Here is a 57,671-nt window from a genome sequence, read left to right on the forward strand (position 1 = left end):
TTTCGCTGCCGCTCGACTTGCATGTGTTAGGCTTGCCGCCAGCGTTCAATCTGAGCCATGATCAAACTCTTCAATTATATACAAAATTTTAATAAAACTAAAAATATAAATTTTATAAAAACAAATTTATAAATTCAAAACTCTTATAAAAGAGTGCCCTCAAAAGTTTTTTATAAATTTTTAAAGAACTATAAAACAACATTAACTATGTTACATATCAATTAAATAGTCAAGTTTTTTATTATTATAAATAATAAATTAAATTTTTATTTTATAAATAAATTTAAAATTTTGATTTAAAAAATAAAATTTAACTTTTTTTATATTTTTATTTTCTTTAGTATACAAAACAAAATTTTTTTTTGTATATAAAATTAATTTATTATAACTTATTAATTTACTTAATTTTAAAAAAATTTTTTTTTTAGAATCTAAAAAAATAGTATTACTAGGAAAAATTTCTTTTAATTCATTTATAATTAAAGAAAAATGTGTACAACCTAATATTATTGTATCTGGAAATATACTTAAATTATACCAAGAAATAAATATTTTTTTAATTTCATCTAAAATAATTTTATATCCTAATAATTTTTTTTCAGCTGAAAATATTAATTCTTGAGAAGATATAGTTTTTATTGTAAATTTATTATTTAAAAAATCAATTTTTTTTTTTATTTTTAAATTTTTTAATGTAGTTTTAGTTGCTAAAAAACCAATAACATTATTTTTAGTTTTTTTTATAGCTAAATTAATATCAGGAATAATTCCAATAATAGGAAAATTAAAATATTTTCTTATTTTAGGAAAACTAGAAACACTGGCTGTATTACATGCAATAATAGCTAATGAAATATTATGATGATCAGAAACTTTTTTTAAAATTTGTACTAAACGTTTAAAAATAAATTTTTTTGATTTATTCCCGTAAGGAAAATATTTGTTATCTAACAAATATATAAAATTTACATTTGAAAAAAATTTTTTAATGTAATTAAAAATAGAAATACCTCCTAAACCAGAATCAAAAATAAAAATTGTTATCTGTGATTCTAATAATATTTTATTCATAAAAAAATATCCTGATTTATTAATAAAATTAATATTTTATATTAATTAATATATATTATACAATAATTGTCATATATAAATAATTATGATTTATAATTTTAATTTTTAGTTAAATAATAAATATAGATAAATTATAAGATGAAAAAATTGATTTATTTAGATTACGCATCTACTACTCCTGTAGATAAAAGAGTTTTAAAAAAAATGAATGATTATTTTACTATAAATGGAATATTTGGTAATCCATCTTCTTATTCAAATATATTTGGTATAAAAGCAAAAAATGCTGTTGAAAAAGCTAGATCTGATATAGCTAATATAATAGGAAGTAAAGAAGAAGAAATAATTTTTACAGCTAGTGCTACAGAATCTATTAATTTAGCAATAAAAGGAATAATTACTAATTATAGTAATAATTATGATCAAAAAAATATTATTACAAGTATTAGTGAACATAAAGCTGTATTAGAAACTTGTAATTATATGAAAAAATTAGGAATTAAAATCATATACTTAAAAAATTCTAATATAGGTTCTATAGATTTAAATATTTTAGAAAAAAAAATTACAAATAATACTATTTTAATATCTATAATGCATATTAATAATGAAATAGGAACTATTAATAATATTAAATATATTGGAAATATTTGTAAACAAAAAAATATAATTTTTCACGTAGATGCTACTCAAAGTATAGGTAAATATAAGTTAAATTTAAAAAAAATAAATATTGATTTATTATCATTTTCTGCACATAAATTTTATGGTCCTAAAGGAATAGGTGTTTTGTATATAAGAAATAATAAAAAAAAATTTAAAATATCTCCATTAATTCATGGAGGAGGACAGGAAAAAGGAATAAGATCAGGAACTTTAGCTGTACACCAAATTATTGGTATGGCAAAAGCATTAAATATTTCTGTTAATGAAATTGATAAAGAAAAAAAAAGAATAAAAAAATTAAAAAAACAATTATGGGATGGAATTAAAAATATTAATGGTATATATATTAATGGAGATTTTAAAAATAGTTCACCATATATAATTAACATAGGTATTAAAGATATTTTTAATAAAATACTTATGATGGAAATGAAAAATATTGCTATTTCTTCTTCTTCTGCATGTATTTCAAATACACATACATCTCATGTATTAAAATCTTTAGGATTAACAGAAAAATTAATTCAAAGTTCTATACGTTTTTCTTTTGGACGATTTACTACAAAAAAAGAAATTTATTTTACAATTAAATATTTACATTTTATTGTTAAAAAAATTAGGAAAAATATTTAATAAAATATTTATTACTAATTAATAACAAATTTTTAAATTTTACTATTTTAGTATATTATATAATATGCACAGAAGTCGTATTAGTAGTTCCACTAGGTACTAATGCACCTGAAACCATAACAATAAAATCTCCTGATATAGCATATTTACTTGATATTGCTATTTTTTTACCTATAATATAAAAATCATCTGTTGATGATATTTTTTTAACAAGTTTAGGTATAATTCCTCTACTTAAAATAAGTTGTTTTGCAGTTTTTTTATTTGTAGTTAAAGCTAAAATAATAGCCTTAGGAAAATATTTTCTAATTGCTTTTGCTGATTTACCTAATTGGGTAGCTACAATTATTAATGGAGCTTTTAATTTTTCTGAAATTTCAACTGCACTACGACATATTGCATCAGTAATACTTATATCTATTGTATTATTATCATAATAATAAATTCTACTTGTCATAGTAATATCTGTTCTTTCACAAATTGTTGACATAATAGATACAGATTCTAAAGGATATTTTCCTTTAGCACTTTCTCCTGATAACATTACAGCATCTGTGCCATCTAAAATAGCATTTGCTACATCACCAGCTTCTGCTCTAGTGGGTCTAGGATTCTTTATCATAGAATCTAACATTTGTGTTGCAGTGATTACTATTTTTCCTAAACAATTACATTTTTTAATTATCATTTTTTGAGCAAAAATTACATCTTCTACAGGAATTTCAACTCCTAAATCTCCTCTAGCTACCATTATACCATCAGAAACATCTAAAATTTCATTAAAATTATTTAACCCTTCTTGATTTTCAATTTTTGCTATAACTTGAATATCGTCTCCTTTATATAATTTTAAAAATTTTTTTATTTCTATAATATCTTTTTTTTTACGAATAAAAGAAGCAGCAATATAATCTACTTTATTTTTACATGCAAAAATTAAATCATCTTTATCTTTTTCAGATAAAGATGGTAATTTAATAGAAATTCCTGGTAAATTAATACTTTTATTTTCTGATAATTTTCCATTATTTAATACTTGACATAATATTTGAGTATTATATATTTTTAATACTTGCATTGCTATTAATCCATCATCAATTAATATTTTATTTCCAATATTTATATCATTAACAAGATTAGGATAAGTAATAGCAACACATTTATTATTTCCAATAATTGATTGATCAGTTGTTAAAATAAATTTTTGTCCTGATTTTAAATATATATCTGTATTATCATATAATTTCATAGTACGTATTTCTGGTCCTTTAGTATCTAATAAAATTGCTACTTTTTGACCTGTTTTTTTTATAATTTTTTTTAAAGTATGAATTCTTTTTTGATGATTATAATGACTACCATGTGAAAAATTTAATCTTGCAACATTCATTCCTAAATTAAGTAGTTGAGATAAAATTTCTTTAGATTCAGAACTAGGACCTATAGTACAGACTATTTTAGTTTTTTTCATAAAATTAATATTCCTTATAAATATATTAAATTTTAAAATTTTTTGTAATTTTAAAGTAATTAAATTATATAATAATTTTAATTTTATAAAAATATTAAATCTAATTTTATTTTATTTTATCTTTTCTATTTAACTGAAATATAAATTTTATCAATTTTTTTTTAATTGTTTTTATAATAACATCAATCCCTTGTACTCTAGAAATAGTTAAATATCTATCAAAAGATAGTTTTTTAAAACATGATTTAATATCAAAATTAATAATTTCATAACAATTTTTTTTTTTATAAAAAATAAAAATCATTGTTAATAATCCCTTTACTATAGCAGAATCACTATCCCCTTTAAATGTTACATTTTTATTTTTATTAATTATTATAGAAATCCAAACATTACTTTGACAACCAGGAATAAAATTTTCAAAAGAATGTTGTTGTTGTGATAAAATAGGGATACTATTCCCTAATTCTATTATATAGAGATATTTTTCTTCCCAATTATTACAATTTTTAAAATTTATTTCAAGTTCATCTTTACTAGGTAAAGTATATAACATAGTTATCTATTAAATAAATTGTTTATATATGTTAATTTTTTTATAAAAAAATCAATATCATGAATATTATTATATATAGAAAAAGAAATTCTACACATTGATTTTACTTTAAAATGTTTCATAATAGGTATAGAACAATGATGTCCAGTACGAATAGCAATACCATATTGATCTAAAAAACATCCTATATCATAAGGATTATGTTTTCCTAAATTAAAAGAAATAATACCAATTCTATTAGAAGAATATTTTTCCCCAAAAATTTTAATATTTGAAATTTTATTTAACTTTTTTAAAGCATATTTTGTTAAAAATTTATTATGTTTAATTATTTCTTTTATATTAAAAGACTTAAACCATGATAATGCTACACCTAATCCTATAATACCAGATATATTAGGAGATCCTGCTTCAAATTTCCAAGGTATTTTCTCCCAAATAGGTCTATTTTCATATATATCTGTAATCATTCCACCACCACCTTGCCAAGGTGGCATCAATTTTAATATCTTTTTTATTCCATATAAAATACCGATACCAGTAGGACCAAAAATTTTATGTCCTGAAAAAACAAAAAAATCACAATTTAATTTTTGTACATCAATTTTTTTATTTGCAATTGCCTGTGCTCCATCAATTAATGTTAAAATATTATTTTTTTTTGCTAATTTAATAATTTTTTTAATAGGATTAATTGTTCCTAAAACATTAGAAATATACGTTATTGATATTAAACGAGTATTTTTATCAATTAAATTATTTAATTTATGTAATTTTAATTTTCCATATTTGTCTAATGGTATAATTTTTATATTAAATCCTATTTTTTTGGATAATATTATCCAAGGAATAATATTTGAATGATGTTCCATATCAGAAATAATAATGTTATTATTAATTTTAATATTATTAAAACCCCAAGTATTTGCAATAAGATTAATACTTTCTGTAGTACTTTTTGTAAAAATTATTTCTTCATCATATTTTGCATTAATAAATTTTGATATTTTATTACGTATTTTTTCCATTTTATTTGTTGCATTTATACTTAAACTATATATGCCTCTATTAACAGAAGAATATTCATTTTTATAGAAAAAATTTAATGCAGAAATTACTTTTTTGGGTTTATGTACAGTAGCTGCATTATCTAAATAAATAAATTTATTACCATTAATTTTTTTAGATAAAATAGGAAATTGTTTTCTAATATCTATTATATTAAAATTCATTAAAAAAGTTCTCTATAGAGAAATAACATGATATATAATTAAAAATTTTATTTCTTATTAAATCAATATTACAAATATTTTTTAGAGAATCTAGTATAAATGCTGTAACTAATATATTATATGATTTTTTAAAATTTATTCCTCTAGTTCTTAAAAAAAAAATTTGTTTAGAATCTATTTTTCCTGTAAATACACCATGTTTACATTTTACATTATTATTTAAAATATCTAATCCAGGTTGTATATTTATTTTTGATAAATCACTTAATAGTAAACTACTATAGTTAACTTGTCCATCCGTTTTTATTGCACTTTTATTTATTTTTATCAAACCAATTAAATTTATTATAGCTTTATTTAAAGTAATTGCTTTATGAATTTGATTACTATAACAATTATGTCCCTTATGCTCTAAATAATTATTAATATTCATTAAATTATTATTTTTAGCAAATAATATGCTTTCATATATGAATTTAGATTTATTTCCTATACATTGAAAATTATTATTTTGATTCATAAATTTATTAGACATAAATAAATCATATTTTTTAAAAAAAACATTATTATATAAATAATATTCATTATTAATAAAATTATAATTTTTATTATTATTTTCATTAGTAATAAATTGATAATATTCTAATGTAGAATTATTATTTAATAATATAGTATTATATATATTATTAAAACATAATATATCATTATTAATATGATGTTCTAATATAATGATGTTATGAATATTACTATTTATATATATATAATTCCTGTAATTAGACATAAAAATTTGATTATTATTTTTATTACCACAGTTAAAATATATTATATAAAGTGGTTTAATATTTTTAATATTATTATTAATATTAATATGTATAATTTCTTTTGTAAGAGATTCAGATAAATAAGTATAAATATTATTTTTAACAAAATTATTTATATAAAAAATATTATTATATTTATCTATAGTTATTTTGTAATATGGATTTTTTATATCACTAATATTTTTATCTAATCTTCCATTAATAAAACATAATAAAATAGCATCTACTTTAAACATAAAATTTTTTAATATGTTCTTGTTTAAGAAGAATTTTTGAGAATTTTTTATAAATTTATTATTTATATTTTTAAAAAATTTTTTTTGAAAATCATCATATTTTTTTTGTTTTAATAAAAATTTTAACTTTAACCAATTTTTTTCTGATACATTAGAAAAATGATGTTTTGTATGATTTTTATAAATATTTTTTAATTGATTATAAATATTATTTTCCATTAATCCATCCATCGTACCCATGATTTTCTAATTGGGAAATAATATTAAAATTTCCTGATTTAATAATTCTTTTATTATAAAGAATGTGAATATAATCAGGATTTATGTAATCTAAAATACGTCGGTAATGTGTAATAATTAAGAAAGATCTTTTTTCATTTTTCATTATATTAATTATTTTAGATACAATTTTTAGTGCATCTATATCTAATCCTGAATCAATTTCATCTAAAATACATAAATCAGGTTCTAAAACAAACATATAGAATACATCATTAATTTTTTTTTCACCTCCAGAAAAACCTACATTAACAAAACGTTGAAGAAAATTTTTTGATTTTTCTAAAATTTTCATTTTTTTATTAATAATTTTTTTATAAGTAAATCTATCTAATTCTTTTTTTTTTTTATGTTTTATTATTGCTTTTAAAGAATTATATAAAAAAATATCATTACTTACTCCTGGTATTTCAATAGGATATTGAAAAGATACGAATATTCCTTCTCTAGCTCTAATTTCAGGTTTCATATATAATAAATTTTTATTTTTAAAATATATTTCTCCTTTAGAGATATTATATTCTGTTTTACCAGCTAATACATATGATAAAGTACTTTTTCCTGAACCATTAGGTCCCATAATTGCATGAATTTCTCCAGGATTTATAGATAAATAAAATTTATTTAAAATAACTTTATTATTTATATCAACATGTAAATTTTTTATTTTTAACATAATTTTTCTATGTTTAGTATTATTAAAAATATAATTTTATCCTATACTATTTTCTAAATTAATAGATAATAATTTTTGTGCTTCTACAGCAAATTCTAAAGGAAATTTATTAAAAATTTCTTTACAAAATCCATTAATAATAAGAGAAATAGCATTTTCGATATCTAATCCTCTTTGTAAGCAAAAAAATATTTGTTCTTCTTCAATTTTAGAAGTCGTAGCTTCATGTTCAACTTGTGAAGTATTATTTCGTATATTTAAAATAGGATATGTATGTGTACTACATTTAGTGCCAATTAAAATTGAATCACATTGAGTAAAATTACGAGAATAATAGGATGATTTATCAATATAAACTAATCCACGATATGTATTTTTACTATTTTCTGTAGAAATACTTTTTGAAATAATTGTTGATTTTGTATTTTTACCTATATGAATCATTTTAGTGCCAGTATCAGCTTGTTGATAACCATTTGTTAAAGAAATTGAAAAAAATTCTCCAATAGAATTATCTCCTTTTAAAATAACACTAGGATATTTCCATGTAATTGCTGATCCTGTTTCTGATTGTGCCCATGACATCTTACTATTTTTCCCTTTACATATTGCTCTTTTAGTAACAAAATTTAAAATTCCTCCTTCTTGATTTATTTTTCCACCACCAGGAAACCAATTTTGTACAGTTGAATAATTTACTTGTGCATTTTTATGTATAAAAACTTCAACTACAGCAGCATGTAGTTGAGAATTTTTTCTAATTGGAGCAGAACATCCTTCTATATAATTTACATAACTATTTTCTTCAGCAATTAAAATAGTTCTTTCAAATTGTCCGATATTTTTTTCATTAATTCTAAAATAGGTAGATAGTTCTATAGGACAATGTATATTTTTAGGAATATAAATAAAGGTACCATCAGATGCTACAGCTGCATTTAAAGATGCAAAAAAATTATCATTAGCAGGTACTACTGAACCTAAATATTTTTTAACTAAATCTGGATAATTTTGTATCGCATCATTTAATGAACAAAAAATTATTCCTTTTTTTAATAATTTATTTTTATTTGTTGTAATAACTGAAACAGAGTCAAAAATAGCATCAATAGCTATTAAATTATTATCTTTTGTAGGAATATGTAATTTATTAAATGTTTCTTTTACTTCATCTGTAAAATATTTATTTTTAATATTATTATTTTTTTTAGATTGATATAAAGGAGCAGAATAATAAATATATTTTTGATAATTTAATTTTTTATAATAACCATTTAACCAATGAGGTTCTTTTTTTTTAATCCATGAATAATATCCTTTTAGTCTAAAATTTAACATCCATTTAGGTTCATTACGCATACTAGATATTTGATATATTGTTTCCAAATTAATTCCAGGAATAAATTTATTATTTTTTAATTTAGTAATAAATCCTTCTTTATAATCTTTTTTAAAATATTTTAAATTATTTTCATTCATTTGATTAATTCTTTTTATAATTAATATTAAAACTTTTTTTACACCCACAAAATTGTTTTATTTTATTATTAGTAAATTGAAAAGATTCATGAAAATTATTTTTTATAAAATCAATAATAGTTCCATCTAAAAAACAAAGATCTTTATTATCTAAATAAATAAATATATTTTTTTTTTTAAAATAAATTTCATAATTAAATAATTTTTTTATTAAAATAACCTTATACTTAAACCCCAAACAACCAGATTTTTTTAAAAATATTTTTATTCCTTTATGATCTTTGTTTTTTTTCATTATTTGATTTATTTGTAAAAATGCAGATTTTGTTACATACAAACCCTTGTAATTATATTTTTTATCACAAATAAAATGTATCAATTTTTTTTCTATTAACATTATAATAACCTAAAAATATAATTATTAACATATATTAATATATTAAAAATTAAAATAATTAAATATAATTTAATTTAATATATAAAATAAATATGTTGAAAAAATTTAATTTTTAAAATAAAAATTTTTAATAAAATTATTATTTCATAATATTTTTTAATGAAAAATCTTTTACACGAAATTTTAATAAAAATAGTATAAATATATATAATAAAAAAATTAATAAACAAATACTTGATAAGCAAAAAATACGTATTTTAAAAGGAGATAAAATTAACCATTTTTCAGAAATTATTTTTGAAATAAATAATAATATTATACTTAAAAAAATTGTAATTATAGTAATACGAAAAAAAAAATTTAACCATCCTACTTCTGGTTTATATATATTTTTTTTAATTAATGTATTAAATAATAAAATAACATTTAAAAATGCTGCAAAACATATAGATATAGAAAATCCTATATGATGTAAAAAAAATATAAATATAGGACTAATTATTTGGCTAATAATTAAAACAAATATAGCAATTTTAACAGGAGTTTTGACATCTTGTCTTGCATAAAATCCTATTGATAATACTTTAGCTATTATTAAAAAAATTAATCCTAGTGAATATATAATAATATTTTTTTGTGTCATTAAAACATCAAAATATGTAAATTCTCCATATTGAAATAAAGAAATTAATAATGGCTTAGATAAAAAACCTAAAATTAATGAACTAGGAATTATTAATAAAAAACATAAACGTAATCCTATATCCATTAATTTATTATATTCCTTTTCTTGATTTTGTGTAAAAGCATCAGTTAATGCAGGTAATAATACTATAGTTAATGCTATTCCAAACATACTTATAGGTAATTCCATTAAACGGTCTGCATAATAAATCCAAGTAATAGATCCTGTAATTAAAAAAGAAGAAAAAGCAGAATTAATTAATAAAGATACTTGTACAGCAGTAACTCCAATAATAGCAGTACCCATTTTTTTTAAAACTCTTAATACACCTGAATCAAAAGTCTTAAAATTAGGTAATATTAACATATTTAATTTTTTTAAATAAATTAATTGATAAAAAATTTGTAATAATCCTCCAATTATAACTGCCCATACTAAAATTAATATTGGAGGTTGTAAAATTTTAGGAAATATTATTATTAATAATATCATACTTAAATTTAATAAAACAGGAGTAAATGCTGGTACAAAAAAATTTTTCCAAATATTTAAAATTGAACTAGCTAATGATGATAAAGATATAAATAAAATATAAGGAAATGTCATTTTTAATATCTTAGATGTAAGTTTTAATTTAAAATCTGTATTTACAAATCCTGGAGCAATAATAGAAATAATTAAAGAAGAAAATATTATTCCAAAAAAAATTATTATAGAAAGTATTATTATTAACATACCTAATGTAGAAGCAATAAAATTTTTAGTATCTTTTTTACTTCTTTTATTTTTATATTCAGCTAATATAGGAGTAAATGCTTGAGAAAAAGCTCCTTCAGCAAATATACGCCTTAATAAATTAGGTAATTTAAATGCTATAAAAAAGGAATCACTATAAATTCCAGCACCAAAAACTTTTGCAATAAGACTATCTCTAATAAAACCTAATAATCTAGAAAATAATGTTATTATACTAACTGTGGTTAATGATTTTAATAAATTCATATAATTCCTAAAAATAATAGTTTATTATATAAATAAATTATTTTTATAAAAAATTCAATAAAATAAAAATTTTTCTTACGTAAATAATTAGTTACAAATTGTTTTTTTGAATTAAATATTAAAATATTTATTTTTATAGGTAAAATTAAATGAATATAAAAGAAATATCTAGAGCAAAACTTCCAACAAAATGGGGGAAATTTATTATGATAGGTTTTGAAGAAAAAAATACTAATAATAATCATATTGCTTTAGTATATGGAATAAAAAAAATATATAAAAATTCAATTATTTTAACAAGAATTCATTCAGAATGTTTAACAGGAGATACTTTTTTTAGTTTACGTTGTGATTGTGGTTTACAATTAGAATCAGCATTAAAAAAAATTTCTAAGGAAAATTGTGGAATATTAATTTATCATAGACAGGAAGGAAGAAATATTGGTCTTTTAAATAAAATTAAAGCATACAATTTACAAGATAAAGGATTAGATACTATAGAGGCAAATTATGAATTAGGTTTTAATTCAGATGAAAGAAATTTTATTTCTTGTATTAATATATTAAAAATATTAGGTATTTTAAATATTAAATTACTTACTAACAATCCTTATAAAATAAATATTTTAAAAAAAAATGGTATAAATGTTATATGTAGAATACCACTAATTACTGGATATAATATTAAAAATTATAAATATTTGAAAACTAAAAAAATAAAATTAGGACATTTATTATAATAATATTTATTAAAATTTGAAGAAATTTTTTATATATTTCAACAAATTTTTTAAAACTAAAATTTGTTTATTATAAAGTTCTTTTTGTAATAATTTTTTAATTTTATAATTATAGTTATTAAAAAATTTTTTATTAAAAATATTTTTTATATATATATTCCATGTTTTTTTTTCTATTTTACTTAATGTAAATGGAAAATTTCTTGCTTTATATTTAAATAATAATATATTAGCTCTTATATCTTTAAATATAAATTCATTTAAATTAATAATAGTTTTTTTTTTATTATGTATTTTTTTAAATTTAAATAAATCTTCATTTGAAAAAAAATTTTTATATAATTGTTCATCAACATTATAAATATTTGTTTCTTCATTTTTTTGTTTAAAATTTAAAAAAATATATTTTATTATCTTTTTTATTTTAAAAAAATTTTTTTTTAAAATAAAAAAATTTTTTATATAAAATATAATTTTAAATTTTAAACGTTTAAGATCTTGTTTTTTTAAAATATTTAATGAAAGTATTAAAGGAAATTTATTTAAATTAATAAATTGTATGTACGAAAAAATATTTTTTTTATATATTTGTTTATTTTTTATAATTTGTAAAAAATCATATACATTATTTATTAAATTAAATGAAATTAGTATATTTTTATTTTTTGGATGCCAAAATAAGGGAGTAATACAACTTATATTATTATTTTTATTTTTATAAATACTACTAATATGAATAAAAATTTGGATTTTAGATAAATCTATTTTTTTTATTAATTCCTTTTTATTTCTATATTTTAAAAAATATTTATATAATAATGGTTGTTTTTTTTTAATTAATTTAGTTATAGATATTGTAGTATAAACATCAGATAATGCATCATGAGCATTTTTATTATATAAATTTTTTATATTATTTAAACTAGCAATTTTTTCAAGATTAAATATTGGAATATTATTTTTTTTAGGCCAATTAATACCATCTGGTCTTAATACATAACAAGCTCTAACTAAAGATAATATATCCCAACGACTATTATTATTTTTCCAAAACCAACTATATGGATCATAAAAATTACGATAAAATAAAAATCTACTAAATTCATCATCAAAATTAATATTATTATAACCTAAAATACAAGTATTAGGTAATGAAAAAATTTTATTAATATTACTAGCAAATTCACATTCTGTTTGACCTTTTAAATTAATTAAATCAAGACTAATATTATGAATAATCATAGATTTGGGATCAGGTAAGTAATCATTAGATAATTTACAATAAAGTATTATAGGTTTACCTATAATTTTTAAATTAATATTAGTACGTATACAAGCAAATTGAGCAATTCTATCTTTAATAGGATTTAATCCAAAAGTTTCATAATCATAAAATAAAAAATTAAATTTTGATTTTTTTTTTATTAACATAGTATATAATAATATTATAGTATTAAAATTATAACAATAATTATTATCTTAATTATTATGGTGAGATGGCCGAGTGGTCTAAGGCGCATGCCTGGAAAGTATGTATATGGAAACGTATCAAGGGTTCGAATCCCTTTCTCACCAAAAAATATGTTTGTTTTGTGTAAAATAATTAATATTAATTTTATTATTATTATTTATGAGAGAAGTATGTTAAATAAAAACATAATTAAAATAATAAATTATTATAATTATATTCTTAAGTTTTTTTATTGAATGGAAAGCTTTTTATTGTTATTACAAGGAAAGGGAATGCTTACTCATAAAAAAATTTTATTTATTACTGTAGATTATTTTTAATTAACTATTATTTTATATAGGTAAAAAATATAGTAAAAAATTTTTATTTTTTTAAAAAAATTATAGATATAAAATTAAAAAATATCACACTATTATCATTAAATATCCATATATATTTATTATTACAAAATTTATTTATGATTTTAGATTATTATTAAGTCTTATCATTATAGATATTTTTTTGGGAAGATTATTTACAATTTTATTAGACATTTTACTAATTTTATTAAATATTTTATATATTTTTTTATTATTTATAATACTTAAATTTATTTATAAAATTAAAATTAAAAAAAAATATTTTTGATATATAAATTATATGTTTAATATTTTGTTAAATATATTTTTTAATAATTTGAATTATTAATTCAGGATAAAATCCTAAAAAAACGGTTATTATAGCTAAAAATAACATTAATTTTTTAATAAAAATAAAAAAATTATTATTTTTAATTGTATTTAAATAAATATTTTTGTTTATTTCAGATGGAATTAAATACATACTAATAATTATACGTAAATAATAATATAATCCTATAGTACTTCCTAAAATAATAATACTAGTTAGATACCATAATTTAATTTTTATACTTAATATTATTAAATAAAATTTAGATATAAAACCAATTGTAATTGGAATACCAGCTAAAGATAATAACATTATTGTTAATATAATAGTTAATGTAGGATCATACCAAAATAATCCACGATAATAATATATTTTATCTATATTTTTATCCTTAAGATTAAAACTTGACAATATACTCATAATTCCTAAAATACTAAAATTACTAATTATATAACTAATAATACATATACTCATCATTTCTAATGAAAATGTATGTGTGACATATATTTGATTATAAATTAAAATTACAAACATATATCCCATTTGAGCTATAGAAGAATAACCTAATATACGTTTAATATTGTTTTTTGTAATAGCAGCCATGATATTACCAAATATTATTGATAATATTGATAATATAATTAATATTTTATAGAAAAAAAATCTATTATAGTTAATTTGTGAAAAATATATTAAAAATTTCACTAAAAATATAAAAATAGCTGATTTACTAAATGTAGTTAAAAAAATTGTTACAGGCATTGATGAACCTTGATATACATCAGGAGTCCATAAATGAAAAGGTACTATTGATAATTTAAATCCTAAACTTATTAAAATTAAAAATATTCCAATTAAAGATAAATATTTGATTAAATATATATTATTATAAGAATAATGATTAATTAAATAAATAAAATTTAGATTACCATAATCTAAATAAATAAAAGATATCCCAAGTATTAAAAATGATGATGATATAGTAGATAAAATCATATATTTAATACTGGCTTCTAACGAATATTTTGATCTAATATCATAACTTATTAAACCACATATAGGAATAGATATTAATTCAATTCCCATTAACATGGTAATAAAATTATTTGCATTAATTAAAACCATACTTCCTATAGTAGATATTATTATTAATAAATAAAATTCGTCTTTATTATATTTTAAAAAAGATAACCAAATATATGATATTAAACAAATTAAAATATTATTAATTATTAATAAAATATTATAAAAAAATGAATAATTATCTTTAAAAAATAAATAATTTTTTGAAAAATTAATATTTTTTGTATAAATAATAGATATTATTGTTAATATAAATCCTAAAATTGTAATAATTAAACTTGTTAAATTATCTCTTTTAATTGATATTTTTATTAATAAAATAATTGATAATAAAACCATAATAATAAATGGTATTAACAGTACTAGTAATTTAGTCATAAATAAATTCTATTTTTTAAATAAATTTTTTAAACTATAAAATAATTTTCTTATTTGTAATTAAATAATCCTATTTAATATACTATTAATAGTATTATTTGATATATTTAAAATAAGTTGTGGATAAAATCCTATAATTAATAATAAAATTATAAGTATAAAAAGAATAATTTTTTCTCTAAAAAATATGTCATGTGTTAAAATTAATATTTTAGTTTTAGGTCCATAAAAAATTTTTTGTATCATATTTAAGGAATAAATACTAGAAAATAATAAACTAAATGTTGCAATAGTAGCATAAATTGGATAATGATTAAAAATACCTAATAAAATTAAAAATTCTCCTATAAAATTTCCTGTTCCAGGAATACCAATACTTGCTAAAGCAAAAAATAAAAATGATCCTGGTAATATATTTATATAATTCCATATACCTCCCATTAATTTAATATTTCTAGTTTTTAATCTTTCATATATTTGTCCACAAAGAATAAATTGAGCAGATGCACAAATACCATGAGATAACATTTGTATAATAACCCCTTGATAAGCTAATTTATTACTACTATAAATTCCTATTAAAATAAATCCCATATGAGATATAGAAGTATATGCTATAATTTTTTTTATATCGGTTTGTGTACAAGCCATTAAACATCCATAAAATATACCTATTATACCTAATGGTATAGCAATAAAAGCAAATTTTGAAGATGATATTGGAAATAATGGTAAAGTAAATCTTAATAAACCATAAGCTGCTGTTTTTAATAAAATACCTGCAAGATCTACAGATCCAGCTGTTGGTGCTTGACTATGAGCATCTGGTAACCATCCATGAAATGGAATTATAGGCATTTTTATTGCAAAAGAAATAAAAAAAAATAACATCAATAAAAATTCTGTTTTTAAATTTAAATTATTATTTAATAAAATATTATAATTAAAAGTTAATTTTCCTGTTATTGTTTGATTGAAAAATACTAATAATAAAATTCCTAATAACATTAATAATCCACTAGATTGTGTATAAATAAAAAATTTAGTAGCTGCTTTAATTCTACTATAACCTTTTTTAATATCTTTATGTCCCCATAAAGATATTAAAAAATACATGGGTATTAACATAATTTCCCAAAATAAAAAAAATAAAAACATATCTATGGATAAAAATACACCAATTACACTACTTAAAATCCATAATAAATTTAAATGAAAAAATCCATGCCATTTTTTTATTTCATTCCAAGAACATAAAACTGCCATTATACCCAGTAATCCAGTAAGATTAATCATTAATAATGATAATCCATCTATAGCTAGATGGAAATTTATACCAAAACGAGGAATCCAATTAAAAACAAATTCTGATATCCATAAAGGATGTAATAATATTTTTTGATTAAAATAATTTAAATTTAAAATATATTCAAAAATTGATAAAATAAAAATAAAACTAATAGAAATTAAAGAAATCCAACGAGGTATTTTAAAGTTTATTTTTTCACTTTGCCAACAAATAATACCACTAATAAAGGGAATTAATATTAACCATGGTAATAACATAAATAAAATTTCCTAATTATATTTTAATAATTTTATATATATATTTAAATTTTTAAAGTATTAATAATTAATAATATTTATGATTTAATATTATTAAATATAAAAATATTAAAAATAATCCCAAATACATCAATGACATATACCAACGTATATATCCATTTTCACTTATTAATAATATTTTTCCTATTTGATTTATTGTATTTATTACTAAAAAATTAATAAATTTTGAAATAGGATCATTTTTTATAATGGATAATATTTTTATAAAATTATTAACAAAAATTTTTTTATAAACAAAATCAATATAACATCCATTTAAAAAAAAATGGTTTATAAAAAAAAGTTTATTAAAATAATTTTTAGTAATTTTTTTAATAAAAATAATATTTTTACTATAAAACATATATAATAAGAAACTTATTATAGATATAATTATAGATATTATTTGCATGATAAAATAATAATTATGATTAATTAGTAATATTTTATTAGGTAATAAAAAATTATTTTTTATAGGTAATAATTTTATTCCTATAAAACTTGACAATATACTTAATATAAGTAGAGGAAAATTATGTGTAAATTTATTATTACTATTTATGATGGTAAAAATAGTATTATTTTTTTTATAACAAATAATATAAATCAAACGTATAGTATATAAAGAAGTAAAAAAACTACCTATTATACTAATAATAAATAATAAATTATGTTGTTTCATTATAATTTCATAAAGAATTTTTTCCTTGGTAAATCCACTTATAGTTATAATAGGAAATGATAATAAAGATATTGAACCAAATAAAAAACAATAATATATAAAAGGAAGATATTTTTTTATTTTTCCTATTTTTAATATATTTTGCTCGTTTTTATATGAAAAAATAATAGATGCAACACATAAAAATAGTAATGCTTTAAAAAAAGCATGAGAAATTACATGAAATAAAGTTGCATGCCATGAATTAATACCTAATGCTAAAAACATATAACCAATTTGGCTCATAGTAGAATAAGCTAAAATACGTTTAATATTATTTTGTACTAATGCAGAACAACCAGACAATAATATGGTTATTGAACCAATTATACTAATTAAAAATAGTATATTACTGTTCATTAAAAATAATATATTATTACGTAAAATTAAATAAATTCCTGCTGTTACCATAGTAGCAGCATGTATTAAAGCTGATGCTGGAGTAGGCCCAACCATAGCATTTATTAACCAAGTATTTAAAGGAAATTGAGCAGATTTACCTATTGCACCTATAATTAACATTATAGATATTATTTTTAAATAATATGATTTATAATAAATATTAGATAATAAAATTAATGATGATATTTTAGAAAAATTTAAAGTATGAAATATTTGAAATATTAAAAATATACCAATAATTAAAAAAATATCACTAAAACGAGTAATTAAAAATGTTTTAATAGCGGATAATCCATTAAAAGTTTTTTCATGAAAAAAACCAATTAATAAATATGAACAAACACCAACTAATTCCCATCCAAAAAACATTAAAATAAAATTATCTGCTAAAATTAATAATGCCATACTTGCAATAAATAAATTTGTATATGCAAAAAACTTAGAATATTCTTCTTCATTTTTCATATACCAAATAGAAAATATATGTATAAAAAAACCTATCCATGTTGTAATAGATAACATAATTAAAGATAACATATCTAAATAAAGGCTTACATTAATATGTAAATTATCAATTTTTAACATTTGCCATAAAAATTGTCTATATGACAAAAGATTTTTATTAAAAAAGATGAATCCTATAATTAACGTAATAATTGAACTTATTCCTATAAAACTTACTCCAATTATTGAAATTTGAACTTTATTTAAATAATTTGAAAATAAAGATAGTATTAAAAAACTAATTAATGGCATTAAAATAATTAAAAAAAGGTATTTCATCCTTTCATCTCACTAATTGAATCAATATTAATTGTATTATTATAATAATATAATTTAATTAATAAAATTAAACTTATACAAGTTTCTATAGCTGATATACTTATTGATAAAATATACATAATTTCTCCTTCTGTTTGTTTCCAATAATTACCAGAAATTATACATGATAATGCAGCTATATTTATCATTATATCAGTAAAAATTAAAATATATAACATATTACGTCTAATAATTGTTCCTATTATTCCAATAACAAATATTATAACTATAAATGTTAAAACATGATGTAAAGGTATCATTTTTTTTTCTTTTTATGTTTAAAAAATTTTTAGTAAAAATATTAATTAATTTTTTGTTTTCCTATATGTAAAACAATAATTACACCAGATAATAATAATATTGAAATTAATTCTATAATAATTTTATATTGTGTAAATAAATTTATACCTATATTTTTAATATCAAGAAAATTATATAGTATATATTTTTTATTATATAAATTTTTAAAAATATAAAATGTAATTATTAAAAATAATAGAGTAAAAATTATAATAGTTATTATAAATGGTAATTTTTTAATTAAATAATATTTTTCTTCTGATTCAACTTTTTTATAATTTAATAACATTAAAACAAAAATAAATAGGATAATAATGGCTCCTGCATATATAATAATTTCTAATGCTCCTGCAAAATAATCACCTAAAAGAAAAAATATACATGATATTGAAATTAATGAAATTAAAAAATATATTAATGTATAAATAGGATTAACACTTATAATTATAAAACATGTAAAAATTATTGATATAAATTCCAATATATAAAATATTTTTTCCATAAAAACATACCTTTAATTTATATTATGGTAATATATTTTTAATATCTACTTCAATATCTGAATCTTTAGTAGATATTTTTTTTTTATTCAGAATATTCACTCCTGAAATATCATAGTAATCATAATTAGGATATTTTCCTTGATTATTAATTAATAAGTCATTTTTTTCATATATTAAGTTTTTTCTATTAAATTCACATAATTCAAAATCAGGAATTAATTGTATTGCACCTGTTGGACAAGCTTCCTCACAAAATCCACAAAAAATACATCTAGATATATTAATTCTAAAAAATAATGGATAAGATCTTCCATCTTTTTTTACTGCTTTTTTTAAAGTTATACAACCTACTGGACATACTACAGCACAAAGATCACAAGCAACACATTTTTCATTATTATTTAAATCAGATGTTAATATAATTCTACCTCTATATCTTGTTGGTAAATGAACTTTTTCTTCTGGATACATAATAGTTTCTCTTCTACTAAAAATATTTTTCCAGACTAAAAAAATACTTTGAATTTGACTCATTACATCAAAAAAAAATTTTTTTATATTCATTTTTTTATTTTTTAATAAATAATTATTTTAATGATACTATAAAAGCAGTAATAACTAAATTAATTAATGTTATTGGTAAACATATAAACCAACCAAAATGCATAATTTGATCATAACGTGGTCTAGGTAATGAAGCTCTTATTAAAATAAATAATATAATAAATATTATAGTTTTAATTAAATACCATATAATAGATGGTAAAAATGGTCCTAACCATCCGCCAAAAAATAAAATTACTATTAAAGATGAAAGTATAATAATACTAATATATTCTCCTATAAAAAATAATCCAAATTTCATTCCAGAATATTCAATATGATAACCATCAGCTAATTCTTGTTCTGTTTCTGGTTGATCAAAAGGATGTCTATGACACAATGCTATAGATGCTATAATGAAAGATAAAAAACCAAAAAATTGAGGTATTATATTCCAACAATATTTATATTGTTGATTGACTATATCAAATAAATTAAATGATCCAGTTTGACAAATAATACCCATTAATGATAAGCCTAAAAAAATTTCATAACTAATTATTTGAGCTACTCCTCTAATAGTTCCTAATAAAGCATATTTATTATTACTAGCCCAACCTGCAAATAAAATTGAATATACGGAGATACTCGCCATCATAAAAAAAAAAAGTATCCCAATATTTAAATTAGATATCATTATATAAGGAGTAATTGGTAATACGGCAAATACTGATAATAATGAATTAAAAGCAATCACGGGTGCTATATTAAATAATAATTTGTTAGAAAAATTAGGAGTCCAATCTTCTTTAAAAAGAATTTTTATCATATCTGCTAATAATTGTAAACAACCATATAACCCAACTCTATTAGGTCCATAACGATTTTGAAATAAAGCTAATATACGTCTTTCTATAAAACTTAAAAAAGCACCACTAATTATTAATATTATTAATATTAATAATGTTTTTAACATATATATTAATTCCATTGAATTTAAAAAAGAAAATAAAATCATTTTAATACCTTTATTTTTTCAATAGTTTTTCCTGAAAAAGATAATGGAATTTCTTTTATTCCTAGTGGCATACTAATCAAACCTTGATGTAAAAATTTTGAAATATAAGTTTTTAATATAAAAATATTATTTAAACAATATATTTTAACTAAATGATTATTTAAAATACCTAATTTTTTAGCATCTTTTTGATTAAAAAAGACATAATGATTATAGAAGTATTTTTGTATTAAAAAAGATTCTTGAATTAAAATCTTATTATAAAATAAATGATGATATGAAACAATTATTAATTTTTTAGAAATAGAAAATTTATTAAAATTATCTTTTATTTTAATCTTAATTTTATTATTTTTTTTTTCACGGATTTTAAATCCTGTAGGTCCATATTTTGATGAAATTCCTATTTCTTTTTGAAATTTATATAATGATTGTGAAGAATTTAATCCTGGATACCATAAAAATGGTAAATGTGTACAATTAATATTTGAATTATAATTTCCTTCCATAGAAAAATTAAATATAGTATCTTTATCTTTTGGTTGTTCTGGTTCATTAACACTACTATTAGATAATATTGATGTTCTTCCACTATAACGAATTGGTGATCTTGCAAATTTTCGATTATGTATTCTATAATTTGCTTTAGGAGCAGCTAAACTAATTCCATTAAGAATGGAAATATTTTTTTCACATTTTTTAATTACTTCATCTAAAGTAATACTATTATTTAAATTTTTTAATTTAGCATATATTTTATATATCCATTTCCAACTTGATTTTCTATTATTATTTTTATTATAAAAAGAAGGTTTATATACTTGAAAAAATCTCTGTGCTCTACATTCATTATTGATAACAGTTCCACTACTTTCCATAAAATTTGCTGTTGGTAATATTATATTTGCTTTTTTCATAGTTCTACTAAAAATATGATCTAATACGATTATATTAGGAATATTTTTAAAAAAATTATTTAATTTACTTTTTTCTTCATAAAAATATAAATCATTTTCTACAATAATAATTGTGTCAATAATTGAATTATTATTAGATAAATTATTTTTAATAAATATATCATCTAAAGATTTTCCATTTATTAATCCTAATCCCATACTATTTACCGTATTTAATCCATAAAATAAACCTGTATTTTTTTTTTTTTTATTAAGTGCTTGTGCTATAGCATAAGATGCAGATATTAATTCTAAAGAATTAGATCCTGTTCCCGAAATAATTAAAGGTTTTTTTGAATTTAACAAAATATTTTTTATTTCAATAATTTTATTTTTTAATGTTTTATCATATAAAAATATATTATTTTTTTTATTTTCATTATTTTCAATGTAATTTGCTAATGTAAAACCAAATTGAGATTGTTTAATTATAGTATTATAATAATTCCATGAAGAAATGTCATCTAAAATTGTCTTGTCAAGACTTGTTATAAATAATGAATTTGATGATTTATTGTTAATATTTAAAATTGCATCAGAATGCCAATAAGGAATATTTTTATTAAGTACATTTTTTTTCATTGCTTGTCTTACAGCTAAAGCTGCACGAGGATTTGTATTACTTAAATCTTCTCCTAAAATTAAAATTACATCATAATTTTCTATTTCTGATAAAGTTGGGAAATATATATTTGTATTTTGTAATATTTTTATTATATAATTAATTTGTTTTTTTTCACTTTCTAAAATACCTAAACAAAAATTTTTTTTTCCAACTAATTTTTTTAAAAGAAAATTACTTTCTATACTTGCTCTAGGTGAGCCTATACCAATAATTTTTTGAGATTTTAATATTAAGTTCGTAATTTTTTTAACAATTATATTTCTATTTAAAATAATTTTTTTGTTATAAATAATATTAATAGGATTATTTTTTAAATGAGTATAACCATAACCAAAATAACCTTTATCACAAAGAAAATAATGATTTATTTCTTCATGAAATCTATTTTGTATATTAGATAATATACCATAACGTTCTCCAACAAAAATATTACATCCTAATGAACAATGTTGACAAATACTAGGAGCATATTGAAGATCCCATTTTCTTGTAAAATTATTAATATAAGCTTTATCAGTAAATACTCCTGTTGGACAAATTTCAATTAAATTTCCAGAAAATGAATTTTCTAATATTCCATCATTATATCTTCCAAAATAAATATCATTTTTTGATGCAAAAACATTAAAATCTTTTCCACCAGCATAATTTTTATAAAATCTTACACAACGATAACACGTAATACAGCGATTCATTATATGAGATATAAAGGGACCTAAGTATTGGTTTTTATATTTTCTTTTAGGAAAAGTATATCTACGTATATTATGTTCCACCATAACAGTCATATCTTGTAGATGACAACTACCTCCTTCATTACAAATAGGACAATCATGAGGATGATTTAACATTAATAATTCAATAATTTTTTTACGAAAATTAATGATATCATTATCATTAATAATAATATATGATTCTTTAGAAGGTAAGGACATACAGGACATAATTATATGTCCTTTTTTTTTAGTATTATCATATTGTTTTATTGCACATTGACGACAAACACCTATACTTCCTAAAATAGGATGCCAACAAAAATATGGTATATTAAAACCTAAAGATAAACATATTTTTAATAAATTATCTTTTTTATTAACTTTATATAATTGATTTTCTATATGAATATTAATCATAATACATATTCCGTATATTAATTTACAATAAAAATACTTTATTGATAATAATTACAATGTTTAAATTTATTTATTTTTATATAAAAAATAATTAATTTAATAAGTTATACCATATTCAAATTCATGTAAAAAATATTTTAAGGCACTATTTAAAGGAGCCATAGCACCTGGAGCATGTGCACAAAATGGTCCTTCGTCCTTTAATAAATTACTCATATCTTTTAATATAATAAGATCTTTAGTAGATCCTATTTTTTTTTCTAAATTATTTAATATTTTTACAATCCAAGGTAATCCTTCCCTGCAAGGAGTACATAAACCACAAGATTCTCTTGCAAAAAAATTTTCTAAATTTTTTAATAAAGATACTATATTAATTTTATTATCTATAGCTATAGATATACCAGTTCCTAATCTACTTCCTGCTTTATAAATAGTAATAAAATCCATGGGTAAATCTAAATGATTTTCCATTAAAAATCCGGTACCTGCCCCACCAGGTTGCCATGTTTTAAGTTTTAATCCTTTTTTCATACCACCAGCATATTTTTCTAAAACAATACGAGCTGGAGTACCAAAAGGTAATTCCCATAATCCAGGTTTTTTTACATTACCAGAAAAACCTAACATTTTTGTTCCACTATCATTTTTACTATTTGATAAATTATGATACCAATCAGATCCATAATTTATTATTCCAGGTATATTAAAAATAGTTTCAACATTATTTACACATGTAGGTTTACCCCATAATCCAATTGTAGAAGGATATGGAGGTTTAAAACGAGGATTAGCACGTTTACCTTCTAAAGAATTAATTAATGCTGTTTCTTCTCCACATATATATCTACCAGCACCAATATGAAGATAAATATCAAAACTGAAATTAGTATTTAAAATATTTTTACCTAATACTCCAAATTTATAAGCTTCTTTTATTACTATATTTAAAATTTTTGCACATTTAATATATTCTCCTCTTAAAAAAATATATCCTTTATTAGCTTGAATAGCAAAAGCACTAATAATCATTCCTTCTAATAATTGATGTGGAATATGTTCTATTAAAAAACGATCTTTATAAGTACCAGGTTCCATTTCATCAGCATTACATAAAAAATAACGAGTTTCTAAAGTATTATTTTTTTTTGGCATAAGATCCCATTTTAAACCAGTATAAAAACCTCCACCTCCCCTACCTTTTAATTTTGATTTTTTTACAATATCAATTATTTCTTGTGGATTATTTTTTTTTAAAATTGTTTTTAAAATTTGATAACCATTTTTTTTTATATATTTTTTTATAAATATTGTTTTATTTTTACTAATACGCCATGTTAAAGGATGTGTTTCTGGATTAGGATTAATTATTTTCATAAATATATTTATCCAATATTTTATTAAAACTATTAATTGTTAATGAATTATAAATTTTTTCATTAATCATAATAACAGGACTATTTTCACAATGACCTAAACAACATATAGGAATTAAAGTAAATAAATTATCAGTAGTTGTTTGGCCTGGAATAATTTTTAATTTTGTTGTAATGTTTTTTAAAATTTTTTTATATCCTGTTATATAACATACAATACTATCACAATATTTAATTACATATTTACCAACTGGTGATCTAAAAATTTGACTATAAAATGTTGCTATACTATCAATTTCAGAAGGATGTATATTTAAAATGTCGGAAATAAAAATAATAATCTCATCAGAAATCCATCCATATTTTTTTTGGAAAAAAATTAATATTTCTAAAACAGCAGCATTATTACATATATAATGATTTTTAATTTTATTAATAATTTTTAATTCTTTTTCATTTAAAATTAAACTAATTTTATTAAATATTTTTTTTGTCATATTATTTTAACGATCTACATCAGACATAACAAAGTCAATACTACCTAAATAAGTAATCAAATCTGATATCAAACTACCACAAATTACAGATGGTATTTGTTGTAAATGAGGAAAACTAGGTGTTCTAATTCTAGTTCGATAACTTATCGTATTACCATCACTTATTAAATAATAACTGTTAATACCTTTTGTGGCTTCAACCATCTGAAATGATTCATTTGCAGAAATTAATGGCCCCCAAGAAACTTGTATAAAATGTTGAATTAATGTTTCTATATCATTTAACATTCTATTTCTTAAAGGAGGAGTTGTTAAAGGATGATCTACTTTATATAATCCTTCAGGCATATAATTTAAACATTGATTTATAATACGCAAACTTTGCCAAATTTCTTCAAATTTTAATAAAACTCTTGAATAACAATCACTAATATTTTTACCTATAGGAATTTCAAAATCAAAATTTTCATATCCAGAATAAGGACGCCATTTTCTAACATCAAAATCTAATCCAGTTGCTCTTAATCCTGTACCAGTTACTCCCCAAGATATTGCTTCTTGTTGATTATAAGATGCTATATTTTTAGAACGAGATATTAAAATACTATTTTGTAATGCTACTTTTTTATATATTTTTAATCTTTTAGGTAACCAAATAATTAATTTTTTTACTAAAATATCCCATCCCTTAGGAAGATCTTGTGCTAAACCTCCTATTCTAAACCATGATGGATGCATTCTAGCACCAGTAATAAACTCAATAATATCATATATTTTTTGTCTATCAGTAAATGCTAAAAAGACAGGAGTCATAGCACCTACATCTTGTATAAAAGTAGATAAATATAATAAATGACTATTAATACGAAATAATTCTGATAACATTATTCTGATAACTTTAATTCTATCATTAACAATAATATTAGCTAATTTTTCTACTGCTAAAATATAAGGCATTTCATTAATACATCCACCTAAATATTCAATTCTATCTGTATATGGAATATACGTATGCCATGTTTGTCTTTCAGCTATTTTTTCTGCTCCTCTATGATGATAACCTATATCTGGTATGCATTTAATAATTTCCTCACCTGATAATTGTAATATTATTCTAAATGCACCATGAACAGAAGGATGATTAGGTCCTAAATTAAGAAACATATAATTATTATATTTTTTATTATCATCTATTGATAAATTCCATTCTTTTGGATTAAAATCAGTAGAGTTAATATCTATTTTATATTTTTCTTTAGTTAAAGAATAAGGTTTAGATTCTGTAGCTCTAAAAGGAAAATCTTTACGTAAAGGATAACCATTATTCCAATTTCTAGGCAGTAATATATGATTTAAAAATGGATGATCAATAAAATTAATACCATACATTTCCCATATTTCTCTTTCATACCAATTAGCATTTTTATAAAAATTAGTTATAGTATAAACACTTAGAAATTTTTTTTTTAAGGGAATTTTAATAATTATATCTGAATTTCTATTAATAGAAATTAAATGATAAAATAAAGAAAAATCCATTTTAGACATTAGTTTAAATTTATTATAATGTAATCTTTCATCTATGCCATGCATATCATATAACATATTATATGGATTATTAATTTGAGAAAAAAATTTCATAAATTTTATTAAATCTTTATTTCTAATCCAAATAATTAATGGCATTTTATTATTCATATTATTTTGTATAATAAATTCTTTAAAACTAAAATTATTATTTAATTCATTTATTATTGATTTTTTATATTTTTTATAAAAAAATTTATTATGTTTTTCTCCTATTTTCTGAATTATTTTATCAAAAAAATTATTCATAATTGAATCCTATTATAAATTTCATATAAAATTATATATTATTATTTAATTTAATATTTTTATTAAAAAATTTACTAGATGATTTCATTTTAGCTTTATATATACCTTGATCTCCTAAAACCCAAGATAAAGGACGTCTTTCATTATTAATAGATTTTTGTAATAATAATAATGCTTGTATATACGATTCTGGTCTAGGAGGACATCCTGGTATATAAATATCCACAGGTAAAAATTTATCTACTCCTTGTACAACAGAATATATATCATACATTCCTCCAGAATTAGCACAAGAACCCATCGAAATTACCCATTTTGGTTCTAACATTTGATCATATAATCTTTGTATAATAGGGGCCATTTTTAAAAAACATGTTCCAGCTATTACCATAAAATCTGCTTGTCTAGGAGATGCTCTTAAAACCTCTGAACCAAAACGTGCTATATCATTAATAGATGTAAATGAAGTAGTCATTTCTACATAACAACAAGATAAACCAAAATTATATGGCCATAAAGAATTTTTTCTACCCCAATTAATTATTTTATGTGTAATTTTCTTTAAATTTCCTAAAAAAATATTTTTATTAATTTGTTCATTAATAGGATCATAATTAACAATTTTTTTATCTTCTAAAGGAAATTTTTTTTGATTATTAATTTTAGATTTTGTAATAGTATATTTCATTTTATAAAGTATATATTTTAAATTTAATATTTTTTAAAATTTTTCTTTTTAATCAAAAGCTTTCATTTTAAATAAATAAAATAAAGTAACTAAAATAGTTAAAATAAATAATATTCCTTCAATAAAACCTTCAAATTTCACAATTTTAATAGAAACAGACCATAAATATAAATATAATGATTCAATATCAAAAATTATAAAAAATATTGCTATCAAATAAAATTTAATATGTATTTTTACTTTATTATCACCATAAGAAAATATTCCTGATTCGAATGGAAGATGTTTATCTAAACCATATGAATGTCCTCCTAAAAATAATGATATTAACATCATTATACAACTAATAATAATAGCAAATATTTGAAATATTATAAAATAATTATAGTTTAAAACTAATTTATTTATTACCATAATGTATACTCTAGATTAAAAAATTATTTGATTAAAATTATATAATATAATTTTTTATTAAAAATTTTTTTAAATGATTAAAATTATTAGATAAGGTATAAGATAAATTTTTTTTTTTATTACAATTAACTAATATATTAGGTAATATTATTTTTTTATTTAAAATATTAAAAATATAATCTTGAAATTTAGATGGGTGAGCAGTACCAAGAAATACATTAAATGTATTTTTTTCTAATATTTTTTTTTTTAATGCGCAATAACTTACAGCTGAGTGTGGTTCTAAAATATATTTATATTTATTATACACATCTATTATGGTTTCTGTTGTTTTAATATCTGTAATTACAGAAGATGTTAATTCATTTAAATTCCAATTTTTTTTATGAAAAATTTCTTCAACTCTAGGCCAATTATTAGGTGAGCTAACATCCATTGCATTTGATAATGTTGGTATAGTTTTTTTAGGAAACCAAATTCTTGTATTTAAATATCTAAAAACTGTATCATTTACATTAGTAGCTGCAATAAATTTATATATGGGTAACCCAATCGCTTTAGCTATTAAACCAGCAGTTAAATTTCCAAAATTACCACTAGGAATTGAAAAAATAATTTTTTTCTTTCTTTCTTTTAAAGGTATTTGAGAAAATGCTTCAAAATAATAACATATTTGGGCTATTAAACGACTAACATTTATTGAATTAGCTGAATTAAAAGATAAATTTTTATTAAGTTCTTTATCATTAAAAACTTGTTTAATAAGATTTTGACAATCATCAAAATTACCTTTAATAGCAATTGTTTTTATATTATTACCTATAGTACAAAATAATTTTTCTTGTAAAACAGAAATTTTTTTATAAGGATATAATATTACAACTTCAATATTATTAATTTTATTAAAAGCATGAGCAACAGCTGCACCAGTATCTCCAGAAGTAGCAGTTAAAATAATAATTTTATTTTTTTTATTAAAAAAATTTAACATTTGTGCCATAAAACGTACACCAAAATCTTTAAATGCTAAAGTTGGCCCATGAAATAATTCTAAACAAGAAAGATTATTATCAATTAAATTTAATATTAACGGGAAATTAAATGCTTTTTTAATTTTTTTTTTTAAAATCTCTAAAGAAATTTCTTTCTCATTAATAAATAATGATAATATATAGCTACTTCTATCTATAAAATTAAAATTTAATATATCTTTAATTATATTATTATTTAATTTTGGTAAATTTTTAGGAAAAAATAAACCTTGATTTTTTCCTAAACCTATTTTTAAAACTTGATTAAATGTTTTTTGTTCTTTATGATAATTAAGATTATAAAATTTCATGTTCTCTCCATAATTTTAGTACCTATCTCATTTATTTTACAAATATAAACAAAACCATTTTTTTTTAAAAAATGTTTTTTTAACCAATTCACCATATTATATGCAATATTTAAATTATTAAAAATACTAAATATAGTTGGTCCTGATCCTGCAATGCCATAACTTAAAGCACCAAATTTTTTTGCTGTATAAGTAATTTGTTCAAAATTAGGAATAAGAGATTTTCTATAAGGTTCTACAATAAAATCTTTCATTAATTTTAATGCCAGTAATTCTTGTTTTGTATGACTAGCATGTATAAATCCTGCTAAATATTGACTTTGTTTAATAAAAATTTCTTTTTTATATAAATTTGGTAATATTTTCCTGGAATCGTATGTAGATAATTGAATACCAGAATATGCAATCACCCAAAACCAATTTTTAAAAATTGGAATATTTTGAATTATTAAATTATCTTTATCAGTTATTAAAATTAATTTCATACCACCAAAAAAACAAGGAACGATATTATCGTAATGTATATTACCTGATAAAAATCCTTCTAATTCTCCCATTAATTTTAATAAATCATATTCTTTTAATGGATTATTACAAAATAAATTTATTGCTTTTAAGAAAGCAACTATAGAACAAGCACTTGAACCTAGTCCAGATGAAACAGGAACATTTTTTTCTAAAATAATTTTTAAAGGAATTTTTCGACCAATTTTATTACAAAATTTCATCCAACAATGAAAAATGATATTTTTATATTTTTCTTTTGGTAAATCATTAAAAAAATAACCTTTATTTATTAAAGTAAATTTTTTAGATGAATAAATTGATATAAAATCTCCTAAAATTCCTCCATCTATTCTAGATAACGCTATTCCTAACGTGTCGAAACCTACATTAATATTACCAATAGAAGCAGGAGAATAAATTTTAATCATAAAAATCATTCCTTATTTTAATTAAATGAGACGTAGTAAATCAGCAAGTACTCCTGCAGCAGTTACATCATTTCCTGCACCATATCCTCTTAAAACTAAAGGATATGGTTGATAATAATCAGTATAAAAAGCAAAAGAATTTTCTCCATTTTTTATTTCAAAAAATGGATGATTTTTATCAACTTCTATAATTTTTACTTTACAAAATCCTTTTTTATTTATACTACCAATATAACGTAATACTTTATTATTTTTTTTAGCTTCTTGAATTTTTTTTTCAAAAATTTTATCAAAATCTAACAAAGATAAAAAAAATTCTTTAATAGAATGTTTTTTATCATAGTTATTTGGAATAATAGATTCTACAATAATATCACTTAATTCTAAGTTATAACCAATTTCTCTTGCTAATATAAGTAATTTTCTAGCTACATCTATTCCTGATAAATCTATTCGTGGATCTGGTTCTGTAAATCCCATTTTTTTAGCTATTTTTATAGCTTCAGAAAAAACAATTCCTTCTTCAAGTTTACCAAAAATAAATGAAAGGGATCCTGATAAAATACCAATAAAATTATTAATTTTATCACCAGTTTTTAATAAATTTTGTAAAGTACTAATAATAGGTAATCCAGCACCAACATTAGTTTCATAGAAAAAATTTAAATTTAATTGACTTGATGTAAAGTGTATTTGATTATAATATTTCATTTTAGAAGAGTTTGCTTTTTTATTAGCAGCTATTATATTTAAACCATAATTTAAAAAATTTATATATTGATTTGCAATTTCTTGTGAAGAAGTACAATCTATAATAATAGGATTAATAAACTTATGTTTTTTTAAATTATTAAATAAAATTTCTGTTGTATGTGTATTAGAAATATTTCGTTTTAAATTTTGTTTCCAATCTTTTAATTTAAGACCATTTACATCTATTAACGAACACTTAGTATTAAAAATACCACAAATATTTAAAATAATATTTTTTTTTTGAAAATAATTTCTTTTTTGATAAATTTGTTTTAATAAGGAACTACCAATACCTCCGGTACCTATAATAAAAATTTCTAATATTTTTTTTTTATGAAATAATATTTTATGTGCTGTTTCTATAATATTTTTTGTAAAATTTTTTTTTATAATAACAGCAATATAATTTTGAAAAATATTTTGTGATATATGAAATATTTTTATTTTTGTTATTTTAAAAATATGTAAAAAATCAGATATTATATTTGGGGAATTATTAATTTGATCACTTACTAATGAAATAATTGACAATTGTTGAATAACAGAAATTGGTTTAATTAATTTATGTTGAAATTCTAAATAAAATTCTTCTTCTAATGAAGATTTAATATATTTTAAATTTTTATTTGAAATAAAAATATTAATATTACATCTTTCAGAAGATTGTGTTACAAAATAAATAGATATTTTTAATTTGAAAATAAAAAATAATATTCTAGATATAATATTTTTTATGTGTTTATTTTTTTCTCCATTAATATTTAACATTGATATATTTTTTAATTCAGTTATACCTTTTATCTTATATAATGAATTTTTAATATTACTACTAATTAAAGTTCCATTAGATTTTAAATCTATTGTATTTTTAATAATACAAGGTATGTTATTCTTTAACATAGGAAATAAAGTTTTATAATGAATAACTTTAGCACCAAAATATGCTAAAGTTATTGCTTCTTGATAAGAAATAAATTCTAATAATTTTGTATTAGATATTATATTAGGATCTGCTGTATGAATACCATCAACATCAGTCCAAATTTCACAATGTTTAGCTTTTAAACAAACAGCTAATACTGATGCCGAATAATCAGAACCATTTCTACCTAATAAAACAGTTTCTTTTTTTTTATTAACAGCAGAAAATCCTACCATTAATATTATATCAATATTAGAAATATTAATATTTTTAATATTTTTTGAAGTTAAAGGAATATCAATTGTTGATTCTAAATAACTACCATATGCCAATAAATATTTTTTAGGAGAAATTACATATATTTTATATTTTTTTATCTTTAATAAAGATTCTAATATAATAATAGAAAAATTTTCACCTTGTGATAAAATTTTTGCTCTGATGATATCAGGACAATTATTAATTAAATTAATACCATATAATAATTGCTCTATTTTATTAAAAATTTTATTAAATTTATTTTTAATAAAAATAATATCTAAATTTTTAATTTTTTTTTTTAAATCATTGATTAAATTTATAAAAAATTTTTGTATATAAATAAAATCTTGTTTATAATCTCTCTTTTTTATAGATTTTTCTATCATTATTTCTAAAATATTTGTAATATTTGCTGGAGCAGATAAAACAACAGCTATTTTATTTTTTTTCAAATAAATATTAATTATATTAGTTACTAATAGAAATTTTTCTGCATTTTTTAATGATGTACCACCAAATTTCAATACTCTCATTTTTTCAACCTACCTCAAATTTTAAAATATAAAAATATGCATAATTATACATTTATAATTTTTATAAAATAACATATACTAATATTTTTATTTAAAAAATAAATTTTAATTTTCTATTTAGATAAAAATATTTTTAACTATATTTAATTAACAAATTATTTTTAATAAAATTATTTTACAAATAATTTAAAAAAAATATAAATTTTATTTATATAAAATTTTTTTTCAAAAATAATTAACATATATTAATAATATTGTAACATGAAAATAGATTTAATTATTTAATAATTTTATTAATTTATATTAATAATATTTTTATATTAAAATTAATTATTTTTTATTTAATTTTTATAAAAAATTAAATATAGTAATTTACTAATTAATTTATTAAATTACATTTTTATTTATATATTATAAATATTTAATAAATATATTAATTTTAAAAATTTTAATTTTCAATTTTTTTAATAAAAATATTTTTAATATTATTAATATTTTTATATGAAATACCTTTATTTCCTTTTACAGAATAAAATATTTTTAATTTTTCATATGTTAGTTTAAATTGTTCGGTATCAGTCTGTATATAAACTATAGAATTCTTATTAATAAGAAATATCCATTTTAATTTATCTTTATTTTGAAGAAAATCTTTATTATTGATAAAAATTAATCTACTTCCTTTTCCTTTAGTTAATCTAGGTATTTCATTTATAGAAAATATTAAAAATTTATTTAAAAATGATACAATCAAAATTTTATCATTTTTATTATTAACTACTAAAGGAGGTAAAATTTCAGCATTATCTGTTAAAATCATAAATAATTTTCCATTTCTATTACACGCAATCAAATCATGAAATTTACATACAAAACCATAACCAGAATTAGAAGAAAGAATAATTTCTTGATTATTAGATTCCATTAATAAACTTTTAATTACTGATCCCTGTGTAATATTTAATTTACTATTTAAAGGTTCTCCTTGACTACGAGCTGCTGGTAAAGTAGTAGAATCGATACTATAACTACGTCCTTTAGAATCAATAACAACTATATTTTGATTTTTTTTACCTTTTACAGAAATTAAAAATGAATCTCCTGATTTATAATTAAGGTTTGATGGATCTATAGTATGACCTTTAGCACATCTAATCCAACCCATTTTAGAAAGAATAATTGTAATAGGTTCATCTGAAACTAATTCATATTCATTTAATAATTTTGCTTCTGTTCTTTTTTTTATCATTGAACGTCTATTATTACCATAATTATTAGATGCTGATAATATTTCTTTTTTTAATAATAAATTCATTTTTTGTTTAGAAAATAGTATTTTTTGAATTTTATCATGTTCTATTTTTAATATTTTTTTTTCATTAACTAATTTTTTTTCTTCCATAAATGAAATTGAACGTAGTTTTAAATTAAGTAAATTTTCTATTTGCATGTTTGTAAGATTAAATTTTTTTTTAATGATAGAACTAGGATCTATATTTAATCTCATAATTTTTATAAATTTTTCTAAATTAGAATATACAATTAATAATCCTTGTATAACATGTAGTCTTTTTTTTAATTTATTTAAATAAAAATTTAAACGTTTTTTAACTACATAACGTCTAAAAATAATCCATTCTAATAATATTTCTATTAAATTTTTTACAGCAGGTTTATTATTTAAACCTATCATATTTAAATTTATACGATAACTTTTTTCTAAATCAGTAATAAAAAATAAATGATGCATAATTTGTTTTATTGTTAAATAATTAAAATTATTACGAATAATAATAACTATTCTTGTAGGATTTTCATAATCAGATTCATCTCTAATTTCTTCAATCATTGGTAATTTTTTATTTCTTATTTGTAAAGTAATTTGTTCAATAATACGTATTCCAGAAACTTGATGAGGTAATGCTGTAATTATAACTGTATTATCTTTTATTTGCCATACTGCTCTTAATTTAATAGAACCTCTACCTTTTTCATATATTTTATATATATCTTCTCTTGAAGTTATAATTTCACTACCAGAAGGAAAATCTGGACCTTGAATTATATCTAAAAGATTAGATAATTTTGTTTTAGGATAATCAATTAATTTAATTATAGCCTTAGATATTTCTTTAATATTATGAGGAGGAATATCTGTTGCCATACCTACTGCTATTCCTGTAGAGCCATTTAAAATTATGTTAGGTAAACATGCAGGTAATATTTTAGGTTCTAATAATGTTCCATCAAAATTAGGAATAAATTGTACAGTGCCTTTTTCTATTTCATTTAATAATATATTAGAATATTTTGATAAACGTGATTCTGTATATCTCATTGCAGCAAATGATTTAGGATCATCTGGAGAACCCCAATTACCTTGACCTTCTATTAAAGGATATCTATAAGAAAATGACTGTGCCATAAGAACCATTGCTTCATAACATGCTACATCTCCATGAGGATGATATTTTCCTATAACATCACCAATAGTTCTAGCTGATTTTTTAAATTTAGATGAGGATTTTAAACCTAATTCAGACATAGCATATATAACTCTTCTTTGTACTGGTTTTAGTCCATCACCAATATGGGGTAAAGCCCGATCAGAAATAACATAAATAGAATAATTTAAATAAGCATGTTCAGCAAATTTATATAATGGAATAGATTCTATTTTATTTTTTATTAATTTACTCATTCTTTCACCTTAAAATTAATTTTTAATTTTAATCAAATTTAAAAATATTTTATTATAAAAACAAAAATTCTTATTGTATAAATTTTATTATTTATGAAATAAAATTAAACTTTATTAAATAAATATGTTATTTTTATGCAATAAAATTTTATTTATGGATATTTTATTATGAAAAATAATAATTTTAATCATAATCAATATTTAATAACTCCAAAAGAACTTAAAGATCAGTTACCAATATCTCAAAATATAAAAAAACAAGTTTTAATATCACGTAAAATTATATCAAATATAATTTCTGGAAAAGATCATAGATTATTAATTATTTGTGGACCTTGTTCAATACATAATATAAAAGAAGCAATAGAATATGGAAATTTTTTAAAAAAAATATTTTTAAAAATTAATAATAGTATATATCTTGTTATGAGAGTATATTTTGAAAAACCTAGAACTATTTTAGGATGGAAAGGATTAATTAATGATCCATATATAAATAATTCTTTTGATATTAATAAAGGTTTATATTTAGCTCGTAAATTATTAATAAAATTAGTTAATATGAATATTTCATTAGCAACTGAAATATTAGACCCTAATACATCAAAATATCTTGAAGATCTTATTAGTTGGGTAGCAATAGGAGCACGTACTGTTGAATCACAAACACATAGAGAAATAGCATCTTCATTAAAAATACCTGTTGGCTTTAAAAATAATACAGATGGTAATGTATTTTCTGCTATAAATGCTGTTCAAGCTTCTTCTCAAAAACATCATTTTGTTGGTATAAATAATAATGGTAAAATTTGTATAATAAATAGTATGGGTAATAAAAATTGTCATATCATTTTACGTGGAGGAGTAACTCCGAATTATTATAAAAATAATATCAAAGAATATGAAAAAGATATTTTAAAGTTAGGATTAAAACCTAGAATAATGATAGATTGTAGTCATAGTAATTCTAATAAAGATTTTAAAAAACAAATTTTAGTTATTAAATCAATAATATCACAAATTAAAGAAGGAAATAATTCTATTATAGGAATAATGATAGAAAGTTATATTAAAGAGGGAAATCAAATATTAGATATCAAAAATCCTAAAAAATTAAAATATGGTATATCAATTACAGATGGATGTATAAATTTACAAATTACAAAAGATATTCTTTTTCTTATATTTGATGAATTAAATTCTGTACTTAAATTTCGTTCTTTATAAATTTTGATAAAAAAATACTATATTAAATAATTAAAATTATATGTTAAAAAAAATAGTTATATTACGTAATAAAATAGATGTTTTAGATACAAAATTACTAGAAATAATAACTAAAAGATTAATTTTAGTAAAAAAAATAGGAGAAATAAAAAATAGGTATAAATTACCTATTTATGTTCCAGAAAGAGAAAAATATATAATTCAAATCAAAAGAAAAGAAGCAATAGATAAAGGAATATCTCCTGATCTTATTGAAAAAATATTATATTGCATAATAAATGAATCTTATATATATGAACAAAAAAAAAAATTTAAAAAATTAAATTTTAATATTTCACGTATATTAATTATTAGTAATAATAAAATGGGATCTTTTTTTAAAAAAATGTTAATTATGTCAGATTATAATGTTTTTTTTATAAAATTAGAAAATTTTAAATCTAAAATAAAAAATTTATTACATACTAATGTAGTAATTATTAGTATTGATATATCAATATCATATTTTAATAAATTAATTAATATATTAAAAAAATTACCCAAAAATTGTATACTTATAATTATTTCTTCTATAGAAAATATATTAATAAATAAAATATCAAAAATATATTTAGGACCAATTCTTTGTTTATATCCTTTATTTGATTCAAAAAATATTGTTTTAATAAAAAAATCTATATTATGTTGTTTTTTAAATAAACCCAAATATTATATTTGGTTTATAAAACAAATGGAAATTTGGGGATTAAAAATAAAAAATATAAATATCACACAATATAATCATTTTCTTTTTTTAAAATCACTACAATATTTTTCTACATTAATAATATATAATCTTTTTTTATTAAAAAAAAAAAAACCATTAAAACAACAATTATCATTATTATCAATACCTTTTGATAATTTAAATTTTTTCCCTTTAAAAAATTTTTTTTTAAAAGATTTAAAATTGTATATAAATACAATTTCATTTTCTAAAAATAATAAAAAAAATATCAAAAAATATTTAAATTATATGAATAATATTGTTAATTTAATAAAAAAAAGAAAAATTAAAGAAATAATAAATATTTTTCATTATAATTAAAAATAAAATTTTTAAAAAAACTTAATATTTATAATATTAAGTTTTTTAAAAAAATTTTATTTTAAGAATTGATTAAAAGATTCTTTTAATATTTTTTCTACTAATTTAGTTTCTATATTATTAGAAGAATAATATTCTAAAAATCTTATACATCTATTAATTGTTGCAATATACATTTTTTTTTTAAATAAAAATTTAATAATATTAAAATCAAATTTTCTTAAACGTTTTTTTATATTAAATAATTGATATTTTAAATATCTTATAAAGATACTATTAGGATAATTTTTAATAAAAATATTTGCATCTTTCATCGCTAAATTAGCGTAAAAAGGATTACAATTTGATCTTTTTATTCTAAAAATATTCTGTATTTCATTATTTTGATCTAAAGATATTTTTGATATAATTCTAACGTAAAGAACATAATCTAAAAAAGGAGATTTATTATACGAATTAATAAATTCTTCTGTAAAATCTAAGACATTTAAAAAATTTTGATCAATATAATTTAAATAAATTAAATATATCAAAACTTTTTCAGTATACATATTATACGGATATTTTATATAAAAATTTTGAAATTTGAATAAAGCTTTTTTATATTTATGATTAAATAAAAATTTTATTGATTCTAGATATTTTATTTTTACAAGAAATTTAGAATTTATTTTATGATTAGTACTAGAATATTCACAACCAGTTGTAAATAATATTAATATTAAAATATTAATGATAAAAAAATTTTTTTTTTTTAAAACACTCATTTTTATTTTTTCTTTTACAAGATTTATATTTAATATTAATATAAATATACAATAAATTTCATTTTAGATAAAAATATTTTAATATATGAAAAGTATAAAATTAATATTAAGAGTTTCTTCTAGATATAATAAAAAAAGATTAGATGTATTTCTTTCAAAAAAAATTATACAATTTTCAAGATCTAAAATAAAAAAATTAATAATAAATAATTTTATTAAAATAAATAATATTATTATAAATAAACCTAAAAAAAAATATTTTTAAATGATATAATTAAAATTAATGCAATAATTTCTAATAAAAATATTAAATGGAAAGCACAAAATATACCATTAAATATAGTTTATAATGATAATTATATTTTAGTTATAAATAAACAGTCTAATTTTGTTGTACATCCTGCAAATAAAAATATGGAAAATACTTTATTTAATTCTTTATTATATTATTATCCTATTTTAAGAAATTTACCAAGAGCTGGTATTATACATAGATTAGATAAAGATACTACAGGATTAATGATTATAGCAAAAAATATTCATTCATATATGTTTTTAAAAAAAGAATTAAAAAAACATAATATTACTCGAGAATATGAAACAGTTGTAAATGGAATAATAAATAAAAATGGAATAATTAATTATCCAATTAAACGTATATATAAAAAAAAAAATATTGTTATGGAAATTAATTCTTTGGGTAAAAAATCAATAACAAAATATTTTATAAAAAATATTTTTAAAATTCATTCTCATTTAAAAATTAGGTTAAAAACTGGTAGAACACATCAAATTAGAGTTCATTTATCATATATTAATCATAGTATTGTAGGAGATACTGTATATAAAAATAAAAAAAATATTTTTTTATATAATAATATTTATAATAAGTATATTAATAAAATAATTAAAAGACAAGCATTACATGCTTGTTGTTTAAAATTTATACATCCATTTTATAAAATTTTTATAGAGTTAAATTCATCATTACCAAATGACATGATTAAATTAATTAATTTTTTAAAAAAAAATATTTAATTTCAAAAAAAATTTTTTTATAAAAAAATAAAAAATTAAATTAAAAATTAAAAAATTAATTTTATTAATATAATAAATTAGTTTATAATTTAAATATGTGAGTTGATAATTAATAAATTTATTAAAAAGAAAAAATTATGATAAACATAAAAAAATATATGATATTTTTTAGCATGTTATTATGTCTAATAACATTTAATGTTTGTTTAGCATCAGAAACACATCAATCATTTTTTTATGATATTTTAACATTACAAAAACAAAAGTTATACAATAAAGAACTATCAAATAAAAAACCATCTGTAGTAGAATTTTTTTCATTTTTATGCCCTCGTTGTTATGAATTTTATATAGGAATAAATCAAAAATCTTTAAAAAATAAAATGCCTAAAAATATAAAAATTTTTAGACATCATTTAAATCAATTTAATGATGAAAATGGACTTGGAAGTTTAACAGGTTATGCTTGGGTTGTTGCAAAAATGTTAAATGTAGAAAATAAAGTAATTGGACCAATATTTGAAGGTATACATAAATATGATAATATTCATGATTATAAAAGTATAAGAAAAGTTTTTGTTAAAGCTGCTGGTATTAATAATCATATTTTTGATACAGCATGGAATAGTCATATAGCTCAAACATTATTTATAAAAGAAACAAATTTAGCTGAAAAATTAGATATACATATTGTTCCTAATATTTATGTAAACAATAAATATGAAATAAATCTTTCCGAATTATATGCTAGTTATTATGATGATTTTTTTAAATATTATATTAATTTAGTAATTAAACTTTCAAAAAATTAAGAGAATTTTTAAATAGATATTTATATATATCATTTAATATATTTTTATTATTATGTATGAAAAAAAAATAATTTTAATAGATGGATCATTTTATTTATATAGAGCTTATTATGCTTTACCCAATTTAACTAATGGGAAAGGTAATCCTACTGGAGCAATATATGGTTTTATTAATATGTTTAATAAAATTATAAAAATGAATACAAATAGTTCTTTTTTAGTAATATTTGATAGTAAAGGTATATCTTTTAGAAAAAAAATTTTTAATGAATATAAAGCAACAAGAAAAAATATTCCTGATAATTTAAATATACAAATTATTCCTTTATTAAAAATAATACAGGCTATGGGATATAATGTTATTTCTCTTAAAAATATAGAAGCAGATGATATTATTGGTACTTTAGCTTTACAAGCAGAAAAAAAAGATTATTTTGTTTATATTTTTAGTATTGATAAAGATATAGCACAGTTAGTAACTCAAAATATTAAAATTATAAATCCTATTAATTATTCTATTTCTGGACCAAAAGAAATATATTATAAATATAGAGTTTTTCCTAAATTTATTAGTGATTTATTAGCGTTAAGTGGAGATTCTATAGATAATATTCCTGGAGTTCCAGGAATAGGAAAAATTATAAGTAAGAATTTAATAAATAAACTAGGTAATTTAAAATATATTTATAATAATTTAAATAGTGTTAATAATCTAAATTTTAGAGGTGGTAATAATATAAGAAAAAAACTTATAAAATATAAAAAATTAGTTTTTTTATATCATAAATTAACAAAAATTAAAACTGATATTAATTTAGATCTAAATAATTTTAATCTGAAAATTAAACCAAAAAAAGATTATTTGAAATTTTTATTTCAGACTTATAAATTTAATAAATTATTAAAAAATATAAATAATTAATATTTTTTTAATAAATTTTATTAAATATAAAATATAATTTTATGATTTATTTATTTTTTATTAATATTATTGTTATTTGTGTTATTTAATTTATTTTTTAAAATAAATTTTATTTATATTTTTTAAAATTAATAAAATTATTATTTTTATAATATTAATTTTAAAAAAAATTTATATATTTATTTTATAAAATTTTCTTTTTTAATATTTTTTTTAAATATTAATTTATTTAAATAAAATTTTTAATAAATTTATATATTTTCATATCTAGAAAAGTTTTAAATAAATTTATATATCTATTAATAAATTCTAAATTTAAATTATATTAATATTCTTAATTTTAAAAAAATCAAAATAATTTTTAATTTAATGTCTTATTTAAAAATAATAATTTAGTTACAGATTTTTATATAAAAATTTTTATTTTATTAAAAAAATTTTATTTATATTTTAAAATGATAAATTTATGTAAATAAATATAGTACATAATTAGGATTTTTTATGAAAAAAATACGTAATATAGCTATTGTTGCACATATAGATCATGGAAAAACTACATTAATAGATAAATTACTACAAGAATCAGAAAATTTTCAAAATACAAAAAATATTTTTAAAAGTAAAAATAATATAAATAGAATAATGGATAGTAATGAATTAGAACAAGAAAAAGGAATTACTATTTTTTCAAAAAATACATCTATATTTTGGAAAGGTTATCAAATTAATATAATTGATACTCCAGGACATGCAGATTTTAGTGCTGAAGTAGAACGTATTTTATCTATGGTAGATTCTGTTTTATTATTAGTTGATGCTGTAGAAGGACCAATGCCACAAACAAGATTTGTTGCATTAAAATCTTTTTTATATAATTTAAAACCTATTATTATAATAAATAAGATAGATAGAAAATTTATTCGTCCTGATTGGGTTATAGATCAAATATTTGATTTATTTGTTAGTTTAAATGCTACTGATGAACAACTTGATTTTCCTATAATTTATACATCAGCTCTTAAAGGATTATCTGGATATAATATAAATAAAATGAATAATAATATGGATATATTATATGAGACTATTATTAAATACGTATCGCCTCCTAATGTAAATATATATAAACCATTTCAAATGCAAATATCTCAAATAGAATATAATAATTATATTGGTAATATTTGTACTGGTTTAATAAAAAGAGGGACAATTAAAATTAATCAATATGTTATTTTGATTAAAAATAATAAAATTTTAAAAAAAATAAAAGTATTATATATAATATCTAATATAGGTTTAAAACCTGTATATATTAATGAAGCTAAAGCTGGTAATATTATTGGATTAGCTGGTTTAGGATTTGAGAAAATAAATATTTCTGATACAATTTGTGATATTAATCATTATGATCCTTTACCTTTATTAGTAATAGAAAAACCTAAAATTAGTATGTTATTTCATGTAAATAATTCTCCATTTTCAGGAACAGAAGGAAAACATTTAACATCTAAAAAAATATTTGATAGAATTCGTAAAGAATGTTTACATGATATAGCTTTACAAATAAAAGAAACTACTAATAGTAATGTTTTTTACGTTTCAGGAAGAGGAGAATTACATTTAGTTGTTTTAATAGAAAATATGAGAAAAGAAGGATTTGAGCTATCTGTATCTAAACCACAAATTATATCTAGAATTATTGATGGAATTAAAAAGGAACCATTTGAAATATTAATTTTAGATTTTTCTAAAAATAAAAAAGGTCATATAATTCAATTAATTAGTAAAAGAAAAGCTATTATAAATAATATTATTTTAAATGATACTAATGATAGAGTAAGAATTGAAGCAGTTATTCCAAGTAGAGGTTTAATTGGTTTTCGTAATGAATTTATAAATGTTACATCAGGTACTGGAATAATGAATTCTTTTTTTAGTCATTATGATATTAATATAAATAATTTAGTTAGAGAAAGAGAAAATGGGGTTTTAATTTCAAATAAAAAAGGATGTGCCGTAGCATTTTCTTTATCTAATTTACAGTCTAGAGGAAAATTATTAATTAATCCAGGAGAAAAAATTTATGAAGGACAAATTATAGGTATACATAATAGATCAAATGATTTAACTGTAAACTGTTTAATTAATAAAAAATTAACTAATATGAGAGCTTCTGGAAGCGATAATCCTATTAATTTAATTCCTATTAAAAAAATGTCTTTAGAAGAAGCAATAAATTTTATTCAAGATGACGAATTGATAGAAATTACTCCAAAATCAATTAGAATTAGAAAAAAATATTTAACTGAATTTTTGCGTAAATTAAAAAAAAATAAAAAAATAATTAATAATAAATTATAAAAAATAACTATATTTCTTGGAGCTGGGGGGAGTCGAACCCCCGTCCAAAATTACTACATTCTCGGAACTACATGTTTATTTTTATTATACAAATTTTAGTAATATTTATTAATAAAAAAAATTTAATATTACATAGTCTATTTTATTTCTTTAATATATTATTTTAAGACATATAATATACGATCTCTTTAAATTATGACCTATTTACTTTTTATTAAAGAGCAAATAATAAGAAATAGGGCTTTAACAGTTTTTTATGCTGCTAAAGCATAATTTTGATTTTTTGCAATTATTTCAATACGGTTTTTTACAAGGCCAACCGTTTCCTTGACATGCTCCTAAAATTTGATAATTTTGTCAAATCCATAAATCAGCCCCCAAAATTTTAAATATTTTTTTTCAAGAAACGTGATTTTTTAATATTCCATTCTTTCTTTTTTAATAAAATTCTTTTATCGTATTGTTTTTTACCCTTAGCAATAGCAATTTTTAATTTACACCAAGATTTTTTCCAAAACAAACCAACCGTAACTAAAGTAAAATTTTTAATTTTATTATAGCTTTTTAAAAGTTCTATTTCTTTTTTTTTTAATAATAATTGCTTCTTCCTATTAGGATCATACTGTATATGATTACAAATTGTTTTTAACGGATTAATATTTATATTAAATGAATAAACTTTATTAGATAAAATACTTACATAACTATTATTTATTGATACTCTATTTAATCTTAATGATTTTACTTCCCATCCTTTTAAAATAATTCCAGCATTAATTTCTTCTTGTATAAAATAATCATAATATATTTTTTTATTAAAAACAATATATTTTTTTTTTTCATTATATAAACAATTTACTAATTATGTTAAATATTATTAATTATATTAAATATATTAAGTAATTTCAATAAATGATTAAAATTTTTTATTTTATATCTTAAAAAAATAATTAATTTTAAAAAAAATGATTTACTAATTAAATAATTTTTTATATTTTAATTATATAATTAAATTATATAATTAATACAAATACAAATTATTTTTAATATATATGTTTTTTATTAAACAAAATTTTAAAATATTTCTATATTTTATTTTTAATAAAAATTTTTTATAAAAAATATTATTTAAAAAAATTTTTAAAATTATTTTATAAAAATTTTTGTATTAATCAAATAAAATTTTTTTTAATATTTATTAATATAAAAGATTTAATTATTTATAATAAATTTAAAAAAATTTATATAAAAATTTTTCAAAAGGATATCAATTATATGAATAATGATAAATCATTAAAAAAGATAGAAGAAAAAAAGATAGAAGAAAAAAAGATAGAAGAAAAAAAAAATGATGATGAATTAAGTAATTTAAAATCTAATAATAATATAAAAGATAAAACTTATATTAAATCAGAAAATAAAAATACAATTGAATATTTTAAAGAAAAAAATGATGAATATAAATTAGAAATTTCTGAAATAAAAAATAAATTAAAAAAATGTAAAGATAATATGTGGGATTTAAAATTACGTTCTCAATCAGAAATAGAAAATATTAGGCGTAGATCTACATTAGATATTGAAAAAGCTTATAAATTTTCATTAAAAAAAATTCTTCATGAATTACTACCAGTAATTGATAATTTAGAAAGAGCCATAAAACTAAAAACAGAAAAAAAAGATAATATTGAATCATCCATAATTGAAGGAATAAAATTAACTTTAAAATCGTTATTAGTATTAATAAAAAAATTTGGTGTTAATATTATTGATAAAATTAATATTCCTTTTGATCCATCTAAACATCAGGCAATGTCTATTATAGAATCTAATAAAATAAAAGATAATTATATTATAGAAATTTTACAAAAAGGATATACTCTTAATAAAAGACTATTAAGACCAGCTATGGTTATTGTAGTAAAAAATAAAGAAAATAATAAAAATATTTAATATATATTAATAATATGTTTATAAATTATTATTTTATGAACATATTATGTTTTAATATAAATATATTTTTTATTAAAATTTTTAAAAAAGTTAATATTTTTATTAAAATTAAAAATTAATTTTTTTAAAATTTTTATAAACTATAGAGAATTTTTTATGACTAAAATATGTAAAATAACAGGGAAAAAAACTATAAAAGGTAATAATCGTTCACATGCAATGAATGCAACTAGAAGAAAATTTTTGCCAAATATACATTATCACAAATTTTGGTTAGAAAAAAAAAAAAGATTTATAACTTTAAGAATATCTACAAAAGGTATGAGGTTAATAAATAAAAAAGGAATAGATAATATTAATTTACATAATTATAAATAATTGAATGAGAATATATTTTTATGGCAAAAAAAAAACGTATTATAATTAAATTAATTTCATCAGCAAAAACTGGTCATTTTTATACAATTACAAAAAATAAAAAAAATAATACAAAAAAATTAGAAATTAAAAAATTTGATCCTTTTATAAGGAAACATGTTTTATATAAAGAACATAAAATTAAATAAAATTTTAAATTCTGATTTTATATTAATCAATAATGTTTTTAATAAAATTTATCATTATTGATTAATAAAAAATATAATATAACAATTTTATCTAAATATTTTAGAATTTTTAAATCTTTTTTTGAAATTTTCTACACGACCTTTAGTATCTGTTATTTTTTGTTTTCCTGTATAAAAAGGATGACATATATTACAAATATCTAAACTTAATTCTTTATTATTATCTAAAGTTGATTTAGTATTAATAATATTTCCACACGAACATTTAATAGTAATTTTGTTAAATTTAGGATGAGTATTTTTTTTCATAATATACCAATAGTAAAGAAAATATTTAAAAATAATTTATTTATATATTTTATAAATATATTTTTTTTTTACAAGAAAATATTTACAATTAATACAAGAATTTTAAAATTATGAAAATAATTAAGGTAGTTTTTAATAATTATACTATATACCAAAAATATGATTATTTATTACCTAATAATATAATAGTAGATATTGGTTATAGAGTTTTAGTACCAATAAAAAATAAAAAATATGTAGGTATAGTAATAGAAATAAAAAATTTTTCTAAAATTGTACCAAATAAATTAAAATATTTATATAAAGTTTTGGATAAAAAATCACTTTTTAATTCTTTTATTTGGAATTTTGCAAAAAAAATTTCTGAATATTATCAATATCCTGTTGGAATTATTTTATTTAAAATACTACCTATATTTTATAGAAAAAATAATAAATCTTCTATAAATTTGAAAAATTTTTATTTAAAAAATAGTAAAAATTTATATAAAATTAAATTGAAAAAAGTTTATAAATTTAAAATTAAATCAAATTTTTTTAAAAAAAATAAAATATTTTTTAATAATAAAAATAATAAATTTAAAATTTATTCATTATTAATAAAAAATATATATAAAATTGTATTTCTTAAAGTAAATTTTTTTAAAACTTGGGTTTTACAAGATGATATTATTTTATTTAAAAAAATTCATATTTATGTTAATTTAATTAAAGTTTTATTAATTAATAAAAAACAAATATTAATTTTAGTTCCACAAAAATATAATATTTTTTATTTATACCAATTTTTTATTAAATTAAATGTTTCTATTTGTTTATTACATTCTAATATTTCTGAAAAAAAACAATTAGTAATGTTAAAAGATATAAAAAAAGGTAAAATATCAATAGTAATTGGTACAAAATCTTCTATTTTTACACAATTTTTGAAATTGGGATTAATTATTATAGATAAAGAAAATGATTTTATATATAAACAAAACAATAAATATAAATATAATACAAGAGATATTGCTATTTTACGAGCAAAAATAGAAAATATTCCTATAATATTAAGCTCTAAAATTTTAAGTTTAGAGACTATAAATAATATTAATCTTGGAAAATATAAATTTTTATTTCATAAAAATAAAGAAATATCATATAAAAAATATTTTGATTATATAATTATAGATATTAATAAACAATTACTAAAATATAAATTATTTTCTCATATTTTAATTAAAATGATGAAAATATATCTTCAAAATAAGAAACAAATAATTATATATTACAAATATATAGGATATTCAAATCTTATATTATGTAATTTTTGTAAAAAAATATTAAAATGTATAGATTGTAATAAAAACTATATTTTTTATAAAAAGTCATGGAAATTATATTGTAAATATTGTAAAAAAATTATTAACATGATTACATATTGTCCTTTTTGTAAAAAAAATTTCTTTATACCAATAGGTATTGGTATAGAACAATTAAAAGAATTATTAAAGATAATATTTCCAAATATATTAATTTTTTTTATAAATAATAAAAATTTTTTAAAAAAAATTTCTTTAATATATGATAATAAAATTAAACCTTTAATAATAATTTCTTCACAAATTTTATATAAAGAATATTATTTTTTTTTAAAAAATACTTTAATAATTTTTTTAAATACAGATAATATTTTCTTTTCAAGAAATTTTCGTACAATGGAATATTTTTCTCAATATATTTTTAGTATATTAAATAATCATTTAGATAAAAAAAAAAAAAAAATAATTATACAAACAAATTATCCACAAAATAATTTTTTAAAAAAAATTTTTAAAAATAATTATACATATAATGATATTACTAATTATATATTAAAAGAAAGAAAAATAATGTTATTACCTCCTTTTACTAATCATGTTATTTTAATAATTGAATCTTATAATAAAAAAATTTTAATTAATTTTTTAGTTAAATTAAAAAAAATATTAAAATTAAAATATATAAATGAAAAAAATTTTCTTATTATAGGTCCTACATCATTAATACAAAATCAACGAAAAGGTTTATTTAGAAAAAAAATTATCTTACAACATCTATTGAAAATTAGATTACAGTTTATTACAATTAATATTTATTCTATAGCAAAAAAAATTATAAATTTTAATAAGATTAAATTATTAATAAATGTTGATCCCATAGAATGGTAAATTATTAAAATAAAAAATTAAACATTATTTACTAAAATTTGGTATATATATGTATAACTCTAATAATAAATTTGATGTTATTATTGTAGGTGGTGGACATGCTGGAATAGAAGCTGCTGTAGCTAGTGCAAAAATGAAAAAAAAAACTCTTTTAATTACAAGTAATATTGATACAATAGGACAAATGTCTTGTAATCCAGCAATAGGAGGTATTGGTAAAAGTCATTTAGTTAAAGAAATAGATGCTTTAAATGGTATTATGGCAATTGCAACTGATTATTCTGGTATTAATTTTAAAATACTTAATAAAAGTAAAGGACCAGCAGTAAGATCTACAAGAGCACAAACAGACAGGGAACTATATAAAAAGACAATAAAATATATTTTAAGTAAACAAAAAAATTTATTATTTTTTCAACAAGAAGTAAAGAAAATTATAATTAAAAATTATCAAGTAACAGGTATAATTACTAAAAATAATGATATTATAAATGCAAAAGTTATAATTTTAACTACTGGAACATTTTTAAATGGAAAAATTTATATTGGTTTAAATAATCAATATCATGGTGGTAGAATTAATGATTCTTCTTCAAGAGAACTAGCTGATTTTTTAAATGAATTACCTTTAACAAAAGGACGATTAAAAACGGGTACTCCTCCTAGAATTGATAAAAGAAGTATTAATTTTTCTAAATTAGAGGTTCAATATAGTGATATTCCTTTACCATATTTTTCTTTTATTGGTAATAGTGAACAACATCCTAAACAATTACCTTGTTATATAACTTATACTAATAAAAATACACATCAAATAATAATAGATAATATTATTAAAAGTCCTATGTACAGTGGTTTAATTACAAGTAAAGGACCTCGATATTGTCCTTCTTTAGAAGATAAAATTATTAGATTTCCTAATAGGGAAAAACATCAAATTTTTCTAGAACCAGAAGGTATATTTAATTCAGAAATTTATCCTAATGGACTTTCAACTAGTTTTCCTTTTAACATACAACTTTCAATTATAAATTCTATTAAAGGTTTAGAAAATGCATGTATTACTAGATTAGGATATGCTGTAGAATATGATTTTTATGATCCTAGAGGATTAAAACCAACTATGGAAAGTAAATTTATAAAAAGATTATTTTTTGCAGGACAAATTAATGGGACAACTGGATATGAAGAAGCAGCAGTACAGGGATTAATTGCAGGATTAAATGCTTCTCTTTTAATTGATAATAAAAAACAGTGGTTTCCTTTAAGAAATCAAGCATACATGGGAGTTTTAATTGATGATTTATGTACTTTAGGAACAAAAGAACCATACCGTATGTTTACTTCACGTGCAGAACATAGATTACTTTTAAGAGAAAATAATGCAGATATAAGACTTACTAAAATAGGATATAAATTAGGATTAGTAAATGATATTCGTTGGCAAAAATTTAATGAAAAATTAAATAATATTGAAAAATTATATCAAAAAATAAAAAATTTTAATATTAATTATGATAATAAAAGAAAAATTAAAAAATTAAATTCTTTATTAAAAAATCCTATAAAAGAAAAATTAAATGGTATATCATTATTAAAACGTTCTGAAATAAATCATAAAAACTTAATAAAATTAAAAATATTTGATTTTAATATAAAAAATATAGAAGTTATTGAATATATTGAAACTGAATTAAAATATAAAGGTTATATAAAAAGACAATTAGAATTAATAAAAAAACAAAAAAAAAATGAAAATACATTAATTCCAATAGATATTAAATTTAATGATATAAAAAGTTTATCTAATGAAGCAAAAGATAAATTTTATTTTTATAAACCTTATACTCTTGGACAAGCATCTAGAATACCTGGTATAACACCAGCAGATATTTCAATACTTTTAATTTATTTATTAAACAAAAAAAGAAAATAATATAAATAATGAATATTTACTACTAATATATTTTTTATTTTTATCTAAAATAAAATATAATCTATAGATTATATATTTTATAAATAAATATTTATTTAACACTTATATTAAAATATAAATAATATTTTAATAATTTTATAAAATTTATTTTAAAAAAATTTTAATATAAAAATAACATTTTTTAATTATGAATAATTAATTTATTTGATATTTATTCATAATAATAATTTTTTTCAACTTCTATTTTATTATATTTAACAATTATCATTTAATACATATTATTAAAAAACTTTATTTTAAATTAGTAGGTACTATTTATGAAACATAATTTTTTTGTCATAAAAAGAAGTGGAAATAAAGAATTAATTAATTTAGATAAAATAAATTTAATATTATTTCGTGCTGCACAAAATTTAAAAAATATCTCATTATCAAAAATAAAAAAACAATTATATATACAATTATATAATAAAATTAGTACAGTAAATATCCATAATATTATAATTAAAATTACAGCAGATTTTATTTCTGAAAAATATCCTAACTATCAATATATGGCAGCTAGATTAGTTATTTTTAATTTAAGAAAAAAAGCATATAAAAAATTCATACCACCTAAATTATATAATCATGTCAAAAATATGGTAAATTTACAAAAATATGATAAATTTCTTTTAGAAAAATATTCTAAAAAAGATTTTAATTTAATGGATGATTTTATTGATCATGATCGTGATATGAATTTTTCATATGCAGCTGTCAAACAATTAGAAGGTAAATATTTAGTTAAAGATAGAATAACAGGAAAAATTTATGAAAGTGCTCAATTTTTATATATTTTAATTTCAGCTTGTTTATTCGCTGAATATCCATCTAATAAAAGAATGTATTATATAAAATCTTTTTATGATGCTATTTCTACTTTTAAAATTTCTTTACCAACACCAATTATGTCAGGAGTACGTACTATAACTAAACAATTTAGTTCATGTATTTTAATTGAATGTGGAGATAATATTAATTCAATTAATGCTACTACTAGTAGTATTATAAAATATGTTTCTCAAAAAGCAGGTATAGGAATTAATGCAGGAAGAATTCGTGCTGTAGGTAGTCCTATTAGGAATGGAGAAGCATTTCATACCGGATGTATTCCTTTTTATAAACATTTTCAAACAGCTATTAAATCATGTTCTCAAGGAGGTGTAAGAGGTGGTGCTGGTACATTATTTTATCCTTTATGGCATTTTGAAATTACAAATTTATTAGTTTTAAAAAATAATAGAGGAATTGAATCTAATAGAGTTAGACATATTGATTATGCTGTACAAATTAATAAATTATTATATCAACGTTTAATTAATAATGAAAAAATAACTTTATTTAGTCCATCAGATGTTCCTAATTTATATGAATATTTTTTTTCAAATCAAAAAAAATTTAAATATCTTTATGAAAGATATGAAAAAGATATAAATATTAGAAAAAAAAAAATTGATGCTGTTAATTTATTTTCATTAATGATGCAAGAACGTACTTCAACAGGAAGAATTTATATACAAAATGTTGATCACTGTAATACTCATTCTGCATTTAATCCTAAAAAAGCACCTATAAGACAATCAAATCTATGTTTAGAAATTACTTTACCTACTAAAACCTTAAATAAGATAGATGATCCTAATGGAGAAATTGGATTATGTACTTTAGCAGCATTTAATTTAGGTAAAATTAAAAATTTAAATGAAATAAAAAACTTATCAGATTTAATAGTAAGAGCGTTAAATTGTTTATTAGATTATCAAAAATATTTAATCCCTGCAGCTAAAAAATCAGCTTTAGAACGTAGATCTTTAGGAATTGGAGTAATTAATTTTGCTTATTATTTAGCAAAAAATAACGTTCGTTATTCTGATAATAGTGCTAATAATTTAATTCATAGAACATTTGAATTTATACAATATTATTTATTAAAATCATCTAATAATTTAGCTAAAGAAGAGGGATGTTGTCCATTATTTAAAGAAACTAATTATTCAAAAGGAATATTACCTATTGATACTTATAAAAAATATATTGATAATATTCATACAGAATCATTACATTGTAATTGGGATAATTTAAGAATAAAAATAAAAAAATATGGATTACGTAATTCTACTTTATCTGCATTAATGCCATCAGAAACTTCTTCTCAAATTTCTAATGCAACTAATGGAATTGAACCACCTAGAGGTTTTATTAGTATCAAATTATCTAAAAATGGTATTTTAAAACAAGTTGTACCTGAATTTTTAAAATTAAAAAAAAAATATGAATTATTATGGAATATACCTAATAATTATGGATATTTAAAATTAATTGGTATAATGCAAAAATTTATTGATCAATCTATTTCCACAAATATTAATTATGATCCTTCTCGTTTTTATAATAATAAAATACCTATGGAACAATTATTGAAAGATTTATTAATAGCTTATAAATTAGGTATTAAAACATTATATTATCAAAATACAAGAGATGGAGCAAAAGACACTCAAAATGAAAATATTTTAGAAAAAAATAATATTTGTACAAATGGAGCATGTATACTCTAATTTTAAAATTTTTAATGATAATTTGGATAATAAAATGAGTTATACTACTTTTTCCAGTAAAAAAAATAATCAACTAAAAGAACCTATGTTTTTTGGACAATCTGTTAATATTTCTCGTTATGATCAACAAAAATATATTTTTTTTGAAAATTTAATTGAAAAACAATTAAGTTTTTTTTGGAGACCTGAAGAAATAGATATATCATATGATCGTATTCATTATCAAAATTTACCAAAACATGAAAAACATATATTTATTAGTAATTTAAAATATCAAACTCTATTAGATTCAATTCAAGGAAGAAGTCCTAATATAGCATTACTTCCTCTAATTTCCATACCAGAATTAGAAACATGGGTAGAAACATGGTCATTTTTTGAAACAATACATTCTAGATCTTATACTCATATAATTAGAAATATTGTAAATGATCCATCAATAATTTTTGATGATATTGTTATAAACAATAATATTGTTCTTAGAACAAAAGATATTATTAAGTATTATGATGAACTTATTGAATTAACAAATTATTGGCATTTATTTGGTGAAGGAGTTTTTAAGTTTAATAAAAAAAAAATTGTAATTAATCTATATAATTTAAAAAAAAAATTATATTTATGTTTAATGAATATTAATATTTTAGAAGCAATTAGATTTTATGTAAGTTTTGCATGTTCTTTTGCATTTGCTGAAAGAGAGTTAATGGAAGGTAATGCAAAAATTATTAGACTTATAGCTCGTGATGAATATTTACATATGATTGGAACTCAATATATATTAAATATTATGCAAAAAGGAATAGAAGATAAAGAAATGGCAAAAATTGCTGTTGAATGTAAAAAAATATGTTATCAACTATTTCTTAATGCTTCTATGCAAGAAAAACAGTGGGCTGAATATTTATTTTCTAACGGGGTTATGATAGGATTAAATAAAAATATTTTATGTAAATATATTGAATATATTACTAATATCAGAATGAATAAAGTTGGATTAAAAAGTCCATTTTCAATAACTAAAAATCCTATTCCGTGGATTAATTCTTGGCTAATATCAGATAATGTTCAAATGGCTCCTCAAGAAGTAGAAGTAAGTTCTTATTTAGTAGGTCAAATTGATTCCACAGTAAATATTAAAAAATTTAAAAATTTTAAATTATAATTTTATTTGTTTAAATATGACTGTTATAAATTAATTTATATAACAGTCAGTTAAGTTATGTAATATTTAATATTATATATTAATTATTAATTATCTATTTAATAAAAAAATATATAATATAAAAAGATATTATTAATAAAATAAAACAAGAAAATTTTTCTTTATTATTTAATAATAAAATATTTTTATTCGTTAATTTGGTTAATATTAAAAATATTAAACCAAAAGTATATAAAATTAATGAAAATAATAAATTTAACCATCCTGCTGCATATAATAACCAAATAGTATAAATACAAGAACCTAAACTAATCAATAAATTATATTTGTTAAATTTCTTAAAAGATATTTTAAATAAATATGCTCCAACTAAAAAATATGGTATTAATATCATTTCTGATGCAATAGTTAATAAATTATTATAATTTAATTTAGTTAACCAAATTATTATTAAAAATAATTGTATACTAATATTAGTAAACCATAAAGCATATGATGGAGATTTATTTTCATTTTGTTTAGATAATATTATAGGAAATATTTTATTTTTTGCTGCTATACATGGCACTTCAGCTGCCATAATTGTCCAACTAAAATATGCTCCACATACTGATATAATTAAGCCTAATAAAGTAAATAAATTACCCCATTTCCCAATTAATATCGTCATAATTCCAGCCATTGATGGATTTGTCATACTAGCTAAATCTAATCTATTCATAATACCAAAAGGTAATAAAGTTACTAATAAATATATAGATAATGCAATTATTATTGCTAAAAATGTTGCTTTTTCTATATCTTTATTATTTTTAGCCTTAGAAGATAAAAGTACAGCACCTTCTACACCAATAAATACCCATAAGGTAATTAACATAGTATTTTTAATTTGTTCCCATAAAGGAACATTTAATTTAATTCCTATTGGATCTATGTTAAATTTTTTTATATTAAAAGCAATTATTGATAAAAATATAAAAATAATTAAAGGAATTAATTTACATAATGTTGTTATTATATTAATAATTGATGCAGTTTGTGTTTCTTTTAATAATAAAAAATGAATTAACCATAATAAAATTGAAGCTCCTAATATAGATTGCCAAGTATTACCATTTCCAAAAAAAATATAACTTGGAGTATCAATAAAAAAACCAATCGCAGAAAACATAATAACTAAATAAGTGACATTAGCAATTACGGCACATAACCAATATCCCCATGCTGAATAAAAACCAATTAATTCTCCAAATCCATCTTTAGCATATGCAAACAAACTTCCTTCAAAATTTGGTTTTAATTGATTTAATAATAGCATAGTTTTTGCTAAAAAAATAATTCCAAGACCAGTAATAATCCATCCTATAATTAAAGCAATAGGACTTGCAATTACTGCCATATTCTGAGGTAAGCTAAATACTCCTGCACCTAACATAGAACTAAGTACTAATGATGTAAGTGCTATAAGATTTAATTTTTTATTCAAAATAATTCCTTTAAACTATATAAATTATAAATTTTTTTAATTATTTATTTAAATATTAAATTATAAAATGAAAATTTTTTAAATTTATAATAATATTTTTATAAAAAAATTTATAATAAATAAAAAATTTTATTAAAATATATTTTTTATGCTGGATTATATATATCAATAAAATTAGTTTTTAAATTAAATTTATTTTTTAACCATTTACCTAACATAATTATACCTCCTTTTTCAGTTGCATGATGTCCTGCACTAACAAAATATATATCATATTCTCTCGCAATATGAATATTCATTTCTGATACTTCTCCTGTAATAAAAACATCTATATTAAAATTTACTACTTCTTCAAAAAATTTTTGTCCTGCTCCACTACACCAAGCTATTTTATGAATTTTTTTAAATTTATTTTTACCAAAATATAATGGAGTACGATGTAACTTATTTGTAATTTTTATAATAAAATCTTTTATATAAATTTTTTTTTTTAAATATCCATAAAAAACAAAATTATTTATTTTACCATGTATATTTATATCTAATAAATTTGCTAAATAAATATTATTTCCTATTTTAGTATTTAAATCTAAAGGTAAATGCCAACTATATAAATTAATATGATTAATTAAAATTGTGTATATTCTTTTTTTTTTATGACCTATAATAATAGGAGATTCATTTTTCCAAAAATATCCATGATGTACTATAATAGCATCTGCTTTTAATTTAACAGCAAAATTTAATAATTTTTGACAAGCAGTTACTCCTAGTATAATATTCTTTATATATTTTTTACCTTCTATTTGTAATCCATTAGGG

47 protein-coding genes, 1 tRNA gene, 1 rRNA gene, 1 other RNA gene and 1 pseudogene (2 of these 51 cut by a window edge) are annotated in these 57,671 nt (G+C 18.8%); 17 read left to right on the forward strand and 34 right to left on the reverse strand.

Annotated elements, in window-relative coordinates; genetic code table 11:
- Together GJT89_RS01740 and murI are read right to left on the reverse strand one after the other, a co-directional pair.
- Window positions 1-77 (reverse strand): 16S ribosomal RNA (locus GJT89_RS01740); it reaches 1,565 nt to the left of the window's first position.
- Between the two features lie 181 nt (window positions 78-258).
- Entirely contained in the window at window positions 259-1,071 is an 813-nt protein-coding gene (gene murI, locus GJT89_RS01745; protein WP_168894817.1) for a glutamate racemase, read from the reverse strand.
- 138 nt (window positions 1,072-1,209) lie between these two features.
- On the opposite strand from murI, the gene GJT89_RS01750 reads away from it, so the two are divergent.
- Window positions 1,210-2,370 (forward strand): cysteine desulfurase family protein, encoded by a 1,161-nt coding sequence (locus GJT89_RS01750; RefSeq protein WP_168894818.1) that lies wholly within the window; start codon window positions 1,210-1,212, stop codon window positions 2,368-2,370.
- 55 nt (window positions 2,371-2,425) lie between these two features.
- On the opposite strand, the gene pykF is transcribed toward GJT89_RS01750, so the two are convergent.
- From pykF to murJ, 8 genes are all read right to left on the reverse strand, one after another.
- Window positions 2,426-3,841, reverse strand: coding sequence for a pyruvate kinase PykF (gene pykF, locus GJT89_RS01755; RefSeq protein ID WP_168894819.1), 1,416 nt, complete (start codon window positions 3,839-3,841; stop codon window positions 2,426-2,428).
- Between the two features lie 106 nt (window positions 3,842-3,947).
- Window positions 3,948-4,397 carry a cysteine desulfuration protein SufE gene (gene sufE / locus GJT89_RS01760; protein ID WP_168894820.1) on the reverse strand — a complete coding sequence of 150 codons (450 nt, stop codon included), beginning with the start codon at window positions 4,395-4,397 and terminating at the stop codon, window positions 3,948-3,950.
- A 2-nt stretch (window positions 4,398-4,399) separates the two neighbouring features.
- Window positions 4,400-5,629 carry a SufS family cysteine desulfurase gene (locus GJT89_RS01765; RefSeq protein ID WP_168894821.1) on the reverse strand — a complete coding sequence of 410 codons (1,230 nt, stop codon included), beginning with the start codon at window positions 5,627-5,629 and terminating at the stop codon, window positions 4,400-4,402.
- On the reverse strand, window positions 5,619-6,926 hold the full coding sequence (locus GJT89_RS01770) for a SufD family Fe-S cluster assembly protein (RefSeq protein ID WP_168894822.1): 1,308 nt from the start codon (window positions 6,924-6,926) through the stop codon (window positions 5,619-5,621). Before GJT89_RS01770 ends, GJT89_RS01765 begins: the two co-directional genes overlap by 11 nt.
- Entirely contained in the window at window positions 6,895-7,641 is a 747-nt protein-coding gene (gene sufC / locus GJT89_RS01775; RefSeq protein WP_168894823.1) for a Fe-S cluster assembly ATPase SufC, read from the reverse strand. The genes GJT89_RS01770 and sufC overlap by 32 nt, the downstream gene beginning before the upstream one ends.
- A gap of 36 nt (window positions 7,642-7,677) precedes the next feature.
- Window positions 7,678-9,120 carry a Fe-S cluster assembly protein SufB gene (sufB, locus tag GJT89_RS01780; protein WP_168894824.1) on the reverse strand — a complete coding sequence of 481 codons (1,443 nt, stop codon included), beginning with the start codon at window positions 9,118-9,120 and terminating at the stop codon, window positions 7,678-7,680.
- A gap of 4 nt (window positions 9,121-9,124) precedes the next feature.
- Window positions 9,125-9,517: a HesB/IscA family protein gene (locus tag GJT89_RS01785; RefSeq protein ID WP_168894825.1), complete on the reverse strand. Its 393-nt coding sequence runs from the start codon at window positions 9,515-9,517 to the stop codon at window positions 9,125-9,127.
- A 139-nt stretch (window positions 9,518-9,656) separates the two neighbouring features.
- A complete protein-coding gene (murJ, locus tag GJT89_RS01790) occupies window positions 9,657-11,204 on the reverse strand; it encodes a murein biosynthesis integral membrane protein MurJ (protein WP_168894826.1) in 1,548 nt (515 codons plus the stop codon).
- 149 nt (window positions 11,205-11,353) lie between these two features.
- Between murJ and ribA the strand changes: the two genes are divergently transcribed.
- Entirely contained in the window at window positions 11,354-11,944 is a 591-nt protein-coding gene (gene ribA / locus GJT89_RS01795) for a GTP cyclohydrolase II (RefSeq protein WP_168894827.1), read from the forward strand.
- Between the two features lie 9 nt (window positions 11,945-11,953).
- On the opposite strand, the gene sbcB is transcribed toward ribA, so the two are convergent.
- Window positions 11,954-13,375, reverse strand: coding sequence for an exodeoxyribonuclease I (sbcB, locus tag GJT89_RS01800; protein ID WP_168894828.1), 1,422 nt, complete (start codon window positions 13,373-13,375; stop codon window positions 11,954-11,956).
- 59 nt (window positions 13,376-13,434) lie between these two features.
- Here sbcB and GJT89_RS01805 point away from each other — a divergent pair.
- Window positions 13,435-13,519, forward strand: a tRNA-Ser gene (locus GJT89_RS01805).
- A 550-nt stretch (window positions 13,520-14,069) separates the two neighbouring features.
- Here GJT89_RS01805 and GJT89_RS01810 read toward each other — a convergent pair.
- From GJT89_RS01810 to parC, 17 genes are all read right to left on the reverse strand, one after another.
- Window positions 14,070-15,545 carry an NADH-quinone oxidoreductase subunit N gene (locus GJT89_RS01810; RefSeq protein ID WP_168894829.1) on the reverse strand — a complete coding sequence of 492 codons (1,476 nt, stop codon included), beginning with the start codon at window positions 15,543-15,545 and terminating at the stop codon, window positions 14,070-14,072.
- Between the two features lie 60 nt (window positions 15,546-15,605).
- Window positions 15,606-17,111, reverse strand: coding sequence for an NADH-quinone oxidoreductase subunit M (nuoM, locus tag GJT89_RS01815; protein WP_168894830.1), 1,506 nt, complete (start codon window positions 17,109-17,111; stop codon window positions 15,606-15,608).
- 67 nt (window positions 17,112-17,178) lie between these two features.
- Window positions 17,179-19,056, reverse strand: a complete 1,878-nt coding sequence (gene nuoL, locus GJT89_RS01820) for an NADH-quinone oxidoreductase subunit L (RefSeq protein ID WP_168894831.1) — start codon at window positions 19,054-19,056, stop codon at window positions 17,179-17,181.
- Entirely contained in the window at window positions 19,053-19,355 is a 303-nt protein-coding gene (nuoK, locus tag GJT89_RS01825) for an NADH-quinone oxidoreductase subunit NuoK (protein ID WP_168894832.1), read from the reverse strand. The genes nuoL and nuoK overlap by 4 nt, the downstream gene beginning before the upstream one ends.
- Window positions 19,356-19,396: 41 nt before the next feature.
- The gene (locus GJT89_RS01830; RefSeq protein ID WP_168894833.1) at window positions 19,397-19,897 is read right to left on the reverse strand and encodes an NADH-quinone oxidoreductase subunit J family protein; all 501 of its coding nucleotides are present in this window, start codon (window positions 19,895-19,897) and stop codon (window positions 19,397-19,399) included.
- Between the two features lie 22 nt (window positions 19,898-19,919).
- Window positions 19,920-20,432 carry an NADH-quinone oxidoreductase subunit NuoI gene (gene nuoI, locus GJT89_RS01835; RefSeq protein WP_425484087.1) on the reverse strand — a complete coding sequence of 171 codons (513 nt, stop codon included), beginning with the start codon at window positions 20,430-20,432 and terminating at the stop codon, window positions 19,920-19,922.
- A gap of 52 nt (window positions 20,433-20,484) precedes the next feature.
- A complete protein-coding gene (gene nuoH, locus GJT89_RS01840) occupies window positions 20,485-21,459 on the reverse strand; it encodes an NADH-quinone oxidoreductase subunit NuoH (protein WP_168894835.1) in 975 nt (324 codons plus the stop codon).
- Window positions 21,456-24,173: an NADH-quinone oxidoreductase subunit NuoG gene (gene nuoG, locus GJT89_RS01845; RefSeq protein ID WP_168894836.1), complete on the reverse strand. Its 2,718-nt coding sequence runs from the start codon at window positions 24,171-24,173 to the stop codon at window positions 21,456-21,458. The genes nuoH and nuoG overlap by 4 nt, the downstream gene beginning before the upstream one ends.
- Before the next feature lie 96 nt (window positions 24,174-24,269).
- Window positions 24,270-25,550: an NADH-quinone oxidoreductase subunit NuoF gene (gene nuoF, locus GJT89_RS01850; RefSeq protein WP_168894837.1), complete on the reverse strand. Its 1,281-nt coding sequence runs from the start codon at window positions 25,548-25,550 to the stop codon at window positions 24,270-24,272.
- Window positions 25,537-26,046 (reverse strand): NADH-quinone oxidoreductase subunit NuoE, encoded by a 510-nt coding sequence (nuoE, locus tag GJT89_RS01855; protein ID WP_168894838.1) that lies wholly within the window; start codon window positions 26,044-26,046, stop codon window positions 25,537-25,539. Before nuoE ends, nuoF begins: the two co-directional genes overlap by 14 nt.
- Window positions 26,047-26,052: 6 nt before the next feature.
- Window positions 26,053-27,861 (reverse strand): NADH-quinone oxidoreductase subunit C/D, encoded by a 1,809-nt coding sequence (nuoC, locus tag GJT89_RS01860; RefSeq protein WP_425484088.1) that lies wholly within the window; start codon window positions 27,859-27,861, stop codon window positions 26,053-26,055.
- A 52-nt stretch (window positions 27,862-27,913) separates the two neighbouring features.
- Window positions 27,914-28,570 (reverse strand): NuoB/complex I 20 kDa subunit family protein, encoded by a 657-nt coding sequence (locus tag GJT89_RS01865; RefSeq protein WP_168894840.1) that lies wholly within the window; start codon window positions 28,568-28,570, stop codon window positions 27,914-27,916.
- A gap of 48 nt (window positions 28,571-28,618) precedes the next feature.
- Window positions 28,619-28,984, reverse strand: a complete 366-nt coding sequence (gene ndhC, locus GJT89_RS01870) for an NADH-quinone oxidoreductase subunit A (RefSeq protein ID WP_168894841.1) — start codon at window positions 28,982-28,984, stop codon at window positions 28,619-28,621.
- Between the two features lie 37 nt (window positions 28,985-29,021).
- Window positions 29,022-30,326: a threonine synthase gene (gene thrC, locus GJT89_RS01875; RefSeq protein WP_168894842.1), complete on the reverse strand. Its 1,305-nt coding sequence runs from the start codon at window positions 30,324-30,326 to the stop codon at window positions 29,022-29,024.
- On the reverse strand, window positions 30,323-31,261 hold the full coding sequence (gene thrB / locus GJT89_RS01880) for a homoserine kinase (protein ID WP_168894843.1): 939 nt from the start codon (window positions 31,259-31,261) through the stop codon (window positions 30,323-30,325). Before thrB ends, thrC begins: the two co-directional genes overlap by 4 nt.
- Window positions 31,262-31,282: 21 nt before the next feature.
- On the reverse strand, window positions 31,283-33,730 hold the full coding sequence (thrA, locus tag GJT89_RS01885; RefSeq protein WP_168894844.1) for a bifunctional aspartate kinase/homoserine dehydrogenase I: 2,448 nt from the start codon (window positions 33,728-33,730) through the stop codon (window positions 31,283-31,285).
- Between the two features lie 448 nt (window positions 33,731-34,178).
- Window positions 34,179-36,419 carry a DNA topoisomerase IV subunit A gene (gene parC / locus GJT89_RS01890; RefSeq protein ID WP_425484089.1) on the reverse strand — a complete coding sequence of 747 codons (2,241 nt, stop codon included), beginning with the start codon at window positions 36,417-36,419 and terminating at the stop codon, window positions 34,179-34,181.
- A 180-nt stretch (window positions 36,420-36,599) separates the two neighbouring features.
- On the opposite strand from parC, the gene GJT89_RS01895 reads away from it, so the two are divergent.
- Both GJT89_RS01895 and GJT89_RS01900 read left to right on the forward strand, forming a co-directional pair.
- Window positions 36,600-37,658, forward strand: coding sequence for a 3-deoxy-7-phosphoheptulonate synthase (locus GJT89_RS01895; RefSeq protein ID WP_168894846.1), 1,059 nt, complete (start codon window positions 36,600-36,602; stop codon window positions 37,656-37,658).
- A gap of 40 nt (window positions 37,659-37,698) precedes the next feature.
- The gene (locus tag GJT89_RS01900) at window positions 37,699-38,745 is read left to right on the forward strand and encodes a chorismate mutase (RefSeq protein WP_168894847.1); all 1,047 of its coding nucleotides are present in this window, start codon (window positions 37,699-37,701) and stop codon (window positions 38,743-38,745) included.
- A gap of 56 nt (window positions 38,746-38,801) precedes the next feature.
- Here the strand turns inward: GJT89_RS01900 and bamD are convergent, their stop codons facing one another.
- Complete coding sequence (bamD, locus tag GJT89_RS01905; RefSeq protein ID WP_168894848.1) at window positions 38,802-39,512, reverse strand: outer membrane protein assembly factor BamD; 711 nt, start codon at window positions 39,510-39,512, stop codon at window positions 38,802-38,804.
- 85 nt (window positions 39,513-39,597) lie between these two features.
- Between bamD and GJT89_RS01910 the strand changes: the two genes are divergently transcribed.
- From GJT89_RS01910 to typA, 5 genes are all read left to right on the forward strand, one after another.
- Window positions 39,598-39,777 (forward strand): S4 domain-containing protein, encoded by a 180-nt coding sequence (locus tag GJT89_RS01910; protein WP_168894849.1) that lies wholly within the window; start codon window positions 39,598-39,600, stop codon window positions 39,775-39,777.
- A gap of 14 nt (window positions 39,778-39,791) precedes the next feature.
- Complete coding sequence (locus tag GJT89_RS01915; RefSeq protein WP_281351634.1) at window positions 39,792-40,550, forward strand: RluA family pseudouridine synthase; 759 nt, start codon at window positions 39,792-39,794, stop codon at window positions 40,548-40,550.
- Window positions 40,551-40,723: 173 nt separating this feature from the next.
- A complete protein-coding gene (locus tag GJT89_RS01920) occupies window positions 40,724-41,362 on the forward strand; it encodes a DsbA family protein (RefSeq protein ID WP_168894850.1) in 639 nt (212 codons plus the stop codon).
- A gap of 52 nt (window positions 41,363-41,414) precedes the next feature.
- Window positions 41,415-42,284, forward strand: coding sequence for a 5'-3' exonuclease (locus tag GJT89_RS01925; protein WP_168894851.1), 870 nt, complete (start codon window positions 41,415-41,417; stop codon window positions 42,282-42,284).
- Between the two features lie 501 nt (window positions 42,285-42,785).
- Window positions 42,786-44,642 (forward strand): translational GTPase TypA, encoded by a 1,857-nt coding sequence (gene typA, locus GJT89_RS01930; protein WP_168894852.1) that lies wholly within the window; start codon window positions 42,786-42,788, stop codon window positions 44,640-44,642.
- 14 nt (window positions 44,643-44,656) lie between these two features.
- Here typA and ssrA read toward each other — a convergent pair.
- Together ssrA and smpB are read right to left on the reverse strand one after the other, a co-directional pair.
- Window positions 44,657-45,020: a transfer-messenger RNA gene (ssrA, locus tag GJT89_RS01935) on the reverse strand.
- A gap of 7 nt (window positions 45,021-45,027) precedes the next feature.
- Window positions 45,028-45,471: pseudogene (gene smpB, locus GJT89_RS01940) on the reverse strand (SsrA-binding protein SmpB); the annotation flags it as partial.
- A 446-nt stretch (window positions 45,472-45,917) separates the two neighbouring features.
- Between smpB and grpE the strand changes: the two are divergent.
- From grpE to rpmG, 3 genes are all read left to right on the forward strand, one after another.
- Window positions 45,918-46,595 (forward strand): nucleotide exchange factor GrpE, encoded by a 678-nt coding sequence (gene grpE, locus GJT89_RS01945; RefSeq protein ID WP_168894853.1) that lies wholly within the window; start codon window positions 45,918-45,920, stop codon window positions 46,593-46,595.
- 156 nt (window positions 46,596-46,751) lie between these two features.
- A complete protein-coding gene (gene rpmB, locus GJT89_RS01950) occupies window positions 46,752-46,973 on the forward strand; it encodes a 50S ribosomal protein L28 (protein ID WP_168894854.1) in 222 nt (73 codons plus the stop codon).
- Window positions 46,974-46,993: 20 nt separating this feature from the next.
- Window positions 46,994-47,161 (forward strand): 50S ribosomal protein L33, encoded by a 168-nt coding sequence (gene rpmG, locus GJT89_RS01955; protein ID WP_168894855.1) that lies wholly within the window; start codon window positions 46,994-46,996, stop codon window positions 47,159-47,161.
- Between the two features lie 87 nt (window positions 47,162-47,248).
- Here the strand turns inward: rpmG and rpmE are convergent, their stop codons facing one another.
- Entirely contained in the window at window positions 47,249-47,470 is a 222-nt protein-coding gene (rpmE, locus tag GJT89_RS01960) for a 50S ribosomal protein L31 (protein ID WP_168894856.1), read from the reverse strand.
- A 110-nt stretch (window positions 47,471-47,580) separates the two neighbouring features.
- On the opposite strand from rpmE, the gene priA reads away from it, so the two are divergent.
- The 4 genes from priA to nrdB all read left to right on the forward strand — a co-directional run bounded on the left by priA (window position 47,581) and on the right by nrdB (window position 55,363).
- A complete protein-coding gene (gene priA, locus GJT89_RS01965) occupies window positions 47,581-49,662 on the forward strand; it encodes a replication restart helicase PriA (RefSeq protein WP_168894857.1) in 2,082 nt (693 codons plus the stop codon).
- Window positions 49,663-49,711: 49 nt separating this feature from the next.
- Window positions 49,712-51,598 carry a tRNA uridine-5-carboxymethylaminomethyl(34) synthesis enzyme MnmG gene (mnmG, locus tag GJT89_RS01970; protein WP_168894858.1) on the forward strand — a complete coding sequence of 629 codons (1,887 nt, stop codon included), beginning with the start codon at window positions 49,712-49,714 and terminating at the stop codon, window positions 51,596-51,598.
- Between the two features lie 317 nt (window positions 51,599-51,915).
- Window positions 51,916-54,198, forward strand: coding sequence for a class 1a ribonucleoside-diphosphate reductase subunit alpha (nrdA, locus tag GJT89_RS01975; RefSeq protein ID WP_168894859.1), 2,283 nt, complete (start codon window positions 51,916-51,918; stop codon window positions 54,196-54,198).
- A 34-nt stretch (window positions 54,199-54,232) separates the two neighbouring features.
- Window positions 54,233-55,363 carry a class Ia ribonucleoside-diphosphate reductase subunit beta gene (gene nrdB, locus GJT89_RS01980; RefSeq protein WP_168894860.1) on the forward strand — a complete coding sequence of 377 codons (1,131 nt, stop codon included), beginning with the start codon at window positions 54,233-54,235 and terminating at the stop codon, window positions 55,361-55,363.
- Between the two features lie 94 nt (window positions 55,364-55,457).
- On the opposite strand, the gene GJT89_RS01985 is transcribed toward nrdB, so the two are convergent.
- Both GJT89_RS01985 and GJT89_RS01990 read right to left on the reverse strand, forming a co-directional pair.
- A complete protein-coding gene (locus tag GJT89_RS01985) occupies window positions 55,458-56,849 on the reverse strand; it encodes a basic amino acid/polyamine antiporter (RefSeq protein WP_168894861.1) in 1,392 nt (463 codons plus the stop codon).
- Between the two features lie 146 nt (window positions 56,850-56,995).
- Window positions 56,996-57,671 carry the 3' portion of a Nif3-like dinuclear metal center hexameric protein gene (locus GJT89_RS01990; RefSeq protein WP_168894921.1) on the reverse strand. Its footprint extends 71 nt past the window's final position, so the window shows 676 of its 747 coding nt (coding positions 72-747); the start codon falls outside the window, past its right edge — the gene reads right to left on this strand; the stop codon is at window positions 56,996-56,998.

Source organism: Enterobacteriaceae endosymbiont of Donacia versicolorea, assembly GCF_012570965.1.
Lineage (GTDB): Bacteria > Pseudomonadota > Gammaproteobacteria > Enterobacterales > Enterobacteriaceae.

Coding starts and splice junctions, on each gene's coding strand:
- murI (WP_168894817.1), bottom strand. CDS start 1,071: ATGAATAAAATATTATTAGAATCACAGATAACAATTTTTATTTTTGAT.
- GJT89_RS01750 (WP_168894818.1), top strand. CDS start 1,210: ATGAAAAAATTGATTTATTTAGATTACGCATCTACTACTCCTGTAGAT.
- pykF (WP_168894819.1), bottom strand. CDS start 3,841: ATGAAAAAAACTAAAATAGTCTGTACTATAGGTCCTAGTTCTGAATCT.
- sufE (WP_168894820.1), bottom strand. CDS start 4,397: ATGTTATATACTTTACCTAGTAAAGATGAACTTGAAATAAATTTTAAA.
- GJT89_RS01765 (WP_168894821.1), bottom strand. CDS start 5,629: ATGAATTTTAATATAATAGATATTAGAAAACAATTTCCTATTTTATCT.
- GJT89_RS01770 (WP_168894822.1), bottom strand. CDS start 6,926: ATGGGTACGATGGATGGATTAATGGAAAATAATATTTATAATCAATTA.
- sufC (WP_168894823.1), bottom strand. CDS start 7,641: ATGTTAAAAATAAAAAATTTACATGTTGATATAAATAATAAAGTTATT.
- sufB (WP_168894824.1), bottom strand. CDS start 9,120: ATGAATGAAAATAATTTAAAATATTTTAAAAAAGATTATAAAGAAGGA.
- GJT89_RS01785 (WP_168894825.1), bottom strand. CDS start 9,517: ATGTTAATAGAAAAAAAATTGATACATTTTATTTGTGATAAAAAATAT.
- murJ (WP_168894826.1), bottom strand. CDS start 11,204: ATGAATTTATTAAAATCATTAACCACAGTTAGTATAATAACATTATTT.
- ribA (WP_168894827.1), top strand. CDS start 11,354: ATGAATATAAAAGAAATATCTAGAGCAAAACTTCCAACAAAATGGGGG.
- sbcB (WP_168894828.1), bottom strand. CDS start 13,375: ATGTTAATAAAAAAAAAATCAAAATTTAATTTTTTATTTTATGATTAT.
- GJT89_RS01810 (WP_168894829.1), bottom strand. CDS start 15,545: ATGACTAAATTACTAGTACTGTTAATACCATTTATTATTATGGTTTTA.
- nuoM (WP_168894830.1), bottom strand. CDS start 17,111: ATGTTATTACCATGGTTAATATTAATTCCCTTTATTAGTGGTATTATT.
- nuoL (WP_168894831.1), bottom strand. CDS start 19,056: ATGAAATACCTTTTTTTAATTATTTTAATGCCATTAATTAGTTTTTTA.
- nuoK (WP_168894832.1), bottom strand. CDS start 19,355: ATGATACCTTTACATCATGTTTTAACATTTATAGTTATAATATTTGTT.
- GJT89_RS01830 (WP_168894833.1), bottom strand. CDS start 19,897: ATGGAAAAAATATTTTATATATTGGAATTTATATCAATAATTTTTACA.
- nuoI (WP_425484087.1), bottom strand. CDS start 20,432: ATGAGTCAAATTCAAAGTATTTTTTTAGTCTGGAAAAATATTTTTAGT.
- nuoH (WP_168894835.1), bottom strand. CDS start 21,459: ATGATTTTATTTTCTTTTTTAAATTCAATGGAATTAATATATATGTTA.
- nuoG (WP_168894836.1), bottom strand. CDS start 24,173: ATGATTAATATTCATATAGAAAATCAATTATATAAAGTTAATAAAAAA.
- nuoF (WP_168894837.1), bottom strand. CDS start 25,550: ATGAAAATAATTAATCCTAATCCAGAAACACATCCTTTAACATGGCGT.
- nuoE (WP_168894838.1), bottom strand. CDS start 26,046: ATGACAAAAAAAATATTTAATAAAATTAGTTTAATTTTAAATGAAAAA.
- GJT89_RS01865 (WP_168894840.1), bottom strand. CDS start 28,570: ATGAAATATACTATTACAAAATCTAAAATTAATAATCAAAAAAAATTT.
- ndhC (WP_168894841.1), bottom strand. CDS start 28,984: ATGGTAATAAATAAATTAGTTTTAAACTATAATTATTTTATAATATTT.
- thrC (WP_168894842.1), bottom strand. CDS start 30,326: ATGAAATTTTATAATCTTAATTATCATAAAGAACAAAAAACATTTAAT.
- thrB (WP_168894843.1), bottom strand. CDS start 31,261: ATGATTAAAATTTATTCTCCTGCTTCTATTGGTAATATTAATGTAGGT.
- thrA (WP_168894844.1), bottom strand. CDS start 33,730: ATGAGAGTATTGAAATTTGGTGGTACATCATTAAAAAATGCAGAAAAA.
- GJT89_RS01895 (WP_168894846.1), top strand. CDS start 36,600: ATGAAAAATAATAATTTTAATCATAATCAATATTTAATAACTCCAAAA.
- GJT89_RS01900 (WP_168894847.1), top strand. CDS start 37,699: ATGTTAAAAAAAATAGTTATATTACGTAATAAAATAGATGTTTTAGAT.
- bamD (WP_168894848.1), bottom strand. CDS start 39,512: ATGAGTGTTTTAAAAAAAAAAAATTTTTTTATCATTAATATTTTAATA.
- GJT89_RS01910 (WP_168894849.1), top strand. CDS start 39,598: ATGAAAAGTATAAAATTAATATTAAGAGTTTCTTCTAGATATAATAAA.
- GJT89_RS01920 (WP_168894850.1), top strand. CDS start 40,724: ATGTTATTATGTCTAATAACATTTAATGTTTGTTTAGCATCAGAAACA.
- GJT89_RS01925 (WP_168894851.1), top strand. CDS start 41,415: ATGTATGAAAAAAAAATAATTTTAATAGATGGATCATTTTATTTATAT.
- typA (WP_168894852.1), top strand. CDS start 42,786: ATGAAAAAAATACGTAATATAGCTATTGTTGCACATATAGATCATGGA.
- grpE (WP_168894853.1), top strand. CDS start 45,918: ATGAATAATGATAAATCATTAAAAAAGATAGAAGAAAAAAAGATAGAA.
- rpmB (WP_168894854.1), top strand. CDS start 46,752: ATGACTAAAATATGTAAAATAACAGGGAAAAAAACTATAAAAGGTAAT.
- rpmG (WP_168894855.1), top strand. CDS start 46,994: ATGGCAAAAAAAAAACGTATTATAATTAAATTAATTTCATCAGCAAAA.
- rpmE (WP_168894856.1), bottom strand. CDS start 47,470: ATGAAAAAAAATACTCATCCTAAATTTAACAAAATTACTATTAAATGT.
- priA (WP_168894857.1), top strand. CDS start 47,581: ATGAAAATAATTAAGGTAGTTTTTAATAATTATACTATATACCAAAAA.
- mnmG (WP_168894858.1), top strand. CDS start 49,712: ATGTATAACTCTAATAATAAATTTGATGTTATTATTGTAGGTGGTGGA.
- nrdA (WP_168894859.1), top strand. CDS start 51,916: ATGAAACATAATTTTTTTGTCATAAAAAGAAGTGGAAATAAAGAATTA.
- nrdB (WP_168894860.1), top strand. CDS start 54,233: ATGAGTTATACTACTTTTTCCAGTAAAAAAAATAATCAACTAAAAGAA.